We start from the raw sequence: 57142 nt of genomic DNA on the forward strand, positions 1-57142 counted from the left end.
TTCAGTTCGTGTTCGAAGGGAACCTGTTGAAGCGCTACGCTGTCAGACAAGGTTTCCCTATCCAGAAAAACAATACGAGTCAAAGAAGTCATGCCTGTCCTTGTCCTAAGTTGCCGTCTGGCGCCCTAGCCATATTTTCAACTGCATCATGCCCTTGCTGGGGATCATCATCCGATATAGTAATGGGATTGATGCAGGCTTGTCCCTTGTCTCACTCTCATAACCCTGTTTTATAGGTTATTGCCCATGCTCTTGTCCCTCTTGCTTTCTTTGGGTGCCCACGCCCTGATACCAGATAACGTCGCCACTGCCACTCCCCCACTGTACGACATTCGGGATTTCTTCCAGAATCCCAAGCGCAGCGGTTTCCGCATCTCCGATCAGGGGCGCATGATTGGTTTTATGGAGCCCGTCAAAATCGACGGCCATCCCGCCCGCCAGAACATTTTTGTGCAAGAGTTAAAAGGTAGCGAACCCGTAGGCGAAGCCCGCCGGATCACCGCCGAGCATCAACGTGATATTGCCGAGTACTTCTGGAAAGGCGACCAAACCGTTATTTTTGCCAAGGATGTCAATGGCGACGAGAACTACCACGTTCTGGCCGTCAATGTGTTGGATGGCAAAGTCACTGACCTGACGCCTTTGGATGGCGTACGCGCTGGTGTTCAAGATGACCTGCCCGATGACCCGGAGCACATCCTGGTCTCCCATAATGGTCGCAATCCCGAAGTCTTCGATGTCTACAAGGTCAATGTGTTGACCGGTGAAAGCACGTTGGCGGCCGAAAACCCCGGTGATGTACTGGGCTGGAGCACCGACCATCAAGGCCGTGTGCGCATGGCAATCTCCATCTCGGGTGTAGATTCCGAGCTGCGTTACCGCGATTCCGAGTCCGAGCCTTTCCGCAGTCTCTTGCAGACGGACTTCCGTACCGAAGTTAGCCCCCTCTTCTTTCACGCCGATAATCAGCGTTTTTACGCCTTGAGCAATCGCGGCCGTGACACCTTGGCCTTGGTGCTGATTGATCCTGCCAAGCCCGATGAGGAAGAGAAGATTTACGAATTGCCTGAGCACGATCTGATGGGGGCGGGCTATTCCCGCCTGCGTCAGGTACTGACTTCGGTGGACTACTACACTGACAAGCCCGGCCAGCATTTCTTCGATGAGCGCAGCGAAAAGATCCATGCCGCTATTGCTCGCCAATTGCCGGGTTACGAGATCAGCGTTCAGTCCATCACCCGTGACGAGAAGAAAATGATTGTGGCCAGCTACAGCGACCGCAATCCAGGCTCGCGCTATCTCTACGATGTGGACAGCAACAGCCTGCATAAACTGGCTGTTATCAATAGCGCTTTGCCAGAAAGCGATATGGCGGTGATGCATCCCATCGAATTTACCGCCCGTGACGGCATGAAGATCCACGGCTACCTGAGCCTGCCATTGGGCGTGCCCAGCCGTAATCTGCCCGTAGTGATCAATCCACACGGTGGCCCTTGGGCGCGCGATTACTGGGGCTTCAACCCCGAGGTGCAGTTTTTGGCCAACCGTGGTTACGCTGTTTTGCAGATCAACTTCCGCAGCTCCACCGGTTATGGTCGCAAGTTCTGGGAAGCGGGCTTCAAGCAATGGGGCCTGAGCATGCAGGACGACATCACCGATGGCGTCCAGTGGCTGATCGACCAGAAAATCGCCGATCCCAAGCGCATCGCCATTTACGGCGCTAGCTATGGTGGCTACGCGACTTTGGCCGGTATCGTCAAAACCCCGGAGCTGTACGCCGCCGCTGTGGATTACGTTGGTGTGTCCAACCTGCTGACCTTTATGAACACCATCCCGCCGTACTGGAAGCCGCTGCTGGTGAAAATGCACGCAATGGTGGGAGATCCAGAGGCCGACAAAGAATTGCTGGAGGCGAATTCCCCAGTTCTGCATGCCGACAAGATCCGCACTCCGCTGTTTATTGCCCAAGGTGCACATGATCCTAGGGTGAATAAAGCTGAGAGCGATCAAATGGTGGCGGCATTAAAAGCACGGGGTGTGGATGTGGAGTACATGGTCAAAGATAACGAGGGCCACGGTTTCCACAACGACGAGAACAAGTTCGAGTTTTATGAACGCATGGAGCGCTTCCTGGCGCGTCACTTGCATCCTTAACGGTTTTGGAGTGGCGCGAGCAGATCGCGCCATTTGTTTATCGCACTTTTGGAAAGAGAACTTATGAAACTGTATTACATGACTGGTGCTTGTCCTCTGGTGACCCGCATTGCTTTGGAGTGGATAGGCAAGCCTTTTGAATCCCAGCGCGTCAGCCGTGAGGAGTTGCAGCAGGAAGAATTCCTGAAGCTGAACCCCAGCGGTGCCGTGCCCGTGCTGGTGGATGGTGATCTGGTCTTGACGCAGAGCATCGCCATCCTGGAATACCTGAACGAGAAGAACCCCGATGCGAATTTGATCGGTAGCAGCATCGAGCAACGCTTTGAAGCCCGTCGCTGGCTGGCTTTCTTGAATGCTGAAATCCATCGCAATGTGGGTGTGATATTTGCTACACAGCGCTACGCCGATCAGGAAGCGACTCAAGCCGAAGTCAAAGCCAAGACCGCTGCCCTGCTGACCAAGCAATTGGGTGTCATCGACAAGCACTTGGAAGGCAAAGAAACCTTGTCAGGCTCCTTGTCTGTGGCTGATGCCTACCTGTACGTGGTTCTGCGCTGGGCTGGCCTGATGAAGCTGGACCTGTCGGGCATGAAAAACCTGAATGCCTTCTTTGCTCGTATGGAGCAGAACGAAGGCGTGAAAGCGGCTCTGCGTGGTGAGGGCTTGCTGAAGGATTGATCCTGATGCTTCGCTGATAGGAAAAAGAGCCTCCTTAAGGAGGCTCTTTTTTTATGATGACTGCTTCTGTCGCCAACACTGATAGCTATACCGGGCACCAAGGTATTTTAAGGAAAATGGCTCAGGTATTCCCAACCGCTGCCAGGCATGGTTAAGGCGGTGTTTAGTTCAGAATATTAATGCTGTACACGGGCTTGTACGTGGCTCCATTGCCTTCAAAAACGATGGAGACTTTGAAGTTTAAAGACTTGGCAAGCTGCGCATTGCTTAACATGCTTTGCCCCATTGTGCTGTCGCAATTCCATTGGCCGCCTTGGATTTGGCTCCCACTGATGTCGGATAGCATAATATTGCAAACCTTACCTTGGAGATTGACCTTTACTTCAGTGATATAGCCCATTTGTGAGTAGTCACCAGAAACTGCCGGGTTAATCATTGCGAGACTAGCGAGTAAAAATACAGCTATTGCTTTTTTCATCTTTGATAACCTCTGGTTTGTTGTTTTCTAAAAATAAATGCTGAGTGTGATTTTTTATTTATATAACAGTAAGAATAGCGGCAATTTTGTTTCTTAAGTTTTTTGATGAAGCGCTGCTACAAGATGCATCGGTGATTCTTACAAGATCTGCTTTATTTATTTTTATGATGTTCAGGCTGCTGCTATCTCTGAGCCTATAACTGCCATGGACATATTCCCAATCTTGCGGATCAAGCGCGAATATCGTCGTTCTTCGCGCCATAATCGTGAGATCGTATGTGATGGCATTGTATAAATTAGGGCTTTGATCGCCACCGATAAATCTTTGAATATTGTTATAAGCGCGCTGGGCAACATTGAAGTAGGTGGTACCAACGACGACGGCTGCATTGATCTCAAAACCGTCTTCTGGATCGTCCGAGCGATTGTTTGGACCTACAAACAAGTTACCCGGTAACCAAGCATAAAACTGTGTGAAGGTATCAAAGTTGGGAGCTCTTGACGTTCCGCCACCCCGTGCAAGCCCATAGCCTTGGGCAAGTGCCAGATTTTCTGCACCTAGTAAGTCATTACCCATCGAGGAACAGTCAACATGATTGGCGCCTGCGTAAAGATGCAGGTTTGACGAGTAAACATTGAAAAATCCATTGATGCTGCGAAATCTTTCTCGCCTGGAAACTTCATTGTAAAACTGCCTTAATACATTAAGCGGAATGATATGGTGCCTTGAGACCGTAACAGGGTAACTGGGCCCCGCCCCTTGTGATGTCAGTGAAGTGCTGAAGTTTTGCAGCAATGGGTACGGCGTTGAGGGCCTTGATTTTATTTCTAAGGTAAAAGACCCTATAGGTAGGGTGTCATTGGGCTCTGCTATTACATTTATCGGCAGTAAAAGAATGGCGGCAAAAATTATTTTTAATTTATGGCTCATTGTTATTCCATTTTAAAAACATATAAAGAAATTTTTCTCTGTGTTTTTTGATCTATGTTATTTGGAATTTACTGTGGCCATTATTTAATTAATTTTTATTTTGGCAAATTTCATTCTTGCCTTAAATTCAATGCAAGTCAAGGTTATTAAAAATTTAAAATACTAAGCTTCCTGATTGAAATTTATTAATATAATTAATGACTTTTTATAGATAGATTTGAGCGTAAATAATATGTTTGCTAGCTTTCTGGAAAATAATCTGGAATTTTTCCCTTAATGCACAAGGTATGGGAAATAAAAAAGCCCGGCTGTTGAGCCGGGCTTTTTTATGGAAGTGTGGGTTAAGCCCCCAAATACGCCTTCCGAATATCCGGATTCGCCAAAAGATTGGCGCCGGTATCCTGCATCACCACCTTCCCGGTTTCCAGCACGTAGCCACGGTCGGCGACTTGCAGCGCTTTATTGGCGTTTTGCTCAACCAGAAACACCGTCACGCCCTCTTCCCGAATCATGCGGATGATGTCAAAAATTTGCGCGATGATCAGTGGGGCCAAACCCAAGGTGGGCTCGTCCAGCAAGAGCAAGGATGGCTTACTCATCAGTGCCCGGCCGATAGCCAGCATTTGCTGTTCGCCGCCCGACATGGTCCCGGCGCGCTGCGAAGCACGCTCTTTCAGACGCGGGAACAGCGTGTAGACGTGCTCCTCCCCTTCCTCGATTTCGTTGCGGCTTAGAAAGAAGCCGCCCATTTTCAGGTTTTCCGATACGGTCAGGTCTGGAAAGACGCGACGGCCTTCGGGCGAAATCGCAATGCCTTTACGCATGATGCGATGCGTGTCGGCTTTGGTGATGTCCTCGCCCATGAAGCTGATGCTGCCCGAGCTGGCTCGGGGCGAACCGCATACAGTCATGAGCAAGGTGGTTTTGCCAGCGCCGTTCGCGCCAATCAGGGTGACGATCTCGCCCTGATTGACCTCGACGCTGACCTGGTCCAGCGCCTGAATGGCGCCGTAGTGGGTAGATACGGAGTCCAGCTTGAGCACTTATTCTTCCCCCAGATAGGCTTTGATGACGCGCGGATCATTGCGCACTTCTTCAGGTAGACCGGTAGCGATGGGCTTGCCATATTCCATCACCAAAATCCGGTCCGATACGCCCATAACTAGGCTCATATCGTGCTCAATCAGCAAGACCGCTACGCCAAATTCCCGGCGCAGTTGGTCGATCAGGGCTTGCAGATCGCGTTTTTCTTGGGGGTTCAAACCTGCCGCGGGCTCATCCAGCATCAGCAAGCGAGGCTGGGTAATCATGCAACGCGCAATTTCCAGGCGGCGCTGGTGACCGTAAGCCAGATTACCCGCTTCGCGGTTGGCCAGATCGGTCAGATCCATGAAGTCCAGCCATTTCACGGCGCGTTCTTTGGCTTCCTGCTCGGAACGCTTGTAGCGCTTCAGGTTCAGCAGTCCAGACAAAAAGCCGGCTTTGAGTTGGCTGTGCTGGGCGACCAGCAGGTTTTCCAGTACGGTCAGCTTTTTAAACAAGCGCACGTTCTGGAAGGTACGGACCAGGCCTCGCTGCGCCACTTTGTGGCTGGACAGGCCGTGGATAGGCTGGTCTTCCATAATCACCGAACCGGAGGTGGGCTTGTAGAACCCGCCTACGCAGTTAAATACGGTGGTTTTTCCCGCGCCGTTAGGGCCGATGATGGCAAAGACTTCATCTTTGGCCACATCAAAGCTGACGGAGTCGACCGCCAGCAGCCCACCAAAACGCATGGACAGGTCTGTCACTTTCAATAATGGGTTCATGTGCGCAACTCCACATGAGGACGTTGCACAGGCAGCAAGCCCTGTGGACGCCAAACCATCATGGCCACCATGACCAGACCGAAAATCAACATCCGATACTCCGCAAACTCTCGGGCCAGCTCAGGCACCACTGTGAGCACAATGGCAGCCAGAATCACGCCGATTTGTGAACCCATACCCCCCAGCACCACAATGGCCAGAATCAAGGCAGATTCAATAAAGGTGAAGGACTCTGGATTGACCAAACCTTGGCGAGCGGCAAAGAAGGCGCCACCAAAACCGGCAAACATGGCGCCCATGGTAAAGGCGGACAGTTTGATGGAGGTTGGGTTCAGACCCAGCGAACGGCAGGCGATTTCATCTTCGCGCAAGGCTTCCCAGGCGCGGCCAATAGGCATGCGCACGACACGGCTGGAGACCAGCAAGGTAATCAGGGCCAAAGCCAAGGCCATCAAGTACAGATACACCACCACGTCCTGGTTGCTGAAGGTCCAGCCCATCAGATCGTGGAAGGTAGTCTGCCCTTCTGGCGCACGGCGCATCATGGGGAAACCAAAAACGGTAGGCTTGGGAATGCCGGAAATACCGTCTGGACCGCCGGTCAAGTCATACATATTGATGAGCAAGAGGCGAATGATTTCACCGAAACCCAAGGTGACGATGGCCAGATAATCCCCACGCAAGCGCAGCACGGGAAAGCCCAGCAGGAAGCCGAACAGGGCCGCCATCCCGCCTGCCAGCGGCAGTGCTTCCCAAAAGCCCCAACCTGCGTAGTGATAGAGCAAGGCGTAGGTGTAGGCACCCACGGCGTAAAAGCCCACAAAACCCAGGTCCAGCAGGCCGGCAAAGCCCACCACGATGTTCAGACCTAAACCCAGCATGATGTAGATCAGCACCAGGGTGGCAATGTCCACTTGGGCGCGACCACTGAAAAAAGGCCAGACCACGGCGCACGCGATCACGACATACAGCAGGATCTTTTTGTGCTGCATGCTGAGCTTGGGCAGAGTCCAGCGGCTTTCGCGTACTTTTTTACGATTGACGTTAGGGCGAATCAGTTGAACGACAAACACCAGCGCCATACCGATCAGAATGATCTTCCAATCGCTTTCCAGATGGGTGCTCATCCCGGCGCGGACAATCTGCAGACCGAAGACGGGGGCAACAATAATGCCCGCCAAAATTGCAGCAACAAATGCATTACTAAAGCGGTTCATCATCAGACTTTCTCCACCTCGGGTTTACCCAGCAGGCCCGTGGGGCGGAACAGCAGGATAAAGACCAGCAGCAAGAAGGCAACGATGTCCTTGTACTGCGACGAAATAAAGGCTGCGGCAAAGGTTTCGGCCAGACCTAGCAAGACCCCGCCCAGCATGGCGCCGGGAATACTGCCGATCCCGCCCAGCACGGCAGCCGTAAAGGCCTTGATGCCAGCGATAAACCCGATAAAGGGGTTCAGCTTGCCGATCGCCGTGGCAATCAGTACGCCACCTACGGCGGCCAGCATGGCACCGATCACAAAGGTGAAGGAGATGATTTTGTTGGTATCAATCCCCAGCAGGTTGGCCATGCGCAAGTCTTGAGAGCAAGCGCGCGAAGCACGTCCCATGCGGGAGTATTTGATGTAGAGACTCAGCATGATCATCAGGGCAACCGTTACCACGATAATCATGACGCGAGAGTACGGAGCGGTGATCGTAAAACCGTCTGAACCCAGGCTGAACTGGAAAGAGCCCGACAAGAGTGTAGGCACAGCCATATCGCGTGCGCCTTGACCCAGGGCGACCCAGTTCTGCAAGAAAATGGACATACCGATGGCCGAGATCAACGGAACCAGCCGGGGGCTACCACGTAGCGGCGCATAAGCGACCTTCTCGATAGCGTAGCCATAAACCGCGGTTACCAGGATGGCAACCAGCAACATGATAAGAATGATTAGCCAGATGGGCAGACCCGAACCTACGCCGATGGCAGTCAGGGTAACCAGCCCAACATAGGCGCCGATCATATAGATCTCGCCGTGGGCAAAGTTAATCATTCCGATAATGCCATAGACCATTGTGTAGCCGATGGCGATCAGTGCATAAATAGCGCCCAAGGATAAACCATTGAACAGCTGTTGCACGATCTGAGGGAGTAAATCAGACATGCTTGTTTTTTTCCGTTGAGTCCGTCGTTTCTGTTGTGAGGCTTTGTGGGCATCCAAAAGCAATGCCCCCGTTCTTCGTAAAGAGCGGGGGCACGTAACCCAGTCTTATTTCTCAACTAGATCAAAATTGCCTTCTTTATCCCACTTGAAAACGGCAAATTCGAAGTGCTTCAAATCACCTTTGGCGTCGTATTCTACCTTGCCAATGGCGGTATTGAACGCATTAGCATGCATGTAGTCGGCACCTTTAGCCGAATCTTCGCCTACGGCGTTGATGGTATCGGCAATAATTTGCACGGCTGCGTAGGCAGGGAATGTGAAGGCCCCATTGGGGTTGCGCTTATATTTGGTGAAGTTTTCCATCACATCTTTGTTGGCAGGCATTTTGGTGAAATCGGTTGGCAATGTCACCAGCAAACCTTCTACAGCCGGGCCGGCAATGGCCACCAGATCCCGGTTGGCCACCCCTTCTGGGCCCATGAAGGTATTTTTCATGCCCTGTTCACGTGCCTGGCGCAGCAGCAGACCCAGCTCGGCATGGTAACCACCAAAATAGATCAGATCGGGGTTCACACCCTTGAGCTTGGTGATGACGGCCGAGTAGTCGCTATCGCCCACGTTAATGCCTTCGTACATGACAATATTCATGTTCTTTTTCTTCAAGGCATCGCGCACTTGGGTAGCGACACCCGAACCATAGGTTTGCTTGTCGTGCAGAACGGCGATGGTTTTAGGCTTCAGAACATCAGCAATGTAGTCTGCGGCGAAGGGGCCTTGCTGGTCATCACGGCCAATCGTGCGAAAGAAGTAATGAGGCTTGATGGTGTCGGTAACCAGTGGCGAGGTGGCGCCGGGAGTGATCGCCACAATGCCTTCCTGCTCGTAAATATTGACCGCTGGTACGGTGGTTCCCGAGCAGGCGTGGGCGACAGCAAACTTCGCACCCGAGTTCACCACACGGTTGGCAGCAGGTACGGCTTGCTTGGGTTCGCAAGCATCGTCAATCAACACGGCCTCCAACTGCTTGCCTTTGACACCACCTGCAGCGTTGATGGCATCAATCGCGGTCAGGGCTCCGGCCTGGATCTGGTCACCGTATTGGGTGGATGGGCCGGTCATGGGTTGAGGGATACCAATTTTGATGGTGTCTGCCGCGTAGGCAGCGCTGCCCATGGCCAAAGCAGTGGCCAAGGCGGTAAGAGCGGGGGTAAAGCGTCGAGTAAAGGTCATAGCAGCTGTCTCCCGAGGCCGGGGTCTACCGGCAATTGCTTTTTAGAAAATGTTTATTCTGAAGCCTGTACATGCATTGTTCTGCACCAGGGGAAACCATTTTGGGGGAGGCGCCTGAAACTTGTCACTTCGTATAAGCCCTAGCGCCATGGCAATTAATTTTTAAAATAATGAAGGCGTAGCAATGAGGCGCCTAGCAAAGCCGCCAAAATACTCAAGACCTTATTCCCAAAAGAAAAAAGGGGGCACTTTGCATGTGCCCCCCTTCCCTGCGTATTGATTGCGCTATATCAATTCGGATGTCGCTACAGGACGTAGTCCGGTATTAAGAAAACTCTTTCGCCAGTTCACCGGCGCGCACTTTGGCGGCCTCTACTGCTTGCTGAACCAGTGGGGTGAACCCGCCTTCATTGAGCACATTCAAGGCCGCCGCGGTGGTGCCGCCCGTGGACGTCACGCGTTCACGCAGGACTGAGGGCTCTTCAGGTGAAAGTGTTGCCAGCTGGGTGGCTCCATGCAGCGTCGCCAACGCCAATTGACGTGCTTGTTCAGCCAATAGACCTTGCTCAATACCGGCTTTAATCAAGGCTTCGATGAATAAAAACACGTAGGCTGGACCACTGCCTGATACGGCGGTTACGGCATCAATGGCGGCATCGTTCTGGACCCAGACCACTTCGCCCACGGATTTCAGCAGCTGCTGGGCAATGGCCTTATCGCTTTCATCCACTTGTTCCAGCGCCATCAGGCCAGTAATGCCGCAGCCGATAAAGGCAGGCGTGTTGGGCATGCAGCGGATAACGCGCTGGTAGGGCTGGCCCGGTTCGCCCAGCCATTCGGCCAAGGCCGTGGCAGGAATACCGGCTGCGACGCTGATGACCAGCGTGTCCTCTTGCAAGAAAGGTTTGCAGGCCAGCACGGTTTCTTTCATGACTTGGGGCTTGACAGCAAACACCCAGATTCGTTGTTTGGCTAGCGCCGGGCCGGGTTCGCTGGCAGTCTGTACGCCTTGCTGAGCCCATGATTCTAAAGCGGGCGGATGGATATCAATGGCCAGAACGTCGGACCCGCCGCAGCGTTTGCCAATTAAACCGGCGGCCAAGGCACTGGCCATATTGCCTGCGCCAATAAATGCCAGCTTAAAAGAGGTATCGTGTGGATTCATCATCGCTCCAATTAAAAATCTGTCCTCTGACACGTTGCGATAGCGTTTGAGGGTAATTAGTCATTGCTTATATGCCGCTGGAGTGGATACATTCACAAGAGCGTCATAAACAAGTCATAAGCTTGAGTTTTAAAACCTGCTAGACCCTAGCGGCACCTTTTATACAGGAGAAGTTCCGATGCGAACAAAACTATTTGCTCTGTCCCTTGCCGGGCTGATTGCGTCTATAGGCACTGCACACGCAGCGACGGAGATTCAGTTCTGGCACTCAATGGAAGGGGCCTTGGGCGAACGGGTTAATGCATTAGTCAATGACTTTAACGCATCTCAGTCGGACTACCAGGTGAAAGCTTCGTATAAAGGCAACTATGGCGAGTCCATGAATGCCGGTGTGGCCGCTTTCCGAGCAGGCAATGCGCCAGATATTTTGCAAGTATTCGAAGTCGGTACGGCCACCATGATGGCAGCCAAAGGGGCCATTCAGCCCGTTCAGGAAATGTCGGAAAAAGCGGGCAAGCCCCTGAATCCTGATGATTTTCTGGGTGCTGTAGCCGGCTACTACTCGTCCAACGAGGGCAAGTTGATCTCCATGCCGTTCAACAGCTCGACCCCAGTGCTTTATTACAATAAAGACGCCTTCAAAAAGGCAGGGTTGGACGCTGACAAGCCACCGAAAACCTGGCAGGAACTGCACGAAACCGCTAAAAAATTGCGTGAGTCCGGCCAAGAGTGCGGCTACACCTCCTCCTGGCCATCGTGGATCTTGCTGGAAAACTTTGCTGCTTGGCACAACGTCCCCTTTGCCAGCGAAAACAACGGTTTTGGTGGCCCCAGCGCCCGTCTGCAACTGGATAACCCGCTGTTCGTGAAGCACATCAGCTTCCTGGCCGATATGTCCAAGGATGGCTCTTTCTCCTACGGCGGTCGGGGTGATACGCCCAATGCGCTCTTTACCAGCGGCAAGTGCGGCATGTTCACCGGTTCCAGTGGTAACCGCGCCAACATCATCAAGACCGGTGAATTCGAGTTTGGCACCAGCAGCCTGCCCTACTACAGCGATGTGCAAGGCGCACCGCAGAACTCGATTATTGGCGGCGCTTCCCTATGGGTTTTTGCCAAGAAGTCGGATGATGTTTACAAGGGTGTGACCGAGTTCTTCCACTTCATCTCCAGCCCTGAGCAAGCCGCAGCCTGGCACCAGGACACCGGTTACGTGCCAGTGACCAAAGCAGGCTTTGAAAAGACCAAGGAATCGGACTTTTACGCCAAGAACGTGGGTGCAGATGTTGCCGTGAAACAGTTGGACGCCAGCACGACCGAGAACTCGCGTGGTATTCGCCTGGGTTCCTTGCCGCAGATTCGCGACATTGAAGACGGTGTGATGGAACAGATCTTTGCCGGTAAAGTAACGCCCGAAGAGGGTTTGAAGGCCATGCAAAATCGTGGCAATGAACTGCTGGAGCGCTTTGAAAAGAGCGTGAAGTAAGCCTGACCCGCCTTGCTTGGCGGGTGGTTTACAATCGAGCGTATGAGTGGCGTGTTGATTGCACTCATACGCTCTTCTTGGTTTCACTTCAGTCTGTCCACCCTGATGGTGGCGCCCTTTCCCATCGCGCGAACCTATGGAAAAACGTGTCGTCTTCCGTCATAAGACACTGCCTTATCTCTTATTAGCCCCGCAGCTAGCCATTACCCTGATCTTCTTTTTTCTGCCCGCGGGTCAAGCCCTGTGGCAGGCATTTCATCTGGAAGATCCTTTTGGCTTGTCCTCGCAATTTGTCGGCCTGGATAATTTTGCAGAGCTGTTTAGCAGTTCGGAATATATCGCGTCGTTCAAGACGACAGCGGTGTTCTCTTTAGCCGTATCCGCCTTGGGGCTGATCGTCGCCCTGGTCCTGGCTGTGATGGCCAATCGGGTCGTGCGTGGCGCCCTGCTCTATCGCAGTTTGCTGATCTGGCCCTATGCTGTGGCCACAGCGGTTGCCGGTGTGCTTTGGCTGTTCTTGTTCTCACCTTCGGTAGGGATTGTGGCCGTCTTCTTGCTGGAGCAAGGGTTTCAATGGAACCCCCGCTTAAATGGTAATGACGCCATGTTGCTGGTGGTGATTGCCTCCGTCTGGAAGCAAATCTCCTACAACTTCCTGTTCTTTCTGGCGGGTCTGCAAGCCATTCCACGCTCTTTGATCGAGGCGGCGGCAATGGACGGTGCCGGGCCCATGAGGCGCTTTTGGGCCATTGTGTTTCCCCTGCTGGCACCCACGACGTTTTTCCTGTTGGTCGTCAATATTATTTATGCCTTTTTCGACACCTTCGCCATTATTGATGTGGTCAGCCAAGGCGGGCCAGGTGAAGCTACCTCGATTCTGGTCTACCGCGTCTACAACACAGGCTTTCGTGGGCTGGACATTGGCTCCTCTGCGGCCCAGTCGGTGGTGTTGATGGTGGTGGTTGTGGCACTGACCGTCATTCAGTTCCGCTACATTGATCGAAAAGTGACGTACAGCTGATGCGAAGCAAGGAACACAGTCATGGTTGAACGCCGCCCTATTCTCGATTTTTTCACGCATCTGACCCTGATTCTCGGGGTCATCGTGATTGCTCTTCCCCTGTACATCACCTTTGTTGCGTCCACGCAGACCAGCGCAGAAGTGGCCCGGGCTCCCATGTCGCTGCTGCCCGGTTCACACATGGTGGACAACTACCTGAGCGCCCTTCAAGGCACCTCGACCAATGCGCCGCCGGTTGGCCGCATGCTGGTTGTCAGTATGGTGATGGCGCTGGGTATTGCGATTGGCAAGATCGTTATTTCGATGCTGTCGGCTTTTGCCGTCGTGTACTTCCGCTTCCCTTTCCGCATGCTGTTTTTCTGGATGATTTTCATCACCTTGATGCTGCCCGTGGAAGTGCGCATCATGCCCACCTATAAGGTCGTGGCGGACCTGCAATTGCTGGATAGTTATGGCGGCTTGATCTTGCCTTTGATCGCCTCTGCCACAGCTACCTTTTTATTCCGCCAGTTCTTTCTGACCGTACCCGATGAGCTGATTGAGGCTGCTCGCATCGACGGGGCGGGCCCCATGCGGTTTTTCAAGGATGTCTTGCTGCCCTTGTCCAAAACCAGCATGGCCGCGCTGTTTGTGATCCAGTTTATCTACGGTTGGAACCAGTATTTGTGGCCGCTGATCATCACCACTCATGAAGATATGTACCCGATTGTCGTGGGTATTCGACGCATGATTTCCGGCGGTGACAGTGTGACCGAGTGGAACGTTGTGATGGCTACGGCCCTTTTGGCCATGATCCCGCCTGCCCTGGTGGTGATGCTGATGCAAAAGTGGTTCGTCAAAGGGCTGATCGACTCCGAAAAGTAATTCTCTACAGGCTTTATTGAATGGCTAGCTTACGATTTGAAGGCGTCAAGAAAACCTATCCGAATGGCACCGTCGTCATTCACGGCATTGATGTGGATGTCAAAGACGGCGAATTCGTGGTGATTGTCGGCCCCTCCGGCTGCGGGAAATCAACCCTGATGCGTATGGTGGCGGGCTTGGAGTCCGTGACTGCCGGTCAGGTGTTGATTGACGGCAAAGTAGTGAACGACCTGGAACCCGCAGAGCGTGATATTGCGATGGTTTTCCAGAACTACGCGCTCTACCCGCATATGTCGGTCTTCGACAATATGGCGTATGGCTTGAAGATCCGTAAATTCTCCAAAGACGAAATCAAGCAACGCGTGAATGCGGCTGCGGCAATTTTGGAGCTGGGGGCTTTGCTGGAGCGTCGCCCCGGCCAGCTATCGGGCGGGCAACGTCAACGGGTAGCCATGGGCCGCGCCATTGTGCGTGAGCCTAAGGTTTTCTTGTTTGACGAACCCTTATCGAATCTGGATGCCAAGCTGCGCGTACAAATGCGTCTGGAAATTCAGAAGCTGCATCGGCGTCTGAAAACCACCAGCCTGTACGTGACTCATGATCAAATCGAAGCCATGACCTTGGCCGAGCGCATGATTGTGATGAACCAGGGTGTGCCTGAACAGATAGGGACCCCTGGCGAGGTTTTCGACAAACCGGCCTCTGTGTTTGTGGCGACCTTTATCGGCTCTCCTCCCATGAATCTGTTGCCGGTAGAGGTAGATGCCCAAGGCCAGATCAAACAGGATAATGGTCAGCCGGTGCAGTTCACTTCAGACCTGGTGCCAGCCTCTGTGCGCGGCCGCAAAGTGTTTTTGGGTATACGCCCGGAGCACATCAATTTGCACGTGCCTGGCGTGACCACGCAGGTGGAGATGGTGGAGATTCTGGGTTCCGAGCAACTGCTGCATTTAGGCTGCGGGGATTACCGCATAATCGTGCGTTGCCCCATCGAACAAACCCGCCAGTATCCGATTCAAATTGGCGAGGCGATACAGATTGGCTACATGCCGCCCCACCCTTTGCATTGGTTTGATCGTGATACGGGGCTCCGTATCGAAGATTAAAGGCTTAGTGGCCGTCAATAAAAAACCGGCCCGAAGGCCGGTTTTTTAACGAGCAAGTATCAGAGATTACTTGCCGTAGATGGACTTGGTGCCATCTGCATGCCAGCTAAAGACGTCAAATTTGAAGTCGTTCAGGTCGCCCTGCTTGTTCCAGCTGATTTGGCCGATTGGCGTTTTCACACTGTTGGCGTGCAGGTAGTCGGCAACTTTGACGGGATCGTCAACGCCAGCACCCTTGATGCCTTCAGCAATAGCCAATGTGGCTGCGTAAGCAGACAGTTGGAAGGCGCCGCTAGGATCGCGCTTCTTGTCCTGGAATGCTTTGACGATGGCCTGGTTGTCCGGATCTTGGGAGAAGTCCGCAGGCAAGGTCAGCAGCATGCCTTCAACGGCTTTACCGGCGATGGCGTTAATGTCGGGGTTACCCACGCCTTCTGGGCCCATGAAGTGGATTTTCACGCCCTGTTCGGCTGCTTGACGCAGCAACAGGCCCATTTCTGGGTGGTAACCACCAAAGTACACAAAGTCCACACCCGAGGACTTCAGTTTGGTGATGACGGCGGAGTAATCGCTGTCGCCTGCGTTAATGCCTTCAAACAAAGCTACTTCGGTGCCGGCTTTTTGCAGTTCGGAGCGAACCGAGGCAGCAATACCCTGACCGTAGGATTGTTTGTCGTGCAAGACGGCAACTTTAGTGGGCTTGATTTGCTCAAGAATGAACTTGGCAGCCGCTGGGCCTTGTTGATCGTCGCGACCGATGGTGCGCAGGATCATTTCGTAGTTTTTGCCATCGGTAACGGCAGGAGCCGTTGCAGATGGGGTAACCATCAACACGCCTTCGTTATTGTAGATATCGGTGGCGGCAATGGTGGCACCCGAACAAACGTGACCGACAACATAATGGATTTTGTCATTCACGATACGGTTGGCAGCGACAGGGCCTTGCTTGGGTTCGCAGGCATCGTCAACAGTGACCAGTTCGAGCTGTTTGCCCAAAACGCCACCGGCAGCATTGATCTGTTCGATAGCTGTATCGACGCCTTGCTTGACCATATCACCGTACTGCGTCACCGAACCCGTAAACGGACCGGCCAGAGCGATACGGATGTTGTCAGCGTGAGCAGCACCGGACAAGAGCAGACCCGTTGCCAGGCTCATGGCCGCTGCAACAGGAGTGAAACGAATTTTCATAGAAAACACCTCCGTGAATATGCAGGAAAGCATACACCGATAACAGGGCTTTATGCCTGTCTGAGGGGCCAATTCAGGGTTTTCTATAAGACGTATGACAAGGGCCGCCTGTTGGCGGCCCTGTTTCATCGCTAGACGATAGCGACTACGGCTGGATTACTGCAGCAAGCTGCGCAGCATCCACGCGTTTTTCTCGTGCACGTCCAGACGCTGTGTCAGCAAGTCGGCCGTTGGCTGGTCATCAGCGTCATCAGCACGATCAAAAGCAGCGCGGGCGGTACGAGCCAAAGCTTCGTTACCTTTAACCAGCAATTCGATCATGGTGGTGGCGTTGGGAACCGTGGAAGGCTGCGAAATGGACGACAGCTTCTGGAACTCAGCGTAGGTGCCGGGGGCATAGTGGCCCAGGGCGCGGATACGCTCGGCAATATCATCCAGGGCTTGCCACAGTTCGGTGTACTGCGTCATGAAGAGCTCGTGCAGTGTCTTGAACATGGGGCCGGTGACGTTCCAGTGGAAGTTGTGCGTCATCAGGTACACGGTGTAGGAATCGGCCAGTACCTTGGACAGTTCCTTGACCACGGCAGCGCGATCATTGGAGGAGATACCAATGTCGATTTTCAAGGCGCTGCTGGGAGCAGCCGGGGCAGCTGGTTTAGCAGCAGCGGCTGGCTTGGCGGCAGGTTTGGCTGCGGCTTTTGCGGGCGCTTTGGCAGTCGTGGCAGGCTTTTTGGCCGCGGCCTTTTTAGCGGGCACTTTTTTGGCGGGGGCCTTGGCGGGTGCCGGTTTGACTTCGGTCTTAGCTTCGGCGGTTACTGCCGCTTTGGTATCAGTGCTTGGGGCATCTGCGGCCTTGCTGACCTTGGCGGTTTTACTCACTGCTTTCACGGCTTTTGCCATAGTGGACTCCTGTTAAACAGAGGGCTAAATAGGTACTGAAGCAGAATAACACGCAGCAGGTGTGCGATTTACGCTAGTTCAGGATACGGGAAATTGCTGTTGTATTCGACTTTTAAGTAGTTGACCCCGGCCAACCCGCTTTCCATGATCCCACGAGTCAAGGCATCAATGGCAGAGGTACGAGGAAAACTTTTGCGCCAGACCAAAGCAATGCGACGATCCGGAATGGGTTTTTTGAAAGGCACATAGGCCAGCAGATCATTGGCCTGCCCGGGGGCCGTCAAGGAGCTGGCAGGCAGTACCGTCAGACCGATGCCCGTGGCCACCATATGGCGGATAGTTTCCAGTGAAGAACCTTCAAAGGTGCGCTGTATACCTTCGCTGGAGGCCGAAAAGCGCGACAGCTCCGGACACACATCCAGCACCTGATCCCGGAAACAATGGCCAGCACCCAAGAGCAACATGGTCTGGTCTTTGAGCTGTTCAGGATCGATTTCCTTGCGCTTGGCCCAGGCATGTTCATGGGGCATGGCAACCACAAAAGGTTCGTCATACAGCTCGCGCACGATCAAGCCTGTTTCAGGTAAAGGCAGGGCCACAACAGCGCAATCAATCTCGCCCTGGCGCAGCAATTCCAGCAGGCGCACGGTAAAGTTTTCTTGCAATAAAAGTGGCATTTGTGGCGTCAGCTCAATCTGCTTGGGGACCAGCTTGGGCAGCAGATACGGAGCAACTGTGTAAATAATGCCAACACGCAAGGGACCGGCCAAGGGGTCGTGGCCCTGGCGGGCAATCTCGCGCAAGTTAGCCCCTTCTTCCAGCACTTTTTGTGCCTGGGTAACGATGCGCAAGCCAATCGGGGTGATAGCCACTTCGGGCCCGCCACGCTCGAAGATGACCACGCCTAGTTCGTCTTCCAGCTTTTTGATCGCCACCGACAGGGTCGGTTGGCTGACAAAGCAGGCCTCGGCGGCACGTCCAAAATGACGTTCGCGTGCGACGGCAACGATGTACTTCAGCTCGGTCAATGTCATGACAATTCCTTGTGCAAAACAGCATTAAGACCTTGGGGGAAGAGCTCCGGCCTGACAGCTGGAGGATCTCCGCCACAATACGGAGGCGCCTTTGGCGCCCTATCCAACACGCCTTGTTCAAGCACGCCATAAACGGCAAGGCTTGCACTAAGGCTCGTGGTCAACTACGCAGTAATTCTTCCCGTCCCTTCATCCAGCGCTGTAAATGATGGTGAGCGTGGTCTGGATAATCACGGCGAAAGGTGCTGGCCAATGTCTGGGCCTGCTCGATCAAATCTTCATCGGATTCCAGGCTTGCGAATCGCAAGCCCGCCTGCCCGGACTGGCGCATGCCCATGAACTCGCCCGGACCACGTTGTTCCAAATCGCGGCGGGCAATTTCAAAGCCATCCGTGGTTTCATACATGGCGCGCAATCTCAGGCGTGCAATAGCGGAAAGCGGCGCCTGATACAGCAGTACACAGACGGATTGAATTTGGCCTCGCCCTACACGGCCGCGCAGCTGATGCAACTGGGCGAGACCGAAGCGTTCGGCATGTTCAATAATCATCAAGGAAGCGTTGGGAACGTCCACGCCAACCTCGATCACAGTTGTGGCCACCAGCACATCCAAATCTCCAGTGCGGAAAGCATCCATGACCTCGGCTTTCTCGGCAGAAGCCAGGCGGCCATGAATCAAGCCTACGCGCAAAGGAGCCAGGGCGAGCGCCAAGGCAGCATGGGTATCAACCGCGGTTTGCAGTTGTAGGGCCTCGCTTTCTTCAACCAAGGGGCAGACCCAATAAGCCTGCCTACCTTGTGCTACTTCAGCACGGACCCGCGCCATGATTTCGTCACGGCGGTTATCTGCGGCCAGCTTGGTAATGATGGGGCTGCGGCCAGGGGGCAATTCATCAATGGCGGATACGTCCAGATCCGCAAAAAATGCCATGGCCAGCGTACGCGGGATGGGCGTGGCACTCATATTCAGCTGATGCGGCAGATAGGCCTGGCCTTTTTTGTCTTGTGCATCGCCTTTGCGGTTCAGTTCCAGGCGTTGGCCCACACCAAAACGGTGCTGCTCGTCCAGGATCACCAGCCCCAGTTGCTGGAACTGGACGTTATCCTGGATAAGCGCCTGAGTGCCGATTGCCAGGCGGGCTTGTCCTGAACTGATCGCTTCATAGGCCAGCCGCTTGGCTTTGACACCCAGGCTGCCGCTTAACCAGGCCAGCTCTATGCCCAGTGGCTCTAACCACGCACGCATTTTCAGATAGTGTTGTTCTGCCAGAATTTCAGTCGGTGCCATCATGGCAACCTGAAACCCACTGGCTATGGCTTGCACGGCGGCCAACGCCGCCACAATGGTCTTGCCGCTGCCTACATCCCCTTGCAACAAACGATGCATGGGATAGGAGCGAGTCATATCCGCACTGATTTCTGTGACGCAGCGTTGTTGGGCGGCGGTCAGGCTAAAGGGTAAGGACGCCAGCAGTGCTTTTGTCAGATCGTTGTTAACGGCTGGCATGGGCGGGGCGCGCTGCGCTTGCCGAGCTGCACGGGCCTGCGCCAGTGAAAGCTGCTGGGCCAGCAGCTCATCAAACTTGATGCGGCTCCAGGCGGGATGCCCCTGCTCGAACAAATCGTCGTAGCTCAGTTCTGGTGGCGGGTAATGCAATAGCCGGATGGCTTCTGAAAATGGCATCAAGCCATATTCATCACGCACCGCTTCCGGCAGTGTGTCACGTAGATCAGCACGGTTCAGTGCATCGGCAATGGCTTTGCGCAACTGCACTTGGCTCAAGCCATCCGTCGTGGGATAGACCGGGGTCAGCGCACGCGCCAAAGGTTGACCGGCTTTGGTGATTTTCGGGTGCACCATTTCCAGGCCATGAAAGCCTTGGCGCACTTCACCACGCACTCGCAAAGGCAGGTCGCCTTGAAGCTGCTTGAGTTGACTGGGGTAAAAGTGCAGCCAGCGTAAGGCCAGCTCGCCGGTGTCATCAGCAATGCGCGCATGTAACTGCGCGCGGGGACGTGCTTGAACGTCCGTGCTGATGATCCGCCCTTCGATTTGCGCCATCTTGCCAGGGTAGAGACGGTCGATGGTTTCGACTTGAGTCTCGTCCTCGTAGCGCAACGGCAGATGGACCACGAAATCGGCCGGCTCTTGTAAGCCGAGCTTTTCAAATTTCTGATCCAGACTGACCGCCTTCTTGCGCGGGGCGGCCCGTTTGGCCTGAGGTGCAGGCCGATCTGCGATCATGGCAATACGTCTTTAGAGATTGAGGATAGCCTCAACCTCGAACTGAGCGCCTTTGGGCAAGCTGGCCACACCAATGGTGGAGCGTGCCGGGAAAGGCTGGGGAATCAGTTCGGCCATGATGGCATTGGCGCTGGCAAAGCGGGACAGGTCCGTCAAAAACAACGTCAGTTTGACGATATCAGCCAAAGTCCCGCCAGCCTCTTTGACCACGGCTTCCAGGTTAGCGAACGCCTGGCGCACTTGGCCTTCAAAGTTTTCTGATACCAGCTCGCCAGTGGCAGGCTCCAGACCAATCTGGCCGGACAGGAAAACAGTCTTGCCACCCGAGGCGATGATGGCTTGAGAGTAAGGGCCTACGGCTGCTGGAGCGGCATCGGTAAAGACGACTTGCTTGGTCATAAGAAAACCTCTGATGAGTGTTGTACTATCAGAGTTTAAGCGCCTATAGCTAAAATTAACAGATCTTGGCGTGATTATTTTTCGACAAACGCGCGCTCAATCACGTAGTCACCAGGCTGGCCGACACCGGGCGAGACTTCGAAACCGCGCTTGTCCAGCATGGCGCTGATATCGGCCAACATGGCGGGACTACCGCACAGCATGGCACGATCCTGAGCCGGGTCCAGGGCGGGAATGCCCAAATCCTCGCACAACTTGCCCGAGTTAATCAGCTCGGTAATGCGGCCGGTATTACGGAATTCCTCACGGGTAACCGTGGGGTAATACAGCAGCTTTTCGCGTACCAGCTCGCCAAAGTATTCGTTCTGGGGCAGTTCGTTCTGGATGAAATCCGAGTAAGCCAGTTCGCTGACGAAACGCACGCCATGCACCAGCACGACTTTCTCGAAACGCTCGTAGGTGTCCGGGTCTTTGATGATGCTCATGAAAGGAGCCAAGCCGGTGCCGGTACCAAACAAGAACAGATTGCGGCCCGCGCGCAGGTCATCAATGACCAGGGTGCCCACCGGCTTGCGGCTGACCAGAATGCTGTCGCCTTCTTTCAGGTGCTGCAGGCGCGAGGTTAATGGACCGTCCTGAACCTTGATGCTCAAGAATTCCAGGTTTTCTTCGTAGTTGGCGCTGGCGATGCTGTAAGCGCGCATCAGCGGCTTGCCATCAACTTCCAGACCGATCATTACAAAGTGCCCATTGTGAAAGCGCAGGGCGGCGTCGCGGGTAGTGGTAAATGAGAACAGGGTGTCGTTCCAATGATGGACGCTGAGCACTTGTTCGGTATTGAAAGCTGCCATGGTAGTTGTCGGTATAGAGGGGCAATAACGCCCGGATCAGTAAGCAAATATTTGCCCATTGTACCCAGTTCCCCAGGTAAATCTATGCCCATTCACCAATACGATTTGATCGCAATCAGGACTTACCATTAAGTTTTTCTGAACTTGGTTTTTTCTGTGAAAGTGGCGCAATTGCTCGCAGGGCTCCTCCACTTCTACGGGATTTTCCGCATGGCGGGGAAATAGCTATTGCCTAGTTTCTGCATACGTTTGATAATCATTCACATTTTCCGGCTTCTTCGCGATTTTCGCCCGTACTTGGAGTGTTGATGATGCGTTTTAATCTTCGTAATCGTGCCCTGACCCAGGCTTTGTTGCTGTCCGCTTTAGGTACGGTGTCGATGGCCGCTTTCGCCTCGGGCGAAGTCAACCTGTACACCACACGAGAGCCCGGGCTAATCACCCCGCTGCTGGAAACCTTTAGTAAGGACACCGGCGTCAAGGTCAACACGGTGTTCGTTAAAGATGGTTTGATCGAGCGCGTAAAAACCGAAGGCGATAAATCTCCGGCCGATATCCTGATGACGGTGGATATTGGAAACCTGCTGGACCTGGTGGAGGCTGGCATTACCCAGCCTGTGGAATCGACTGAACTGGAAACTGCCATCCCGGCCAATCTGCGCGGTGCGGACAAGCAGTGGTATTCCCTGTCCTTGCGTGACCGCGTGGCTTATGTGGCCAAGGATGTGGATGTGAAAAGCATGCACTACGAAGACTTTGCTGATCCTAAATGGAAAGGCAAAGTGTGTATCCGCTCCGGCCAGCACCCCTACAACACCGCCATGGTTGCTGCCATGATTGCCCACAACGGCGCTGAAGCGACCGAGCAGTGGCTGCGTGGCGTGAAAGACAATTTGGGCCGCAAGGCGGCGGGTGGGGATCGTGATGTTGCCCGCGATATTCTGGGTGGTATTTGTGATGTCGGTATCGCCAATGCCTACTACGTCGGTCGCATGAAAAACGCTGAACCGGGTACGGACTCCTACAAATGGGGTGAAGCCATCAATGTGGTGCGTCCTACCTTTGCTGATGCCAAAGGCGGCGGCACCCACGTCAATATCTCTGGTGCGGCCGTGGCCAAGCATGCTCCTAACAAGGACAATGCCGTCAAACTGCTGGAATACCTGGTTTCTGAGAAAGCCCAGGGCTTGTACGCCAAGGCCAACTATGAATATCCCGTCCGTGCTGGCGTAGAGCTGGACCCGGTTGTTGCCAGTTTTGGCCCCATGACGATTGATCCATTGCCACTGACTGAAATCGCCAAACATCGCAAGCAAGCCAGCGAGTTGGTAGATAAAGTTGGCTTCGACAACTAAAATCGCCCTACTCTCTTTTTACGACCGCCTGCTTTGAATCGTCAAAGCGGCGGTCGTCGCGCATTGACGCGCCGGTAATACCTAGTCTTTCATAATGTCCTTTTTTCGACGTCTGCCTCTTTGGTCCCTGGCTGCTGCCTTGATCGCCCTGATTGTGGCGGCGCCGGTGATTACGCTTCTGACTCACGCTTTAGGCGGTTCTACCGAGCACTGGTCGCACCTGTTCCAGTTTGTGTTGCCCCGGGCCATGAGCAATACTCTGCTGCTGCTTTTGGGCGTGGGGGTGGTCGTCAGTTGTCTGGGGGTGGGATCGGCCTGGCTGATTACCGCCTATGAGTTTCCAGGCAGACGGGTTTTGCAATGGGCCTTGCTCCTGCCGCTGGCGGTGCCTACTTATATTGTGGCTTTCGCTTATCTGGATCTCTTGCACCCCATTGGTCCAATTCAGTCGGCGATCCGGTATGTATTGGGCTATAGCAGCCCGCGAGAATTCCGGCTGCCTGATTTGCGCTCGCTGGGCGGCGCCATCTTTCTACTGGGTTCCGTTCTATACCCCTACGTTTACTTGAGTACCCGCGCCATGTTTGCCACGCAGTCTGCCAGTTTGCTGGAGGCGGCACGCATTATGGGCGAATCGGGGCGCAGCGTGTTTTTCCGGGTGGTCCTGCCGATGGCGCGCCCTGCTATTGCAGTGGGTGTCAGTTTGGCTTTGCTGGAAACCTTGAACGATATCGGAGCCTCTGAGTTTTTGGGGGTCCAGACCCTGACGGTCTCTATCTACACCACTTGGGTGACGCGCTCTGACTTGGCAGGAGCGGCGCAGATTGCAGTCTCCATGCTCTGTTTGGTGGCGGCGCTAATCAGTATCGAGCGCTATGGCCGTCGCCGTCAGTCTTACTCCAGCAACCAGCGCTCTGAACCAATACGTCCTAGCAAATTGCGGGGTTCGGCCGCCTGTATTGCCATTGCTTTAGGTGTGGCACCGGTTTTGGTCGGTTTCGTGGCGCCCTCTTTGTACTTGTTAAATGAAACCATCAAGCATTTAACGCAGACGGGCGGCTTGTCAGCACAGCTGATTAGCAGCGCCTGGAACACCTTGTACATCGCTGCTCTGGCAACCATGGCGACCTTGTGCTGCGGCCTGATCGTGGCCTGGGCTGCTCGTGCGGTTCGTTCGGGACGCAAGCCACGCGTGGCGCGCTTCATGGCCGGGGTCAGTAGCCTGGGCTATGCCATTCCAGGAACGGTGCTGGCCATTGGCTTGCTGACGCCTCTGGTGATGTTCGACTCTTTTTACAATCAAGTCTTGTCCTGGTTTGGCATTACATCCACGGGCTTGTTTTTGATGGGCTCCACTCTGGCCTTGGTGTTGGCATACACCTTACGGTTTTTGGCGATTTCCATTGGTGGCATAGAAGCGGGTCTGGCCCGTATCCCGGCTTCTCTGGAACAAGCTTCCCGCTTATTGGGTGAAACGCCTGCTGGAACCCTGAAGCGGGTGCATCTGCCTTTGCTTCGACCAGCGATGGGCGCAGCAGCCTTATTGATTTTTGTCGATGCTATGAAGGAGTTGCCGGCCACCTTGTTGCTGCGTCCGATGAACTTCGAGACTTTGGCAACCTGGCTGTATGCGGAAGCGGCTCGCGGAACCTATGAGGAAGGCGCGGTGGCTGCCTTGGCTATTGTCCTGGCCGGCCTGATCCCCGTTATTTTATTGGCACGTACTCAATTGATGGCCTCCGGCCCACGCGCATCATGAACGATTTTCTGGATTTGCAGGCTATCACCCTGTCCTACGAAACCTCTCATGGCTTTCGGCCAGTGGTCGATCAGCTCCAGCTGCAATTGCCGCAGGGGGAAATCGGCTGTTTGCTAGGTGCTTCGGGCTGTGGGAAAACGACGGTTCTGCGTGCAATCGCGGGCTTTGAGCCGCTGCGCGAGGGGCAGATCTTGCTAAATGGCCGCGTGCTGTCGACGGTGGCTCAACAAGTGCCACCTGAGCACCGGCAAGTGGGGATGATGTTTCAGGACTACGCCCTGTTCCCACATTTAACCGTTGAAAAGAATGTGGCCTTTGGGCTGCGGAAGTGGGACAAAAGCGAGCGGCAGGCTCGTGTGCTGGAAATGCTGGAATTGGTTGATCTGGCTCGTCTGGCGCAACGGTATCCGCATGAATTGTCCGGTGGCCAACAGCAACGGGTTGCCCTGGCGCGCGCCTTGGCCCCCAAGCCCTCTTTGATCTTGCTGGATGAGCCCTTTTCTAATCTGGACGTTGATACCCGCGAACGTTTGGCCTTTGAAGTGCGAGACATTCTAAAAAGCGCTGGTACGACTGCAATTTTGGTGACGCATAACCAAGCCGAAGCCTTTGCGATTGCGGATCGGATCGGGGTGATGCAGGCGGGCAAGATTATTCAGTGGGATACGCCGTATAGCTTGCACCATCATCCTGTGAATGATTTTGTGGCGGATTTCATTCGCCGTGAAGCCATCATGGCCCAGCGTGCGCAAGCTTTCTTGCGCGGTGAGCCGGCTGCATCCTAACGTTGGTGGCAACCCTGTAATGGGCTGCCACCTTGAGTAATCGACCTTGGCTTCAGTGGAATCAGGCGTGCAGAACCGAGCTTTTCACAATCATCCAGATGGCCATTGCAACCATCATCACATTTTCTGTCAGTGACACAAAGCCCAAGGGCACGGTGCTATCCCCACCTACGCAAGCGCATTTCAATTCACGCTTGTCGATATAGACGGCCTTGAACACTGAGACGGCACCGATACCGCCAATGATCAAGGCTACGGGCACCGACAACCACATCAGGGCGCCGGCCAGCATCAAGACGCCTGCCAAGGCCTCTCCAAAGGGATAGATGTAGGCGTAACGTACCCAGCGCTGCGCCAGCAAATCGTAGTTCAGAAACATGGTGGCAAAGCTATCCACGTCCTTGAGCTTTTGCAAGGCCAGCAAACACATGGAAATGGCAATAAACCATTCCACGGTTTGAATCAGCGCGATTTGACCAAAAGCGGCCCAGGATGTGGCTAAGGCCATTAAAGCGGCCATCGCGAACAAGGCGATCACCGGCGTGTAGCTGACAGCGTCCTTGTCTTTGACCGTACCACCAAAATACTCCACCAGCTCGTCATACCCCCCTATTCGTTCGCCATCAATAAAGGTTTGGGGTGTGGTGCTGACCTGATGCTTGGCTTTGAACGCGTCGATCTCCTCCCGGTTCTTGAGCCAGTGGTCCTGCGGTTCAAAGCCTTTACTCTTGAGCAGAGCAAGCGCCTTGAGCCCATAAGGGCAAGTGTGCTCCTCGGTCACCATGCGATAAAGCTCGGCACGTTTGGCGCTGTGTGTAGCCATATGCAACTCCTTGAACGTAGTGGATATGTCCCTTCCCTGGCGCGGTTCGTGGCGTCTTTGCACCACCTTATGCGATGTGGAGCAAGACGCAAGTAAGCAGGTGTATGTATTTAGTGGGTTTCGTGTTCTGCGCTTACAGGTCGGTGGCCTGAGCCAGAAGGTGGGATCAAAAAGAAACGCATCAACACCGGTAAAGCCAGAGCCAGTCCGGCGGTGAGCAGCAGGAAAGCACTCAAGCCTTCAGTAGAAATCTCTTGGCTGCCAAGCAGCAGTGAGGGAATGGCAAGAGCGATGAAACTGCCAATATGGTTGCCTGTGGTTTGCAAAGCCATGAAGCGCCCTCTTTGGACATTGTTTGGGTAGCTGGCGCTATACGCGCTGGCACAAACTAGCCTGGCATAGGTGCCCGCCATAAACAGAATCATGAAGCCTTGGGCGTAACCCCAGCCCAAAGCCAGCAATATCAAGGAGAGCACGAGCACGGCCGTCCCCACATCAGCGATGACCGCTTCCCCCCACTTTTTGATGCCCACGGCAGATAAGCGTGAAGCCAACAAAGCAGCGAAGCCGCCCAGAACAAACAGGCCGGGCATTTGAGCGAGTTGGGTGCCGTAGCGCAGTGTCAGCAGCGGAATCAATACAGGGATCAGTAACAAAGAGCCTGCTTGCGCAATGGCCGGCAGGCTAAGCCAGCGCCAGGCTCCTTTGCCCAAGCTGCTGTGCTCGGCTTTAACTGAGTGGGCCTGCTGCTTGGGCAGGCAGAAGAAGGCGATCAAGTAAGCCAGCAAACAAAGCCCGGCCAAGCACAGCATGGCGCTGCGCCATCCCGAGTGAACGGCAATAAACAAGGTGGCGGGCATACCCGCAATGCTGACCAAGGCAAAGGCACTAACCACGACGGCAATAGCCTCTGTGCGCTTTTTGGCATCCATGCCCGTCAGCAACAAAGTCATGGCGGCGCTCATCAAAAAGCCGCCCAACAGGCCGGCTCCCACGCGCAAGACCAAAAACAAGCCAAATTGAATACTGATGGCGGCCAAGGCAGTGAAAAGTGCTAATAACAGCAAGCTAATCAGCAACAGCGATTTGAGTGGTGCTTTATGCATCCAGCGGGCAGCCAAAACTCCGGACAGTGCAGCGGCCCCCATATACACAGAAGCGGCATAGCCTGCATAGGCTACAGGGACATCAAAGTCCACCGCCATCCAGACAAACAAAGGGGTCAAAGCCATGAATTCCAGCGCATGGACAAATTGGATGAAAGACACAGCCCGAGCGTGCACGCGGGGGCGATAAGTGGCTAAAGCAGACATAGACAGAGTCCAGTAAATTTCAAGCCTCTAGCGTAGTGTTTCGCGGTTTTGATATGTAGTCTTTATAATTTGAATTCTAGATTATCAAAACCGGGACAATGAGATGATTCCCCAACTGAATCTGAATGCCTTGCGAGTGTTTGTTCAAGTGGCTGAAAGCGGGAGCTTTACAGCAGCCGCACAGGCCCTGGGTTTGCCCACGTCCAACGTCAGCCGTTACGTAGCTCAATTGGAACGACATGTGGGCCAACGCTTGCTGGAGCGCAGTTCCCGCCAGCTGCGTCTGACCAGTGTGGGCCAAGGCTTATTTGATACGGTGCAGCCCTGGTGGGGAGCCTTGCTGCAGGCAGAACAGGATTTGCTGGACCAGCGCACGCGTCTTTCGGGGCGTTTGCGAATTTGCATCCCCTCAGAAATTGGTCCTTTTTTGCTGGCGGACACACTGGCGGATTTTGCGGCCCAGCATCCTGATCTGGAACTGCATTGCCAGACCAATCTGGAAGGCCCCAAGGTTTTAGCGCAGGACTTTGATCTGGCCTTGTTGATGTGCCGGGGGGACTTGCCAGATAGCAATCTGGTGGTTCAAGAGTTGCACTCTTTCGAATGTCAGGTGGTGGCGGCGCCCAAGTTGATCGAGCAATACGGGATGCCCAACAGTTTGGAAGCACTGGAGCAACTGCCCTGTATTACGACTGACACAGCGCTGGACGGCATGGCTTGGCAATTTGTGCTGCCGGATGGCCGTTTTCAGGTGCTGAATGTGCCCAGTCGCTTTCGCGTCAATAGTGGGCGTCTTGCTTGGTCAGGTGCGGTCAAAGGTTTGGGTTTTGCAATTTTGGCCAAGCAAGGTTGCCAGAAAGAGATCGACAAGGGGGACTTGCTTCCTGTTCCCCTGCCCTTGCCTCCCGCGCCCTTGCGGCTAGTCTTGGCCTATACCCACCGCCGGCATTTGGCTAATTCTGCCCGAGCGCTGATTGATTACTTGAAGGAGCAGCGCAGTCTGTGGCTGCCTCAGTAGTAACCACAGCGGGTTTCACCATGTCGATATGAGCGATTCCGTCTTCGTCATACACCTCGCTGGCAGGCTCAAAGCCCAAGGAGCCATAGAACTTCTGCAAATGGGCTTGAGCACCAATGCGGATGCCTTGTCCGGGAAAGGTTTTCTCTGTGAAGGCGATGGCTTCGCTCATCAAAGCATGGCCGATTTTCTTGCCCCTGAAGTCGGCAAGGGTAATGACCCGGCCAATCGAGGGTTCAGCAAACTTTAAACCCGGTTCCACTAGCCGGGCGTAGGCCGCCAGCTCTCCGTTCACGGATACGCTCAAATGCCAAGAGTTCACGTCCAAACCATCGGCATCCTGATAAGGACAGTTCTGTTCCACCACAAATATCGCTTCCCGCGCTGCAAGGATGCGGTAGAGCTCCAGTGTGCTGAGCTCTTCGAAGCGTTTCCAAGTAAAAATCAGATCCATCGTGTCTTCCATTACCAAGGCCTTGGGCCCTGTACCTTGAGCGGCAACTATTCGATCGTGATAAGTGCGCTGGGGCACAGCGATCTTTGCTGAGTCAGTACGGGCTTGTTTGAATAGAGCATCATTTTACCGATGCGCATAAAAAAAGAGCGGCCCGAAAGTCGCTCTTTTTGACCGTACTGGCAAAAGCCAGTGCCCTCTGTCTTACAGGCTGTAGTACATGTCGAACTCAACCGGATGCGGCACCATGCGCAGACGGGTGATTTCGGCTTGTTTCAGCTCGATGAAGGCATCCAGCATTTCATTGCTGAACACGCCGCCACGGGTCAGGAATTCGCGATCTTTGTCCAGGGACTCGATGGCTTGTTCCAACGACACACAAACGGTTGGGATTTTTGCATCCTCTTCAGGCGGCAGATCGTACAAGTTCTTGTCGGCTGCATCGCCGGGGTGGATCTTGTTCTGCACACCGTCCAGACCTGCCATCATCAAGGCCGAGAAAGCCAGGTATGGGTTGGCCATTGGATCGGGGAAGCGAGCTTCCACTCGGCGAGCTTTGGGGTTGCTGACGTACGGAATGCGGATCGAGGCCGAACGGTTACGGGCGGAGTACGCCAGTTTGACCGGGGCTTCAAAGTGCGGAACCAAACGCTTGTAGGAGTTGGTGGTGGGGTTCGTGATGGCGTTCAAGGCACGAGCGTGCTTGATGATGCCGCCAATGTAGAACAAGGCGAACTCGGACAGACCGGCGTATTCGTTACCGGCAAACAAGTTCTGGCCGTCTTTCCAGATGGACTGGTGCACGTGCATGCCAGAACCGTTATCACCGACGACCGGCTTAGGCATGAACGTAGCCGTTTTGCCATAAACGTGAGCCACGTTATGGATGGTGTACTTCATGATCTGGTTCCAGTCTGCGCGCTCGACCAGGGTCGAGAAACGAGTACCGATTTCCAGCTGGCCAGGAGCCGCAACTTCGTGGTGGTGGATTTCAACAGGAACACCCTGTTGTTCCAGCAACAAACACATTTCAGAGCGCAGGTCTGCAAACGAGTCAGTAGGTGAAACAGGAACGTAGCCGCCTTTAACGCCTGGGCGGTGACCCAGGTTATTGCCATTGAGTTCCAGACCACGCGACCAGGGGGCTTCGTCAGAGCGGATCTTCACGAAGCTGCCCGACATATCGTCGTTCCAGGTAATACCGTCGAACACGAAGAATTCAGGCTCTGGACCAAAGTACGCGGTATCGCCCAAACCACTGGAGCGCAGGTAGGCTTCAGCACGCTTGGCCAGCGAACGTGGGTCGCGGTCGTAACCTTTCAGATCGGAAGGCTCGACCACATCGCAGGTCAGAATCAGGGTGGGCTCTTCGCGGAACGGGTCCATACGGGCGGTTTTGGCGTCCGGGATGAGCAACATGTCCGAGGCTTCAATTCCTTTCCAGCCTGGCAAGGAAGAGCCGTCAAAGGCGACACCAGACTCAAAGCGATCCTCGTCCACCGCGTGTGCGGGGGTGGTCAAGTGGTGCTCACGGCCCAGGGTATCGGTAAAGCGGAAATCGACAAACGTGATTTCGCGTTCGGCGATGATCTTCAGAACATCTTCGGGGGAGGACATGGTTACTCCAGCGTCAATGACGTTAACAAAAAGTGATGAGGAGTGGCGCGGATCATTGTGTAACCCACTGCGGCAGGTCTTAATTACGCTTATCGATGCCAAACCTGAATTGATATAAACAGGTTCGAATCGGTAAATGTAGTTATGGCATAGGACTTACCAGAAATTAATTGTAGAGCAATTGTGCAGATGCACAATAAAAAATGTCTTAAATAAACAATTAAATGTCAGGAACCTTCATCCGGAAGGAATGCTTCCTGTAAATCATTTAGAAAGCGCCAGCCTAAATCCGTGGTCCGAATACGAACCGGATCGGACGCCAGCAAACCTTTCTCGATATTGAGTTTGATCTTGGCCAGGATCTGGGTCAGTGGCACGCCCGTGCGTTCCTGGAAATATTGGGAGGGCACGCCCTCTTTCAGACGCAAGACGTTCAGCATGAACTCAAAGGGCAAGTCTTTGGGTGTGACACGGGCATTGTGTGCATAGTGACTGCCGTCACGCTTGATGGCGGACTGCATCCACTGTGCTGGATTGCGGGTGGTGGCGGTACGGATAATGCGGTCGTGAAAGGACAGCTTGCCGTGAGCGCCTGGGCCTATGCCGATATAGTCGCCAAATTCCCAATAGTTCAGGTTGTGGCGGCTATGGCCTCCCCGCTTGGCGTAAGCGGAGATCTCGTATTGATTCCAGCCCCGGCTGGCGGTCAGCTCGATCAAACGATCCTGCATGGCGGCGCTGTCGTCGTCGTCCGGCAAAACAGGGGGATACTTGGCAAAGACCGTATTGGGTTCCAGCGTCAAATGATAGAGCGACAAGTGCTCGGGTTCATAAGACATGGCTTGCAGGATATCGTGCTCGGATTGGGCCGGTGTTTGGCCTGGCAAGGCATACATGACATCCAGGTTCACGCGGTCCACGGCTTTCATGGCCGCTTCAATGGCTAGACGCGCCTGCTGCCCGTCGTGGATACGGCCCAGTGCTTTCAAGGCCTCGTCGTTAAAACTTTGAATGCCCAGTGAAATGCGGGTAACGCCGCTTTGTGCGAAGTCCATGAAGCGCGAGGCTTCCGAAGCACCGGGATTCGCTTCCAGGGTAATTTCTGCATCAGGCAGCAAATTCAAATGGGAGCGCAGCAAGGCCAGCATGCGATCCAGGGCCTGAGCCGACAAGAGGCTAGGCGTTCCCCCACCGATAAAGACCGAAATCACCTGCCTGCCCCAAACCAGCGGCAAGGTTTGTTCCAGATCCGCTTGCAGCGCCTCCAGATACTCGTTTTCAGGCAATTCAGCGGGGGCTTCGTGTGAGTTGAAGTCACAGTAGGGGCATTTGCGCACACACCAGGGCACGTGCACGTAGATCGACAAAGGCGGCAGGCTGGGCAACAGGGTAGCGGGCCCGGAGCCAGGTCGGATACGGACTTCTGGAGAGAAAACAGTCATGTTTTTACTCGGCAGCCAGACGTGCCAACAGCGCTTGCATGGCCTGCGCCCGGTGGCTGTATGTGTTCTTCACCTCGGGTGACAGCTGGGCGGCGGTTTGCTTGAGTTCAGGCAGGTAAAAGTGAGGGTCGTAGCCAAAGCCGTGATCGCCTCGGGCCTGATCCTGTATCTGCCCTTCCCACACGCCTTCGATCACAATGGGCCGTGGGTCCTGGGCATGGCGTACATAGACCAGAACAGCCACATAACAGGCGCGTCGATCACTTTGACCTTGCAGCCGCTCTACCAATAAGGCGTTATTGGCTGCATCGGACTTTTCACCCCCCAGCTCGCGCGCGGCATAACGGGCCGAGTAGACGCCGGGAGCTTCATCCAAGGCACGGACACACAGACCCGAATCATCAGCCAGCGCGGGCAAGCCGCTTAACTGACTGGCATGACGGGCTTTGGCCAGCGCATTTTCGATGAACGTAGCAAAGGGTTCCTCGGCTTCAGGAATATTCAATTGGCCTTGGGGAACCATGGTGATACCGGCCTGGGCCAAGATGGCGGAAAACTCTTTGAGCTTGCCGGCATTGTTGGAGGCCAGGACCACACGCTTGGATTCAGTGTTCATAGTAGCTGCGGGCATTGAAGCGCCCGATCCGGTAAAAATGGCAGGACGCCGTGTCGGGCAGTTGGCACTGCGCGGGACGGCACGACGCCCCAATAGTGGTCTGTTCGGGGCGCCTGCGTGATGTGCCAGGGGTCTGAACAGACGAGCTCACAACAATCAGGCTTGCAAGGCTTGTTTTTGAGCCTGCATCAGCTCGCCAATGCCTTGCTCTGCCAGATCCAGCAAGCGATTCAAGGTGGGACGCGCAAAGGTCTGCCCTTCGGCAGTGCCCTGCACTTCTACCAGATTACCGCTGCCGGTCATGACGATATTCATGTCCACGCCGCAAGCGGAATCTTCCAGGTAGTCCAGATCCAGCACGGGGTGCGATTCGTACACGCCCACGGAGACGGCGGCCAGTTGATCCAGAATGGGAGAGGCTTGCAGCTTGCCCTGCTCCTGCAGGCTGCGTACGGCCAGGCTGGCTGCGACCCAAGCGCCGGTAATGCTGGCGCAGCGGGTACCGCCATCGGCCTGTAAAACGTCGCAGTCAATGTGGATGGTGCGCTCGCCCAGGGCTCTCAGGTCGAACACGGCGCGCAGGCTACGGCCAATCAAACGCTGGATTTCCTGAGTGCGGCCATTTTGCTTGCCACGGGCGGCTTCGCGGTCCGAACGGGTGTGGGTGGAACGGGGCAGCATGCCGTATTCAGCAGTGACCCAGCCTTGCTCTTTCCCTTTCAGAAAGGGAGGCACCTTCTCAAGTACGCTGGCGTTGCAAAGAACATGCGTTTCACCCAAGCGGATCAGTACCGAGCCTTCGGCGTGGCGGGTAAAGCCCGTCACCAGTTCGATAGGACGGCATTGTGCTGCAGATCGACCCGAGGGGCGTGCAATCGTAGCGGTTTCAGACAAGGCAAAACTCCACACAAAAATCAAAACATCTATTGTACGCCTTGCGGTACGGGCCGTAGCGCAACACCCATGTCCATCCATTTATCGGCTTGGCAGGTGAAAAGCAGGATTTGATGACGCTGGGCTGCGTCATGAATAATGCGCTTCATGGCAATGAGCCTGTCATTGTCGCTATGGACCAGAACGTCGTCCAGAATCAGCAAGGTAGGCCGACCAGCCTGCTTCAGTAAATCCGCGTATGCCAGGCGAGCGATCAAGCCAATTTGCTCGCGGGCACCAAAGCTCAAGCCGTCTATATCGTCCGCCAGACCCTGGCCACTGTCGCGCTGCAGCCAGCGTGGTGCCAGGAATTCATCCAGTTCCACCCGTGCCTTGCCCAGCAATAAGCGCAAATAGTGGTTGATGTGCTTTTGCAAAGGTTCGTGCAATTGCTGAGTCAAGGTATTGCGCTGTTCGCGCAGCACGGACAGCAGCAATCGCAAGGCTTGCACCCGGCGTTCGTAGCTGGCACAGCGTCGCTGGCAGTCTTGAAGGCGTATTGAGGTCTGGTCAATTTGTTCTTCCAGCCCTTGCGCACCGTGGGTTTCCAGACGGGTTTGCACAAGCTGGGCGGCCAGCCGGGCCTCGTTATAGCTTTGTTCTTGCTGCTGGGCACTGCGCTCCAGTCGTTGCAAGTCTTGCTCCAGAACTGAAACGGGCAAGGAGGCGAGCTCTGTTTCCAGCGCGGCTTGATCGGCCAAGCGCTGCTCACGTTGCTGGCGCAGTTGTCCCCACTGCTGTTCGCGCTCTTGCTGAGCCTGTTGACGCTGAGGGTCAGCCCATTGTTGTTCCAGGCTCTGAGCCTCGGTTTGCGCCTGTTCCAGGCGCGCCTGAGTACGGGCGACGGCTTCGCGGGCGTCGTGCCAATCACTTTCCAAGGCTCGATACTGTTGTTCAGCTAGCACAGCGGCCTGAGCGATCCGCTCCACTTCGTGGGCCGCAATGGCCTCACCCATGGGACGCTGTGGTGCAATACGCTGCTGATTGGCTTGCAGCAAACCTTGCAGATGGGCTTTGCCTTGCGGTGCGAGTGCTTTCATGGAAGCACGAAGCAAGCGATCTTGCTGCTCTTGCTCTCGGTACTGCTCGCGGCGGCGTTCCAGCTCGTCCAGGTTTTGAGCGCCTAGACGAGCGAGCGCTTGTGCATAATCTTGCTGGGTTTGCAGCAGTTGTTGCTGTACTTTGCCCAGATCACGACCACCCGGGATGATGCGTAGGAGCCCCACGCCGGGCAGCTCAATTCGGGTGCTATCGCTCAGGTGCAGGCGGCGTTGCCCCTGCACAGTCTCACCCTCGACAAGCAGGCTGGCCCCGTCTTGCAGATCAATCTGCAATTCGGTGGATATGGTCTCTAACTGATGCTGCAGGCGCTGAATCAGCTGGTTTTGTTGGCGCAGTTGTTCCAGGCTTTCGTCGCTGATTTTCAGTTGCACCAAAGCCGCCCCACATTGCGCCAGCTGGGTTTCCAGCTTGCCCAGCTCTTGCAGTTGGGCCTGTACCTGCTGCAATTGCTGCTGAGTACTGTCAAACGCAGCCTGTTCTTGAAACCAATGCTGCCAGGCGCGAGCGCGTTCCTGCTCCTGCTGGCGGGTCTCCTTCGCGCTGCGGGCTTGATCCAGGCGTTGGTTCAGGCTGCTCAGCCTGCTTTGCTCCTGCTCCAGCGTGGCACTGAGAGTTTTAACTTGCTCAGCCCGTAGACTGCGCTGGTTGGCCCATTCTTGGTCTCGTTCACCGGCCTGCTGATACAGCTTTTCACGCTCTTTGAGCATGTCCAGCGCTTGCTGCAGCTCTTTAGCGCGCTCTTGAAGTTGACGGGCCTGAACAAGCTGAACTTGAACCTGTTTGGCTTGCTGGCGCAATTGCTCCCAAGGACGGGTGGACTCAGCGTGGGCAATTTGCTGGCGAGCCTGTGCCAGTTCATCCACCCATTGCTGATACTGCTGCAAGGCTGTCTGTTGGCTTTGCAGCTGCTCTTCCAGCTCTTTCGCTTCTTTTTGCGCTGATAGCCAGACGCCACGCGGCTGACCTTGCGCTTGAGTCACGTATTGATCCAGCTGCTGCTGGGCCTGTTCAATCAGATAATCGCCGTCCGCACTGGTTAGATCGGCGATCTCGCTGCCCAAGGCCTGCTGCAAAGTTCCGCTGGCGTGCTCCACTGAGCTGCGCAGGTCCTGGCCCTGCCCTTGCTCAATCCACAGCAAGCCCGGTACGCCCCAGTTACGGGCCTGACTGCTACCTTTGGCGGCGTATTCAAAGCCCATCTGCTGCGCTAAGTACTGCTCGGCCTCGTCATTGTCCAGATGCTGGTTCCCGATAGTCAGGTCACAGCGCTTGCGCTTCAAAAAGCGCTTATTCAAGCGCATGGCCTGACCATTCAAGTTGAAATCCAGCTCGATTTCGGGTGCGGCGGATGAGTCGCCCCAAGGCAGGATTTTCGCCAGACTGCTGGTGCTGTAGCGCTCAAAAAATACGGTGCGCAGAGCTTGAGCCAAAGTACTTTTACCGGCCTCATTGGGCGCGCTGATGATATTAAGGCCCGATTCCAGGCCATCCAGCAGTACAGGCTGGCGAAAACGCTTGAATTGCTCCACGCGCAAAGACTTAATGTGCATGACCACCTTCCTTATCGCGCAGCATGCCGGCCAGAATCAGCAAGGCATCTTGCGCGGCTTGCTGCTGACTGCCCTGCCGCAAGTCCTGCAATTGTTTCAAGGCCGCCTGCAAGTAGCCATCGGCCTGTAAGGCGTCCAGATCCTGCTCGGTAGGTGCCAGGCGCAAGTCATCACGCTGGCAATCCCAGGCGCGGCAACGGGCTTGGGCCTGTCCCAAAATGTGCTCTAAACGCTCAAAACCGCTCAGGCTTAGTTGGCCTGACAGTTTCAGCTCAAGAACGCTTTGCTCAGCCAAGGCCTGTAACTGGCGCTCTAGCAGGTCCAGATCGGTATCGTCATTTAACTGTTGTTCAATACTGCGCCAGGGGTGCTGGGCAACCGGCAATGCTTGGACCACCGGCGTAGCGCCAGGTTCGCTGATTTCTACCAGCAAAGCCTGCCCCGATTCGTTGTCCCGAAAGCGATCTGGCTCCGGCGTCCCGCTGTAGTAACAGCGCTCGTTGATTTTGACGGTGCCGTGCCAGTCGCCCAAGGCCAGATAGTCCAGGCGGGCACGCTGTACGCGGTTCTGCTCAATCAGGTTATGGCTGTCCAAATGTTCCAGCACGCCGCTAACACTGCCGTGGGCCAGCCCAATACGCCAGTAGCCCTGGGGGCTGTCGGCCTGATCGAACCAGTCACTCAGGTCTCGATAGGTCTGCCGCTGAGTCAGGGGTGCAGGCAAGACAGCCAGCTTTAAGGCATCCAGTAGAAAAACCTCGGGCGTATCCAGCACATGCGCATAGTCCGGGATGCAGTTCAAACGCCGGGCGCGTGTCCACACGCTTTCGCTCAAAGCCGCGTCGTGGTTACCGGGCAGCAGGAGCCAAGGGCCGGTAAAGCCGGCCATGGCATTGAAGCTGCGACGCAAACTGCGATCGCTCAAGGTTTGCGAGTCAAAAACGTCCCCTGCCACCACGATCAGATCAGCTTGGTGTTCTGTTGCCAGAGCGGCCAGTTTCTCAATGGACTTGAAGCGTGCTTCGGCCAGTGCAGCCGCATCCTCCAGCTCGAAGCGCGAGTACTGGCGCCCTATTTGCCAATCGGCGGTATGCAAGATTCTTAGCATGGCCTGCCTGCCCTTAAAAAAAACGGCCTATACAGGCCTTGAATGCCTAAAGTATAGAGCTTTGCACTGGCTTGGGGAGCGGCCAAAGCCAGGACAGCAGAGTACAATTGGCGGCTTTATTCCATTCTTAAAGCGACCCACCCATGATCCGTAGCATGACCGCGTTTGGCAGCGCCAAAGCCGAGTCCGAAGCAGGCTCCATCAATATCGAGATGCGCAGCGTCAATAACCGCTTTTTGGACCTGAATCTGCGCCTGCCCGAGGAACTGCGTTTTGCCGAAAATCTGCTGCGTGAGTTGGCAGCCCAAGGTGTGCAGCGCGGCAAGCTGGAACTGCGGGTTAACTTTGCTCGTAGCGGCACAGAGCAGCAACGCAGCCTGGATATGGAGGCTGTGGAGCGCACGGCCCAGATGTTGCAAGCGGCCCGTGTGGCCATTCCTGACTTGCCTGCCCCGGAACTGCACACCTTGCTGAGCAATCAGAGCGGCAATAGCTCGGATATGGACTCCGAAGCCTGGCTTCCATTGATTACCCAGGCGTTTGAGGCAGCGCTGCAAGACTTGCAGGCCACGCGCGAGCGCGAAGGCCAGCGTCTGGCACAAGCCATGCTGGATATCCGTCAGGATATGAGCGCCATCGTGGACGAGGTAGAGCAACACCTGCCTTCCATCCTGAGCGAGCAAAAGAACAAAATTGCCACACGCTTGCACGACGCCTTGCTGCAAGCCAGCCCCGATGGTTTCGCCCTGATTTCGGGCGAAGAGCTGTCGGCCCGTGTGGCCCAGGAAGCTGCCGTGTTCTCCTTGCGGATTGATGTGGCTGAAGAAATTGCCCGTCTGCGTTCTCACTTGGTGGAGCTGGAGCTTATTCTAAAAGGTGATACCAGCACCACGTCCAACAAGAAAAGTACCCGCCAAGGCAGCACGGGCAAGCGTTTGGACTTTTTGTTCCAAGAGATGAATCGTGAGGCCAATACGCTGGGGTCCAAGGCTGGGAGCATGGACATGACCCGAGCGTCCATTGACCTGAAACTGTGCATCGAGCAGTTGCGCGAGCAGACCCAAAACATCGAGTAAAGCCGCTTCGGCCTTATCCCAGCAGCGTCCTCGCAGGTTTTCTGCTGGGCCCCTGCTGAATAATTTGGCTGGGCTTTAGCGTTTTTACGATGTTTTTAAAAGAAGACCGTCCTGCTGATGCTGGACGGTTTTTTTGTGTCTTTCTTCTGGCTGCTGACACAGACTTGTCCACCTGTTTTTTCGAAAGTGGTCTGATGAAGCAGAGAAATAATTACATACACTTTATAAGCTGCCTTAATATATAAAAATAAAATAGCAATTTTTAAATAAAAAAATAAAACAGAAAATAAAATTGAATTTTCTTGAATAAAGAATTTGGCTTTAAAGCGATAAAAATGATTCTATTCGCTTAAATAAAGATGAACTTTATTATCTGTCTGCTAACTGCTTGTCCTGGGACTTTAGTGCCTGTTTTTTTCTTCTAGGTAATGACAAACGTCATTTTTTGGACAAGTACGTTTTCTGGTTTTAAAACGTCTGTTTCGATGCCGGTCCTGAGCGCTTTCCTGAGCCTCACCCTTATTTTTCTGCTTTTTTTTGCGCTGACGATTCCCGTACAATACGCGGTGCTGAACTGCGCTTAGGCGGCTTATTAAAGGACAGAAAACACATGAATTTCATTTTTCGTGGAAATGAAATATTGGTCAGTAGCCAGGATGGGGACGCGTTAATTCCCGCCAAACCCGCTCTGGATTTAGCGCAGACGCAATGGCATGCTCTTTTTCCAGGGCAAGATTGCCAGGATTTTGCCTGCCACGTGGCCGCAGACGCTCCGGCCCCCGAAGGCTGTACCTTCCGCCCCTTGCGTGCTGTGTTAAGCCAACTGGGCGAACAGGCAGGTCTTGTAAACCGAGCCTTTCAAGTATCGGAATGGGGACGCAGTCATCGTTTTTGCGGGGTGTGTGCCGCGCCGATGGAACGACTCAGCCATGAAATGTGCTTTCGATGCTCTTCTTGCGGCTTTTCTGCCTACCCGCGTATCTCGCCTGCCATGATGGTGCTGATCCGCGACAAGGACCGCATTTTGCTGGCCAGCCACTCCACCTATGCCACTGCACGCTACACCGCACTGGCCGGTTTTGTGGAAGCTGGCGAAAACCTGGAAGAAGCCATTCACCGCGAGGTTCACGAGGAAGTGGGCCTGCGGGTAAACAATATCCGGTATTTCGGCAGCCAGTCCTGGCCTTTCCCGCATTCTTTGATGGTGGCCTATACCGCAGAATATGCCGGCGGGGAGCTCTGTATTCAGGCTGATGAAATCAACGATGCCCGCTGGTTTGGCCCTGGCGATACCTTGCCGGATTTACCACACACCGATTCCATCGCAGGACGCTTGATACGGGCCCATTTGCCGGGCCAGCCTCGCGATTAACGGCGCGGCTCAGGCCGCCAAGTGCGTTGCGACATTGCGCAGCATACGGCCCAGGTCTTCGCGCTCTTTAGGATTGAGCACGGACAGGGCCCCATCAATCATTTCTTTGGCGGCAGGCCAGACTTGGGCATAGCGCTCACGGCCTGTTTCGCTTAAATACACGCGCATATAGCGGCTGTCGTTTTCATCAGCACGGCGCAGCACCAATTCCCGTTCCTGCATTTGATCAATCACCCGGCTTAGTACCGGCTGATGTACCACAATGGCTTTGGCTATTTCGCCGATGCTGCGCCCGTCTTCATCCCACAGATACTGCAAGACCCGGAAATGCACATAAGTCATATTGTGCTCGCGCAGCGTCGTTGATCTCAGGGTCTGGTCCAGCTTGTAGATGATATTGGCCATCTGGAAGGCCAGATTGGTTTCTACGCTGCTGTCGGGGATGGAAACGGGTGTTGTGCTCATAATGCCTTGGGTGAGTCAGTCCTGGCAGTCGCCACCGTTTGAAACCGGGTGGCGACCGGACCGTCAGTATACAAGCAGAGGTTCTGCTTAGACGGTTCCCGTAGGCTGGTGGCTGGCAGCACGGAAGATCTGCTCATAGCTCCACGGATTTGCCATGGCGGAACGCACGACTTGGGTGCGCACCTCATCTGGCAATGCGCTGATTTCGCCATACAAACAGGACCATTTCTGGCAATGCTCCACAATCTCGCGTTCGCTGTTTTCCCAGGCCTCCAGCGCATCTGGAATGGCCTGCGGATCGCGCACGTTTTCCAGAAAGCTGGCCAGGGCCAGACCATTTTGCATGGCCATCCCCCCACCCTGCCCCAGATTTGGGGGTTGGGCATGGGCGGCATCGCCCAAAATCGCAGTTCGCCCGCTGGACCAGGTTTTGCAGCGCGTCACGCTGTAACGTCCCCAACTGACTGGGCCGTCAATGCGTTCAATTAAATGTGACCAGTGAGGGAACAAGGCCGACCAATATTCCTTGTCGATCTGGGTATTGCTGGCACGCGCATCGTCATGCGGGCAGGTCAAGGCCAGGTAAGTCTGTGTCTCACTAACGGGTGTAATCAGCAAACGGTGCAGGCCGTTCCAGTTCTCAATGTATTTCTGAGCGTCCTGCTCAAGCGTGTCGCCCGGTTTGCGCTCGATCATGGTCCGCAAGGCCCCTTCGCGGGTTTGCTCATGAAGCAGCTCCAAACCCAGAGATTGACGGATGCGGGACCAGATACCATCAGCGCCCACAACCAGATCGGCCCTGAGACGTTCACCCGAGGCTAATTGCACCTCACCGCGGGCACTGGCACCGATTACCTCAACATGGGTACGCACTTTCACACCGGCGCGTTTGCCCGCTTGCTCCAGCGATTTCAGCAGTTGCGAGCGCATCACGGTAATGAGGCGACGATGAGGCGGCGTAGGGCCGCAATCGATCACTTCATTGTTCAAGTCACGTTGCTCGAAGTGGCTGCCGTAAAAGGCCCCTTCAATGGCTTGCTCATACGCACCGACCGCTTTCAGCACTCGCAGGCCGTTTTCCCATATATAGATACCGGAACCATTGGCACGCAATTCGGGCTGTCGCTCCAAAACGGTGACATCCCAACCCCGCTGGGCCAGGGCGGCTGCGGTAGCCAGCCCACCCAAACCACCCCCGGCGATCAAAGCACTTAGTTTTTTATCCGACATGGTGGTTTCCTTAGACTTGAGCCCACACAGGCAATGGCAGATTGCTATCCAATACACGTTCACCCGCCAAGGTGACGTACCACTCGCTGAGCAAACCGTCGGGGTCGCGCAAGAAGAAGGAACGCTTCCAGGGCAAGTTGACGTCGTAGACGGGAGTAATGTCCTTGGCCTTCAGACGTTGCAGGGTTTGTTCCAGATCCTCCACACTGGCCAGTTCAAAACTGCCGTGGGAAAAGGAGGCTTGCTCGTCCTGAACCAGAATCAGGCTGTAATCGTAGTTAGCCAGCCCAGCGCGCAAATACACGACTTGCTCATCCTGGTAGACCACTTCCAAGCCGCCCACTTCGGTATAAAAAACGCGCATGGCTGTTAACTGAGCGGTACGCAAGACAGCATGGGTGACGCGGCGTGGCTGTACGGGCGCATTGGCCACGGTTTCCAGAACCGGGTTGGAATCGTAGCGACCTTCGGTAAAGGGCTCCTGGCCTTCAGGGTCCCAGCGGCTGGTCAACAACTCCATCGGTCCGCTCAGGACACTGCGCCAGTCTTTGATCGTGTCGCAATAGAACTCGTTGTAGTTGCCGTCTGGATCAAACATATAGACGCTGTGGGCAACCTGATGGTCTACCGTCATGTCGATATCGCGCCCCTGTTCTTTGGCGCGTTTCCAGCCCTCAACCAGTTCGGCTTCATTTTCCAGCTCCCAGGCCAGATGATTCAAGCCAGGCACCAGACCAATCGTTCCAGGCAGTTGCAGCAGACCATCGCGGCCGTAGCGGTTCACCCCTTTGGTCGTTTCCATCATGCCCAAATCGTGGGGCGTGTGCCCGGTACCTAAAAAGGTAGCCACCAGATCGGGTTCGGTGAACTCCACTTTCAAACCACATACCTGGCTGTAAAAGTCCTCGCCGCGTTGAAGTTCGTCCACCCACAGGTTGACGTGGCCAAGACGACGCGGCTCAAAGCACGCGGCCTGGGTGGAGTGGGAAGTTGCTTGTGTCATAGTCTCTCCTCCTTGGTATGACGATTCATGGTTTGCAGCACGGCCAGCGTCAATGCGCTATCGGCCTGCTCCAGTTCCATCAAGACGTTGAAATGATTGCGGCCGGGAATGGCCAGGCTGCACACAGCGCAACCGGACAGCTCGCACTGCCGGGCGTAATGGCGGCTTTGCGCTTGCATGACCTCCGGCTCCAGCGCGCCCCAGGCAATCAGCACCGGGGTTTGAGCAGCTGGTGGATACAGGGCCGGGCTATAGCGTTGAGCTTGTTCGTCGTTCAGATCCAACCAGCCGTTAACAGCCGTGTGCAAAATGGGGTGCAAGTCCATGACCCCGCTGAAAATGCTGGCGCTGTGGATCAAACGCGGGCTGCGCTGGGCATCGGCGGCCAGCAGCATGCCGGCAAGATGCCCACCTGCAGAGCTGCCGCTGACATGGATACGCTGCGGATTGCCATTGAACTGGGTCGCGTGTTCGGCCACCCAATTTAAGGCACGCTCACATTGCGCAATGATTTGCGGTAGGCGGTAGGCAGGAGCCAAGCCATAGTCCATGCAAATTACGGTGGCACCCGCGGCATGCAGGCTTTGCGCCATCATGGCCGAGTCCTCTTTGGACAACATGCGCCAGTAGCCACCATGAATAAACAGGTAGACCGGTGCTCCAGGCTGGCGAGCTGCAAACACATCCAGCTTTTCGACAGGGTCGTCGCCATACTGATGGCTACTGAAACAGTCCCCCAGCGCGGCTTTGGCCTCTTCACTGGCGCGTCGGTAGTCTGCCATTTCGGCATCAAAATCTGGGACGGACGCCTGAAGCTGGTATTGCCCCAGATCGGCTGAATTGAAAACAAGCTTGTTCATAGCCTTACTCTTCCTGGGCCGAAGGCAGGCGGTTTAAGACTAAAAAGCCGATGAACACCAAGACTTCCATCGCCAGGAAGCTGCCAAATGCCCAGACATACGAGCCAGTCAGGCTCAGCAAGAAGCCCAGCAAGGAGGGGGCGACGAAGGTGGCAAATACCCCGCCCATTTCTGCATAGCCTGCCGCGCTGGGGCCTAGGTTGACGCCGTAGCGTTCGCCCACATAGCTGAAAATGGCCCCGCCGTGGAATACGCCCACACCACACAGCAACGCCACAATCAGCAAGCCGTTATAGGGAAGTACCTGCCAGGCGGCCAGCACACAGGCACTGGCTGCCAAAATGGTGAGCCACATCCCTACTCGCATGACACCCAAGCGGGTAAAACGATCGCTGACATAGCCGCCCAGAATCAGGAAGAACACCTGGGACAGGCCCATCACTGTGCCAAACAAAGGAGCTTGTTCGGGAGCCAGACCTTGCACATCGATCAAGGCAGGAATCAACCAGGTTGCGGTGGCAGCGACCGAGAACAAGGCACCGAAGATTGCCAGAATGCCTACCCAAATCCAGGGGCGTGCGGCAATGGAGCGCAAAACACCGGCATCGGTGCGGATCTTGTCGTGCGGGTCTTGATAAGGGCCGGATCGCACAATCAACTGTGTGATCAAACAGGCACTCAGTGTCAGCCCGCCCAATACCAGAAAGAAGGCACGCCAGCCATGCGCCATGGCGTAAGGCAGACCCAGCGCAAAGTCCAGCGTAATGGCCAGAGAATAGGCAGCCAAAATGATGCCCAGCACCAGACCTTGGCGGCGCGGCGCAAACCATTGCATGACAATTTTCATGGACCCTACCCAAACGGCGGAGTCAAAGAAACCCACGACCAGTCGCAGCAAGAACAACTGCGTAAAGTCTTGTGCCTGCGTTTGCAGCAGCATTAACAAGCCGCTACCGCCCAGACCAATCAAGTACAAGCGTACCGAACTCATGGAGCGGCCACGCGGCGCCCAAAACAACATACCTAATGCAAAGGACACTCCGAAAGCACCCTGCACCAAACCGGCCTGGGCGGGGCTGAGTGCCAAGTCCGCCGACACAATTTTGATAACGGCGGCAAAGCCGTAAAAATCCGCCGCCAGGCACATCTCGCCCATGACGGCCATCAACAGCATGAGCAAGGCCACCGCGCGATGCGGTTTGGCCTTGTCCAGCGGATTGCCCATTACCCCCTGTTCCACCATGTCATCCTCTCCTTTGGAAAAATGTTCAAGCTGGGTGTTTGTCAGACACACCCTTTAATTGCTTTAAACATGAAGGATTATGATGAGGCGGGCTAATTCATGTCAATACATATGTATTAGTATATTCCCTAGCCTGACTTGGCCGATGGGGCTAGGGCTAGACGGTTTTTTTGCTAAGAGGCAAGGCCAGAACGATGGCGGCCAGCACGGCGCACAGCACCGTTACGTCGGCCAGATCGCCCCACCAGGCCGATAAGGCCAGACCGGCCCCCAGCAGCAGGCTGTACATCAAGCCAAATACAGCACCCGCCATACCTGCCACAGAACGATAGTTTTGCAAGGCACCAGACAGCAGGTTGGGAATGGCAATGGCGTAGGCCAGCGCCACCAGCACCGCGGGCAGCAAGAAGATCAAATGCTGGCCGGTCACTTCCAGACCCACAGCAGCGACAGCCAGAATCACAATCCCCCGCCAGATCAGCCGCCTGGAACTTTGCCCTCTCGCCAGCCAACGGCGATTCAAAAATGCACCCATAAAGGTTCCAGCAGCCAATAAAAGGCCGGCAATCATCATGGGACGGTTATCCGAACCCAGGCTTTGCAGCAGGAATGGGGCCCACTGGTAGAAGGCGAAGATGGTGATGTTGAACAAGGCAACTAAAATGGCCGATTGCCAAATTGCCGCGTCTTGTAGCAAGCGCGATAGCACTTGAACCAAACGGATCTGGGCGCGTTGGGCGGGACGTGTTTCAGGGAGCTGGAACACGCTGGCCAGCAGTAAAAGCACAGCCAGAAGCAATAAGCCTATGAAAACCGGAGTGGCGCTGCCAGTGGCCGACAAGACGACGCCCATTGCCAGGCCGAGCAACGGGCTTAGCGCTAAGGCTGCTCCTATGGTGCCAAAGACTTTGGCCAAATCTTCTGCCTGATAGCGGTCTCGCAACATGGTTTGCACACCAATCGAGCCGATCGCTGCGCCGAAGGCGCTAATCATGCGTGCCACCAGCAAAACACTGAAGCTGGGGCTGAACAAGGCCAGCAGACAACCCAAGCCGTACACCGTCAAACCTGCTAGAACGGCGGGCCGCCGCCCGGCTTTGTCACACACATAACCCCAAAAAAGGACACCTGCCGCAAAGGCAATAAAGTAAACCGATAAAGTTTGCCCCGCACGGCTGGCCGAGACACTATAGCTGTCAGCGATCAGGGGCAGAGCTGGGCTATAGGCGGTTTCCACGACTTGTGGAAACATGATCAAAGCGATCATCAAGAGTAGGAAACGAGACATGCTAATTACACTGAAAGTAGAGAAAGAATCAGCGTAAACGTGGTGTGATTTTTCTATTACAAGTATTCTGATTGGAAATCCATTAAATCGGACAACCATGCCTTGGCTCGACTCTAGTGATCCTTTTCCCGACTTGAATGGCCGACATGCGCTGGGGATTGCTGCACGATTAGCGCAGCACGACTCGGGCTTGCATCAGCACCCCTGGGGGCAAATTCTGTATACACACAGCGGTTGCATCCGTGTGACTTTGGACCAGCAGCTGTGTTTATTGCCACCGGGCCGCTTGATCTGGATTCCTGCCCTGCTGCCCCACCAAGCCAGAATGAGTGAACAGGTGGACTATCGCTCGGTGTATCTGGACCCCGCTCACTACCCCGACTTACCTGAGCAGGTGCAGATCCTGGCCGCCAATGATTTGTTGACTGCAGTGCTTGATCGCGTTGCGCAAGCTGATCTGGACAAGGATTGGGATCAGCCGCCGGGTTTGTATGTGATGCAGGTTTTGCTGGATGAACTCAAGAGCGCGCCCGATCAAGCACTTTTCCTGCCCTTGCCGCAAGACCCGCGTCTAAAACGCATCCCTATCGATACCCTGCCACCTGCCTTGAATGTATTGGCCGAGTATCTGGGTGCAGGAGAAAAGACTATTACCCGTCTCTTCAAGCGCGACACCGGCTTGGGCTACCAACAGTGGCGTCAGCAATGGCGTTTACTTAAATCGCTGGAACAGCTGGCCACGGGAAACGCCGTTACTCAGGTGGCCTCGGAGCTGGGATTTGCCAGTGATAGCGCGTTTATCGCCTTCTTTAAAGAACAGATGGGGCAGACTCCGGGCCACTACGCGAGACAGCCGCTTACGTAAGCGAGGATAAACACCACTTTGGCTGCTGATTGTTTAAGCACTATGATCGGCCCTCTACGACTACAAAAAAGAGAGAGGAGCACAATGACGTTTTCATTTCGCCTGAGTCTGATTGCAGCCAGTTGTTTGATGGCTGGCAGTGCCTTGGCTCAAGCCAGCCAGGGAATGGTGGATCAAGCACTGAGCAAAGCAGATGCCCTGGAACAGCAAGTGATTGAGTGGCGCCGCCACATTCACCAGAACCCCGAACTGTCTTATCAAGAGCACAACACGGCTGCTTACATCAAGGCGGCTCTGGAAACCATGCCGGGCTACGAAATCCAGACCGGTATTGCGCAAACCGGCATTAAAGCGGTACTGAAGGGTGGCAAGCCTGGGCCGGTAGTGGCGCTGCGGGCCGATATGGATGCCCTGCCCGTGCTGGAACGCAATGACCTGCCCTTTAAATCCACCGCTGTGGGCCAATGGCAAGGCAAAGAAGTGCCGGTTTCTCATGCTTGCGGCCATGACACCCACGTCGCCATGCTCTTGGGCGCCGCCAAGGTCTTTTCCGATATGCGAGCCGAGCTGCCCGGCACCATCGTCTTGTTGTTCCAGCCTGCTGAAGAGCAAGGCCCAGGCACGCCGCTCAGTGGTGCCAACGCCATGATGAAAGAAGGTGTGCTGGACAAGCCCAAGGTAGATGTGATCATGGGGCAGCATATTGGCCCCGCTTATCCGGTGGGCAGCATTGGTTATCGCCAAGGCAGCCTGATGGCCAGTGGCGACGTATTCTCCATCACCCTGGATGGAAAAGGCGGCCATGGCTCTTCCCCTTGGGGGGCCAGTTCACCCGTCGTGGCCGCAGCGGAAACCGTAATGGCCTTGAACAACATCATTGCTCAGCGCACGAACCCGCTTGATGGCACGACGGTGGTGACGGTAGGTTCTCTGCAAAGTGGCAACCGTCCTAACGTCCTGCCCGAAACTGCTTACATCTCCGGCACGGTACGTTCCCTGTCGAAAATGAATCAGGCTACGGCACATGAGCTGATCAAGCGCTACGCGCAAAACATTGCTGACAGCCATGGCCTGAAAGCCACGGTGAAAATCGATACGGGGTATGAAGTCCTGATCAGTGATCCGCAGGTGACTCAGCTCATCAGCCCGGCCTTGAATCAAGCCACTGACGGCATCGGCGCCAAAGAAGTGCAAGCCGGCATGGGCTCGGAAGACTTCGGGGCCTTCTCCAAGAACATCCCCTTGGTGTTCTGGCGCTTGAATGCTTCCCCTCACGCAGACAAAGTGGGCGCACCTAACCATTCGCCCGAGTTCATGATTGATGAAAAGGCACTGCGCATCGGTACACGGGCCTTAGTGGCCAGTTCTCTGACTTATATGCTCGAGAACAAGAAACCTTGAGTTTTTGGGTTTTCTGTCCCTTGTAAGAAGCGCATATTGATCATTCGCTCTGATTGAATATGGTTCGTTTCTAAAAATGGCCGGTTCACGTTTAAGTGACCGGCCTAATTTATAAAGGGATAGAGATGACACGATTTTCTGTTGCCAGCAAACCAAGTAAAGAGTCGACTCAAGATAGTTCCATCGCCCTGCTCAGCTTAATCATGGCTAGCTCTGTGCCGGCCGCGCTTCGCGCAGCCGTTCAACTGGATGTGGCCGATCATTTAAAAGACGGCCCTCTTGCGATCGAGGACTTAGCTTCTGCAACACATACACAGGCACTTCATTTGCAGCGCATTATGCGGGTCTTGTGCGCGTACGGCGTGTTCCGCGAACAGCCTGTCAATACGTACCAGCTTGATCAGTTGGGTCAGCATTTACGCACAGATGCCAGTGCGCGTTTGAAAGATGCAACCTTAATGCTGACTGACCCTGCTCTTTTGTATGGGGTACAAGACCTGGCACGAGCCGCTGCAGGCTCACCGATTTTTCGTGAGCATTTTGGGCATGGTTTTTTTGAGCATTGGGAGGATCCCTCCATCCACTCTATTTTTCACCAAGGTATTTCTGAAAAATCGATGGCTTCCAACCGCCTCTTAATAGAGAAAATCGACATCCCTCAAGGAGCGCGAGTGGTTGATGTGGGCGGCGGTATCGGCCGTCTATTGTCCTTGGTCTTGCAACAGCATCCCAGCGCCTATGGCGTCTTATATGATCACGCGCAAGTGCTGGAAAACTCGGTTTTGGCTGATTTGAACCAGGCAGATCGCTGGGAGCATGTAGCAGGCGATTTTTTTGAGAGCTGTCCTGAGGGGGATGTCTACTTGCTGCAGAATGTTCTACATGACTGGAGTGATGAGCAATCCATACGCATTTTGCGCAACTGCAAGCAGGGTATGTCCAAACAGGGCCGGGTCTTGGTTTTAGAGGCTGTCATCCAGCCGGATAACCGCCCTAACGGCGGCAAGCTGCTGGACCTGGTTGTGATGGGTGTACTGGAAAATAGCCGTGAACGGACACAGGCAGAATTTGAATCTTTGTTTGCCCACGCGGGTCTGCGCTTGATACGGCATATAGATTGCGGTGGCGTGTGCTCTATTCTGGAGCTTGAGCACGCTTGAAAGACGGCTGTAAAAGAAAACCGCGCCGATATGGCGCGGTTTCTTTGTGAGCGTTCAGGTTTAACGGATTTCCAGCTTCTTGGCCCCAGCCCCACCCTTTTTCTTGGGCAGAACCAGCTCCAAAACGCCGTTTTCACATTTAGCGCTGGCCTGGGTGTCGTCAATATCCTGAGCCAGGCTGAAACTGCGGGTTTGGACGCCGTAATAGCGTTCGCTGCGCAATACCGTGTCGCCTTCTTTTTCCTCATGCTGACGTCGGCTTTCGACGCGGATGGATACTACGTTGCCATCAACACTGACGTGAACATCTTCTTTGTTGATGCCTGGGACTTCCGCACTGACCCGGTAAGCCCCTTCGTCCTCGTGTACATCCAGTCGAATGCTAGGGGGGGTATTGCCCGCCAAGGAGCCAACAACCGGTACACGCCGGAAAATATCTTCAAAATCGCGCCACGTATCCAAGCCAGCCAGCTCACCAAACGGATTGAAACGTGTCAAATTATTTGCCATGCTTGAACTCCATTTTGTAGAAATTGAGCCCTGCGTAAGTAGGGAGGCGTGGGCTCTGATCGCCTACGCATTAATAGATAGTGGCAGCTTGGGACTTTTCAAGCCCTGATATAAACAACGCCCGTCCAGCCTTCTTTTAGAAGGTGCAGACGGGCATTTAATACGTAGAGCAGCAGGTTTTGGGCGGCTTATGCGTTGCTCAGGCTGGGTTTGGCATGAATACTGACCTCTTCAGGTTCGGAATGCTCATCGCTCAGGATAGGCACTTCCTTCCCTTCTTTATCCACCACTTTCCCATTAACGACACGATCGCCTTCGTTCAGTTTGGCCACATCCGACACGCGCAGGTAGCGTCCACCGCCTGCCGCGAACACAGAGGGTTGATCAGGATTACCCAGTTTGAAGTGGTTGAACAGCAGGTTCAGCACAATGGCTACCAAAGCAGCAGAGCTGATGCCGGAGTGGAAAATCGTTGCGAACCAGACAGGGAAATGCTCGTAGAACTTAGGAGCCACGATAGGGATCATGCCCGCGCCAATGGCAGTGGCCACAATGATCAGGTTCATATTGTTTTCGTAGTTGACCTTGGCCAAAGTACGAATACCGCTGGCGGCCACCGTGCCAAATAAGACCATGCCGGCACCACCCAAGACAGCAGGTGGTACAGCGGCAACCAGACGGCCCATGACGGGCAGCAAGCCCAGGGCAATCAGAATCAAACCACCAAAGGCGACAACATAACGGCTTTTAACACCTGTTACCGCTACCAGACCGACGTTCTGAGCAAAAGCGCTTTGTGTGAAGGAGCCAAAGATCGGAGCCACCAGGCTGGACAGCATATCGGCACGCAGGCCATCGCCCAGGCGCTTGGAGTCCACCTTGGTTTCGATGATGTCACCCACCGCCAGAATGTCGGCCGATGTTTCCACCAAGGTGACGATGATCACAATGAACATGGAAATAATGGCGGCGGTCTGGAAGGTTGGCATGCCAAAGTGGAACAGGCTAGGCAAGGCAAAAACCTCGCCTTCGCCTACTGCGGAGAAATCGGCATGACCAATGGCTGCGGCAATCACAGTCCCAATAATGATGGCCAGCAAGATGGACAAGCGCGAAATGGCGGCACTTCCCAGTTTGCTCAGCAACAGGACAATCGCCAGCGTCATGGCAGCCAGGGAGATATTGCCGACGCTGCCAAAGTCAGGGGCTGAAGGATTGCCGCCCATGGCCCAAAATGCGGCAACAGGCATCAGGGTCAAGCCAATGGTGGTAATCACGCAGCCTGTGACCAAAGGCGGGAAGAAGCGGATGATGCGTGAAAACAAGGGGGTAATCAGCAGCCCTATCAGGGAGGCCACAATAACGGCGCCAAATACAGCGGGCAGGCCGCCTCCTGTATTCAAGATCGCAATCATGGTGGCGACACCAGAGAACGACACACCTTGGACCAGGGGCAGGCGGCATCCGAAAAAGGGAACGCCCAAGGTTTGCAGCAAAGTGGCCAAACCGCCCATGAACAGGCAGGCCGTAATCAACAAGCCAGTTTCACTAGGAGGCAAGCCAGCGGCTTCGCCAATAATCAGGGGCACGGCAATAATGCCGCCGTACATGGTCAGTACGTGTTGAAAGCCGTAGGCCAGATTGGCACCCAGGCCCAGATTCTCGTCTTCTGGACGCTGCGTTTGCGCGGCGTCTCTTGTCGTTGTTTGTGTCATTAGTTGTCTCCGAATAATGGATAGGCAGGGCTCTATGGCCCTGTCGCTAAAAAAATCAAGCTGTGGCTACGCTGACCTCCACCTTGTCACGCAGACGGCGAGCGGCATGTTGATGGCGGTGCATCAGTTCCTGAAGGTCGATACCGCAGGGCTGGCCGTCGATGACTCGCCATTGGCCGGCGACCATGACGCGGTCGGCCCGATCTGCGCCGCACAGCAGCAAGGCAGCCAAGGGGTTTTCTGCACCGGAAAAACGCAGCTCGTCCAAGGTGAACAAGGCCAAGTCCGCTTGCTGGCCCACATTCAGGCCACCAATGTCCTCACGGCCCAAGCAGCGGGCTGAGCCTTGTGTGGCCCAGCGAATGACAGCCTGATGGGTGACCTGACCGGGTGCGTAGCGCAGGCGGCCCAGTAGCAGCGCCTGACGCATTTCCTGAGCCAGATTGGAGTGGTCGTTAGAAGCAGAACCATCCACTGCCAAACCAACGGGTGCACCAGCAGCTTCCAGTTCGATGGTGCGGCACAGGCCGCTGCCCAAAACCATATTGGACGAGGGGCAGTGCGCGATGCCTGTCCCGGCTTTGCCCAGGCGCTGAATCTCATCGTCATTAAAGTGAATGCCGTGAGCCAGCCAGGTGCGATTGCTTAACCATCCCTGCTGGTCCAGATAATCCAACGGACGCATGCCAAACAGGCGCTCGCAGTAGGCGGTTTCGTCGTCTGTCTCGGCCAGATGGGTGTGCAGACGGACGTCCTCACGTTCTGCCAGCTTGGCGCTTTCGCTCATCAATTCCCGGCTAACGGAAAAGGGAGAACAGGGAGCCAGTGCCAGCGTAATCATGGCCCCGTCTTCCCGCTGGTGATATTGGCGAATCAAACGCAGGCTGTCGTCCAGAATGGTTTGCTCGTCCTGAACGACGTTTTGAGGGGGCAAACCGCCCTGGTCGCGACCAACGCTCATGGAGCCGCGTGTCAGTGCGGCGCGCACACCTAGTCGCTGTGCGGTTTCAGCCTGACAATCAATAGCGTGTTGCAAGGCGCCGGAAAATACATAGTGGTGATCGGCCACCGTTGTACAGCCCGATTGCAGCAGCTCCACCATGGCCAGTTCACTGGCCACCTGCATTTGCTCATCATCCAGGCCAGCCCAGACGTCATACAAAGTGGTCAGCCAGGGGAACAAAGGCTTGTTCAGCGCCGGTGTATAGGCGCGCGTCAGCGTTTGATAAAAGTGATGGTGCGTATTGACCAGGCCTGGCAGCAATACGTGACGGGAAGCATCCCAAGTCTGATCGTAAGCTTGAAGGGGTTGCTGGCCGGCGGCGACTTTTTCGATGATGCGGCTGTCTTGAACCAGTACACCACCTGCGGCTTGTTCATCCGAACAGGCCATCGGATTACGAATCCACAGAATCGGGGAACGGCTAGTCATGCTTGTGTCTCCTGCGTTTTAGTTGTTTTTCATTGTTGTCAGTTCGACTTGCTGACTTATATACCCCTTGTGATAAGGGTTATTCGGCCCGTCATGATCTGCTCGCCAAGCACCGCCTAAACCGTGGATATTCTTGCTGCATCCAAGAAGTCATATGCCTTGTATATGGATTGCTATATATCGTGGGGGGCAGAGATTTCCCCGTGTTTGGGGCTGAAAAAAAGTGCTCAAAAATCAGGATTTGCCCTCTGGACAAAATCCCCGCTTTGTTGATTGTTTATCCCTTAAAGCCTAAATCATTGACTCGCTTAAGAATTTATTTAACGGCATAAATAAACCTATAAAACCGCGCGTTTTCGTGTTTTGACCACCCTTGTCCAGTCATGTTAATGATGTCGCCAAGCGCAGAAATAGCGCCGTTGTGCGGACCTCGCACACATTCTTCGGAGAACACATGCAGCATATAAAAATCAAACCCGGCGCACCCCTGGCCGAGCAAGCCGAGATCGGTCATAACCGGTGGCACCCCGATATTCCAGACCTGACCAGCGTCAAGCCCGGTGAAGAGATGATTCTGGAATGTATGGACTTTCTGGACGCACAAATCAAAAACACCGACAGCGCCAACGACGTCCGCGACGTTGACCTGACACGCGCCCATCCACTGACAGGCCCCATCCACGTTGAAGGTGCTGAGCCCGGCGATATTTTGGTGGTGGATCTGCTGGATATTCGCTGCATTACCCCCGTGGGTTTCTCGGGTATTTTTGCCAAAGAAAATGGCGGTGGCTTTTTGGCCGACCATTTCCCAGAAGCGGACAAGGCCATCTGGGATCTGCATGGGGTGTATGCCACCTCGCGCCACATACCCGGGGTGCGTATTGCGGCCATGATGCACCCAGGCTTGATCGGCACCCTGCCCTCGCATGAGCTGCTGCGTGAATGGAACCGCCGTGAAGCCCTGCTGGTTCCAAAAGGTCATGCCAATCCACCGGATGCCAAAACTGCTGTTTTGCGTGGTGTTAAAGGGGCCGAGTTTGACCGCATGGCGGCCGAAGCTGCCCGTACCGTGCCTCCGCGTGAGCATGGCGGCAACCTGGATATCAAAAACCTGACCATTGGCTCGCGGATTTACTTCCCGGTCTATGTGAAGGGTGCAGGCTTGTCCATGGGCGATTTGCACTTCTCCCAAGGCGATGGCGAGATCTCCTTCTGTGGCGCCATTGAAATGGACGGCGCGGCCCATCTTGGCTTTGATCTGATCAAAGGCGGCATGGCCAAATACAATCTGACCGCACCGATCTACGTACCCGGCCGTCACGACCCCAAGTACGATCAGTGGATGCACTTCACAGGCATCAGCGTGGAAGAAGGCGTGAACTACTACCTGGACTCCACGGTGGCATATCGCCAGGCCTGTCTGGCCGCAATCGACTACATCACCCGCACGACGGAGCTGTCGCCAGCACAGGCGTACATGCTGCTGACGGCGGCTCCTGTAGAGGGCCGTTACGGTGGCGTGGTGGATCTACCCAATAGCTCTGCTTCGCTGGCATTGCCTACCGGTATTTTCGATACCGATATCTTGCCTAAAGGTGCTTTGAATGACGCGGCCCGTTTTGGCCGCCCTGGCACTCGCTGTAGCTTGACCTGATTGGTCTTTAACCCTGGCCCGTTTTTTGGGCCAGGGTTTGCTTTATTTGGATTTGCCATGCCTTTGTACGATTACCTTTGCAATCATTGCCTGACGCGCAGCAGCAGCTTGCGCAGCATTGCAACGCGCAACGATCCCCAGACCTGTAGCTCCTGCCAGCAAGGCACCTTGTTGCTGCAATTGAGTGCACCCCGTCGCCTGTTCAGCAAAGACGGCCCGACACGCGGCCTGACGCCCCAGCAAGCACTGGCGGGCAATAATGTCACCGGCCCCGGCACCCGTTCCAGTACCCGTAACTCGGTTCTGCATACCTGTATGGGACCGGGCTGCAGCGTGTGCGCCTAAATACAGTGGTGCAGGCGGACTTTGCAAGCTGTCAGTTTTGACAGTTCTGCCTGCTCTCCCCTTGGCCGCTTGCGTTGGGCCAATTTTGTCTTGCTCCATGTGTTGGATTTAGGTGATTGCTGTAACGCCGCTGCAGAGCCCTGTTTATAATCAAGAATCAATCTCATTATTACTGGGTGTTTATCATGTCGGTGTTCTCGTCCCTCGCCGCTTTGCGCCAGCTGCCTAGCGGTGCATCGTTTATGCCTTTAAGTAGTCTGGCAGTGGCTTTATTGTTCGCTTTCCCCTATCAGACGCAGGCTCAAGAGGTGGACGAATTAGAACGTATCGTGGTCAAGGCCGAGGATGAACTCAAGCAAACTCTGGGCTCCTCCATCATCACCGCCGAAGACATCCAGAAATCCCCTCCCGCCAACGATATTTCCGAAGTTCTGCGCACTATGCCGGGCGTTAACCTGACCGGTAACTCCGCTAGCGGTCAGCGCGGTAATAACCGACAAATCGACATCCGCGGCATGGGCCCGGAAAACACCATGATTCTGATTGACGGCAAACCCGTCAGTTCACGTTCGGCCGTGCGTTTCGGCTGGCGTGGCGAACGTGATTCGCGTGGTGATACCAACTGGGTCCCTGCTGAGCAGATCGAACGCGTAGAAGTGTTGCGTGGCCCGGCGGCCGCCCGCTACGGAAATGGTGCTGCAGGTGGTGTGGTCAATATCATCACCAAGCCCACGACGGACACATTTCAAGGCACCTACTCTTTGTATGGCAACTTGCCAGAGCATAGTGACGAAGGCGCAACGCGGCGCATGAGCTTTGGCTTGAGTGGCCCGGTCAGCGAATCCCTGTCTTTCCGCTTGTACGGGAACCTGAACAAGACAGATGCGGATGATCCGGAGATCAACAAAGGACACCAGACCGAACGTGGGGGCAGCAATGCGAACAGCTTGCCTGCCGGTCGTGAGGGTGTGCGTAATAAAGACATCAATGGCTTGCTATCCTGGCGCCCTGACAGCCGCCAGACTGTAGACCTGGAGGCGTCCTATAGCCGTCAGGGGAATATCTACACCGGCGATACGCAAAACACGAATACCAATGATGAGGTCAAACGTCAGTTGGGCGATGAAACCAACAAGATGTACCGCCAGAGCTATTCCCTGACCCACCGTGGCGACTGGAATGACAAGACGAACTCCCTCGCCTACTTCCAATACGAGAAAACGCGTAATTACCGTATTTTGGAAGGTATGGCCGGTGGTACTGAAGGAGCTTTCAATGATCCTGCGCGTGTGAAGGACAGTGGTTTTGGCACCGTAGACTTGACTACTTTGACGGCCCACTCTGAGGTCAGCCATCAATTCAAGACCGGCAGCGTTGAGCAGTACGCCACGATCGGCATGGAATGGGTTGGTCAGGAATTGAATGACAAGTCCTCGGATTTGGCTCTACGTAACCCTACCCGTATTCCTGGCGTCCCCAACAAATACAAACCCAAGTCGCGGGCGAATATTTACTCGGTTTTCGCTGAAAACAATATCTACGCGACCGATAAGACCACCGTTACGCCTGGTCTGCGTTTTGACTATCACGACAAGCATGGCAGCAACTGGAGTCCTTCGCTGAACCTGACGCATGCCGTGACGGATAACTGGTTGCTGAAAGCCGGTATTGCCCGCGCTTACAAAGCTCCCAACCTGTATCAAAGCAATGACGGCTACACCTTGTACAGTCAGGGTAACGGCTGCTGGGGCAATACGACGGGCAGCAGCACGGGTTGCTTCCTGCAAGGTAATTCGGACTTGAAGGCTGAAACCAGCATTAATAAAGAGCTGGGTGTGGAATATGTGGGGGATGATGGTCTGGGTGCCAGCCTGACCTACTTCCACAATGATTACCGTAACAAAGTGGAAGCCGGACGATTTGCCACCAACAGCTTTACTGCATTGAACAATCAACAGTTGGTCCTGCAATGGGAGAACATTCCCAAAGCCGTGGTTT

General features: G+C 54.8%; 52 protein-coding genes (2 of these 52 cut by a window edge). 19 read left to right on the top strand and 33 right to left on the bottom strand.

Annotation, left to right across the window (positions count from 1 at the left end):
- Positions 1-92: the start of a D-2-hydroxyacid dehydrogenase gene (locus tag AC1RSM_RS04750; protein ID WP_492929968.1), read on the bottom strand. It extends 880 nt beyond the left edge of the window; the window shows 92 of its 972 coding nt (coding positions 1-92); its start codon is at positions 90-92; the stop codon falls past the left edge of the window.
- A 154-nt stretch (positions 93-246) separates the two neighbouring features.
- On the opposite strand from AC1RSM_RS04750, the gene AC1RSM_RS04755 reads away from it, so the two are divergent.
- Both AC1RSM_RS04755 and AC1RSM_RS04760 read left to right on the top strand, forming a co-directional pair.
- Positions 247-2154 (top strand): S9 family peptidase, encoded by a 1908-nt coding sequence (locus tag AC1RSM_RS04755; protein WP_492929970.1) that lies wholly within the window; start codon positions 247-249, stop codon positions 2152-2154.
- Between the two features lie 63 nt (positions 2155-2217).
- Entirely contained in the window at positions 2218-2832 is a 615-nt protein-coding gene (locus AC1RSM_RS04760; protein ID WP_492929972.1) for a glutathione S-transferase family protein, read from the top strand.
- A 163-nt stretch (positions 2833-2995) separates the two neighbouring features.
- Here AC1RSM_RS04760 and AC1RSM_RS04765 read toward each other — a convergent pair whose 3' ends face one another.
- From AC1RSM_RS04765 to proC, 8 genes are all read right to left on the bottom strand, one after another.
- Complete coding sequence (locus AC1RSM_RS04765; protein WP_492929974.1) at positions 2996-3310, bottom strand: hypothetical protein; 315 nt, start codon at positions 3308-3310, stop codon at positions 2996-2998.
- Between the two features lie 58 nt (positions 3311-3368).
- A complete protein-coding gene (locus tag AC1RSM_RS04770) occupies positions 3369-4241 on the bottom strand; it encodes a hypothetical protein (protein ID WP_492929976.1) in 873 nt (290 codons plus the stop codon).
- 341 nt (positions 4242-4582) lie between these two features.
- Positions 4583-5284 carry an ABC transporter ATP-binding protein gene (locus AC1RSM_RS04775; protein WP_492929978.1) on the bottom strand — a complete coding sequence of 234 codons (702 nt, stop codon included), beginning with the start codon at positions 5282-5284 and terminating at the stop codon, positions 4583-4585.
- Positions 5285-6049 carry a high-affinity branched-chain amino acid ABC transporter ATP-binding protein LivG gene (gene livG, locus AC1RSM_RS04780; RefSeq protein ID WP_492929980.1) on the bottom strand — a complete coding sequence of 255 codons (765 nt, stop codon included), beginning with the start codon at positions 6047-6049 and terminating at the stop codon, positions 5285-5287. It lies immediately after the preceding gene.
- A complete protein-coding gene (gene livM, locus AC1RSM_RS04785; RefSeq protein ID WP_492929982.1) occupies positions 6046-7269 on the bottom strand; it encodes a high-affinity branched-chain amino acid ABC transporter permease LivM in 1224 nt (407 codons plus the stop codon). The genes livG and livM overlap by 4 nt, the downstream gene beginning before the upstream one ends.
- Positions 7269-8198 (bottom strand): high-affinity branched-chain amino acid ABC transporter permease LivH, encoded by a 930-nt coding sequence (gene livH / locus AC1RSM_RS04790; RefSeq protein ID WP_492929984.1) that lies wholly within the window; start codon positions 8196-8198, stop codon positions 7269-7271. The genes livM and livH overlap by 1 nt, the downstream gene beginning before the upstream one ends.
- A gap of 105 nt (positions 8199-8303) precedes the next feature.
- Entirely contained in the window at positions 8304-9428 is a 1125-nt protein-coding gene (locus AC1RSM_RS04795) for a high-affinity branched-chain amino acid ABC transporter substrate-binding protein (protein WP_492929986.1), read from the bottom strand.
- A 325-nt stretch (positions 9429-9753) separates the two neighbouring features.
- Complete coding sequence (proC, locus tag AC1RSM_RS04800; RefSeq protein WP_492929988.1) at positions 9754-10596, bottom strand: pyrroline-5-carboxylate reductase; 843 nt, start codon at positions 10594-10596, stop codon at positions 9754-9756.
- A 175-nt stretch (positions 10597-10771) separates the two neighbouring features.
- On the opposite strand from proC, the gene ugpB reads away from it, so the two are divergent.
- The 4 genes from ugpB to AC1RSM_RS04820 all read left to right on the top strand — a co-directional run bounded on the left by ugpB (position 10772) and on the right by AC1RSM_RS04820 (position 15070).
- Complete coding sequence (gene ugpB, locus AC1RSM_RS04805; RefSeq protein WP_492929990.1) at positions 10772-12079, top strand: sn-glycerol-3-phosphate ABC transporter substrate-binding protein UgpB; 1308 nt, start codon at positions 10772-10774, stop codon at positions 12077-12079.
- A 136-nt stretch (positions 12080-12215) separates the two neighbouring features.
- Entirely contained in the window at positions 12216-13100 is an 885-nt protein-coding gene (gene ugpA / locus AC1RSM_RS04810; RefSeq protein WP_492929992.1) for a sn-glycerol-3-phosphate ABC transporter permease UgpA, read from the top strand.
- A gap of 21 nt (positions 13101-13121) precedes the next feature.
- Positions 13122-13964 (top strand): sn-glycerol-3-phosphate ABC transporter permease UgpE, encoded by an 843-nt coding sequence (gene ugpE, locus AC1RSM_RS04815; RefSeq protein WP_492929994.1) that lies wholly within the window; start codon positions 13122-13124, stop codon positions 13962-13964.
- A 20-nt stretch (positions 13965-13984) separates the two neighbouring features.
- Complete coding sequence (locus AC1RSM_RS04820; RefSeq protein ID WP_492929996.1) at positions 13985-15070, top strand: sn-glycerol-3-phosphate import ATP-binding protein UgpC; 1086 nt, start codon at positions 13985-13987, stop codon at positions 15068-15070.
- Positions 15071-15136: 66 nt separating this feature from the next.
- On the opposite strand, the gene AC1RSM_RS04825 is transcribed toward AC1RSM_RS04820, so the two are convergent.
- The 6 genes from AC1RSM_RS04825 to AC1RSM_RS04850 form a co-directional block, all read right to left on the bottom strand.
- The gene (locus tag AC1RSM_RS04825; RefSeq protein ID WP_492929998.1) at positions 15137-16261 is read right to left on the bottom strand and encodes a branched-chain amino acid ABC transporter substrate-binding protein; all 1125 of its coding nucleotides are present in this window, start codon (positions 16259-16261) and stop codon (positions 15137-15139) included.
- A gap of 156 nt (positions 16262-16417) precedes the next feature.
- Entirely contained in the window at positions 16418-16885 is a 468-nt protein-coding gene (locus tag AC1RSM_RS04830; RefSeq protein ID WP_492931459.1) for a Dps family protein, read from the bottom strand.
- Positions 16886-17229: 344 nt separating this feature from the next.
- Entirely contained in the window at positions 17230-18195 is a 966-nt protein-coding gene (locus tag AC1RSM_RS04835; protein WP_492930000.1) for a LysR substrate-binding domain-containing protein, read from the bottom strand.
- A 160-nt stretch (positions 18196-18355) separates the two neighbouring features.
- Entirely contained in the window at positions 18356-20440 is a 2085-nt protein-coding gene (gene recG, locus AC1RSM_RS04840; RefSeq protein WP_492930002.1) for an ATP-dependent DNA helicase RecG, read from the bottom strand.
- Positions 20441-20452: 12 nt separating this feature from the next.
- Positions 20453-20839: a Rid family detoxifying hydrolase gene (locus AC1RSM_RS04845; protein WP_492930004.1), complete on the bottom strand. Its 387-nt coding sequence runs from the start codon at positions 20837-20839 to the stop codon at positions 20453-20455.
- A 74-nt stretch (positions 20840-20913) separates the two neighbouring features.
- Positions 20914-21690: a ferredoxin--NADP reductase gene (locus tag AC1RSM_RS04850; RefSeq protein WP_492930006.1), complete on the bottom strand. Its 777-nt coding sequence runs from the start codon at positions 21688-21690 to the stop codon at positions 20914-20916.
- A 311-nt stretch (positions 21691-22001) separates the two neighbouring features.
- Here AC1RSM_RS04850 and AC1RSM_RS04855 point away from each other — a divergent pair, with 311 nt between their 5' ends.
- The 3 genes from AC1RSM_RS04855 to AC1RSM_RS04865 all read left to right on the top strand — a co-directional run bounded on the left by AC1RSM_RS04855 (position 22002) and on the right by AC1RSM_RS04865 (position 25589).
- Positions 22002-23045 (top strand): Fe(3+) ABC transporter substrate-binding protein, encoded by a 1044-nt coding sequence (locus tag AC1RSM_RS04855; RefSeq protein ID WP_492931461.1) that lies wholly within the window; start codon positions 22002-22004, stop codon positions 23043-23045.
- A gap of 94 nt (positions 23046-23139) precedes the next feature.
- The gene (locus AC1RSM_RS04860; protein WP_492930008.1) at positions 23140-24804 is read left to right on the top strand and encodes an ABC transporter permease; all 1665 of its coding nucleotides are present in this window, start codon (positions 23140-23142) and stop codon (positions 24802-24804) included.
- Entirely contained in the window at positions 24801-25589 is a 789-nt protein-coding gene (locus AC1RSM_RS04865) for an ABC transporter ATP-binding protein (RefSeq protein ID WP_492930010.1), read from the top strand. Before AC1RSM_RS04860 ends, AC1RSM_RS04865 begins: the two co-directional genes overlap by 4 nt.
- A 61-nt stretch (positions 25590-25650) precedes the next feature.
- Here AC1RSM_RS04865 and AC1RSM_RS04870 read toward each other — a convergent pair whose 3' ends face one another.
- On the bottom strand, positions 25651-26412 hold the full coding sequence (locus AC1RSM_RS04870) for a MauE/DoxX family redox-associated membrane protein (RefSeq protein ID WP_492930012.1): 762 nt from the start codon (positions 26410-26412) through the stop codon (positions 25651-25653).
- Between the two features lie 110 nt (positions 26413-26522).
- Entirely contained in the window at positions 26523-27725 is a 1203-nt protein-coding gene (locus tag AC1RSM_RS04875) for an MFS transporter (RefSeq protein ID WP_492930014.1), read from the bottom strand.
- Positions 27726-27828: 103 nt separating this feature from the next.
- Here AC1RSM_RS04875 and AC1RSM_RS04880 point away from each other — a divergent pair, with 103 nt between their 5' ends.
- Positions 27829-28743, top strand: coding sequence for a LysR family transcriptional regulator (locus AC1RSM_RS04880; RefSeq protein ID WP_492930015.1), 915 nt, complete (start codon positions 27829-27831; stop codon positions 28741-28743).
- Here AC1RSM_RS04880 and AC1RSM_RS04885 read toward each other — a convergent pair.
- The 4 genes from AC1RSM_RS04885 to rdgB form a co-directional block, all read right to left on the bottom strand.
- A complete protein-coding gene (locus AC1RSM_RS04885) occupies positions 28679-29275 on the bottom strand; it encodes a GNAT family N-acetyltransferase (protein WP_492930017.1) in 597 nt (198 codons plus the stop codon). The genes AC1RSM_RS04880 and AC1RSM_RS04885 overlap by 65 nt on opposite strands.
- A 126-nt stretch (positions 29276-29401) precedes the next feature.
- Positions 29402-30814, bottom strand: a complete 1413-nt coding sequence (glnA, locus tag AC1RSM_RS04890; protein ID WP_153230163.1) for a type I glutamate--ammonia ligase — start codon at positions 30812-30814, stop codon at positions 29402-29404.
- A gap of 227 nt (positions 30815-31041) precedes the next feature.
- Positions 31042-32256 carry a radical SAM family heme chaperone HemW gene (hemW, locus tag AC1RSM_RS04895; protein ID WP_492930020.1) on the bottom strand — a complete coding sequence of 405 codons (1215 nt, stop codon included), beginning with the start codon at positions 32254-32256 and terminating at the stop codon, positions 31042-31044.
- Positions 32257-32260: 4 nt separating this feature from the next.
- Positions 32261-32872, bottom strand: coding sequence for an RdgB/HAM1 family non-canonical purine NTP pyrophosphatase (gene rdgB, locus AC1RSM_RS04900; RefSeq protein WP_492930022.1), 612 nt, complete (start codon positions 32870-32872; stop codon positions 32261-32263).
- Here rdgB and AC1RSM_RS04905 point away from each other — a divergent pair.
- A complete protein-coding gene (locus AC1RSM_RS04905; protein ID WP_492930024.1) occupies positions 32865-32993 on the top strand; it encodes a hypothetical protein in 129 nt (42 codons plus the stop codon). The genes rdgB and AC1RSM_RS04905 overlap by 8 nt on opposite strands.
- Positions 32994-33028: 35 nt before the next feature.
- On the opposite strand, the gene rph is transcribed toward AC1RSM_RS04905, so the two are convergent.
- From rph to AC1RSM_RS04920, 3 genes are read right to left on the bottom strand one after another with little or no spacing between them, the layout of a single operon-like run.
- Positions 33029-33766, bottom strand: coding sequence for a ribonuclease PH (gene rph, locus AC1RSM_RS04910; protein ID WP_492930026.1), 738 nt, complete (start codon positions 33764-33766; stop codon positions 33029-33031).
- A gap of 29 nt (positions 33767-33795) precedes the next feature.
- The gene (locus tag AC1RSM_RS04915) at positions 33796-36417 is read right to left on the bottom strand and encodes an AAA family ATPase (protein ID WP_492930028.1); all 2622 of its coding nucleotides are present in this window, start codon (positions 36415-36417) and stop codon (positions 33796-33798) included.
- Entirely contained in the window at positions 36407-37525 is a 1119-nt protein-coding gene (locus tag AC1RSM_RS04920) for a metallophosphoesterase family protein (protein WP_492930030.1), read from the bottom strand. The genes AC1RSM_RS04915 and AC1RSM_RS04920 overlap by 11 nt, the downstream gene beginning before the upstream one ends.
- A 143-nt stretch (positions 37526-37668) precedes the next feature.
- Between AC1RSM_RS04920 and AC1RSM_RS04925 the strand changes: the two genes are divergently transcribed.
- A complete protein-coding gene (locus tag AC1RSM_RS04925) occupies positions 37669-38601 on the top strand; it encodes a YicC/YloC family endoribonuclease (RefSeq protein ID WP_492930032.1) in 933 nt (310 codons plus the stop codon).
- 610 nt (positions 38602-39211) lie between these two features.
- Positions 39212-39973 carry an NAD(+) diphosphatase gene (gene nudC / locus AC1RSM_RS04930; RefSeq protein WP_492930034.1) on the top strand — a complete coding sequence of 254 codons (762 nt, stop codon included), beginning with the start codon at positions 39212-39214 and terminating at the stop codon, positions 39971-39973.
- Positions 39974-39982: 9 nt separating this feature from the next.
- Here nudC and AC1RSM_RS04935 read toward each other — a convergent pair whose 3' ends face one another.
- The 6 genes from AC1RSM_RS04935 to AC1RSM_RS04960 form a co-directional block, all read right to left on the bottom strand.
- Positions 39983-40438, bottom strand: a complete 456-nt coding sequence (locus AC1RSM_RS04935; RefSeq protein WP_492930036.1) for a MarR family winged helix-turn-helix transcriptional regulator — start codon at positions 40436-40438, stop codon at positions 39983-39985.
- Positions 40439-40525: 87 nt separating this feature from the next.
- Positions 40526-41668 carry an FAD-dependent oxidoreductase gene (locus tag AC1RSM_RS04940; protein ID WP_492930038.1) on the bottom strand — a complete coding sequence of 381 codons (1143 nt, stop codon included), beginning with the start codon at positions 41666-41668 and terminating at the stop codon, positions 40526-40528.
- Between the two features lie 10 nt (positions 41669-41678).
- Positions 41679-42671 carry a VOC family protein gene (locus AC1RSM_RS04945; protein WP_492930040.1) on the bottom strand — a complete coding sequence of 331 codons (993 nt, stop codon included), beginning with the start codon at positions 42669-42671 and terminating at the stop codon, positions 41679-41681.
- Entirely contained in the window at positions 42668-43531 is an 864-nt protein-coding gene (locus AC1RSM_RS04950; RefSeq protein WP_492930042.1) for an alpha/beta hydrolase, read from the bottom strand. Before AC1RSM_RS04950 ends, AC1RSM_RS04945 begins: the two co-directional genes overlap by 4 nt.
- A 4-nt stretch (positions 43532-43535) precedes the next feature.
- Positions 43536-44774, bottom strand: a complete 1239-nt coding sequence (locus tag AC1RSM_RS04955) for an MFS transporter (RefSeq protein WP_492930044.1) — start codon at positions 44772-44774, stop codon at positions 43536-43538.
- A 157-nt stretch (positions 44775-44931) separates the two neighbouring features.
- The gene (locus AC1RSM_RS04960) at positions 44932-46062 is read right to left on the bottom strand and encodes an MFS transporter (protein ID WP_492930046.1); all 1131 of its coding nucleotides are present in this window, start codon (positions 46060-46062) and stop codon (positions 44932-44934) included.
- Between the two features lie 97 nt (positions 46063-46159).
- Here AC1RSM_RS04960 and AC1RSM_RS04965 point away from each other — a divergent pair, with 97 nt between their 5' ends.
- The 3 genes from AC1RSM_RS04965 (at position 46160) to AC1RSM_RS04975 (ending at position 49488) form a co-directional block, all read left to right on the top strand.
- Complete coding sequence (locus AC1RSM_RS04965) at positions 46160-46927, top strand: AraC family transcriptional regulator (RefSeq protein WP_492930048.1); 768 nt, start codon at positions 46160-46162, stop codon at positions 46925-46927.
- An 84-nt stretch (positions 46928-47011) separates the two neighbouring features.
- Entirely contained in the window at positions 47012-48328 is a 1317-nt protein-coding gene (locus tag AC1RSM_RS04970; RefSeq protein WP_492930050.1) for a M20 metallopeptidase family protein, read from the top strand.
- Between the two features lie 125 nt (positions 48329-48453).
- Entirely contained in the window at positions 48454-49488 is a 1035-nt protein-coding gene (locus AC1RSM_RS04975) for a methyltransferase (protein WP_492930052.1), read from the top strand.
- Positions 49489-49548: 60 nt separating this feature from the next.
- Here AC1RSM_RS04975 and AC1RSM_RS04980 read toward each other — a convergent pair whose 3' ends face one another.
- From AC1RSM_RS04980 to AC1RSM_RS04990, 3 genes are all read right to left on the bottom strand, one after another.
- Positions 49549-49998, bottom strand: a complete 450-nt coding sequence (locus AC1RSM_RS04980) for an Hsp20/alpha crystallin family protein (RefSeq protein ID WP_492930054.1) — start codon at positions 49996-49998, stop codon at positions 49549-49551.
- Positions 49999-50186: 188 nt separating this feature from the next.
- Positions 50187-51713: a nucleobase:cation symporter-2 family protein gene (locus tag AC1RSM_RS04985; RefSeq protein WP_492930056.1), complete on the bottom strand. Its 1527-nt coding sequence runs from the start codon at positions 51711-51713 to the stop codon at positions 50187-50189.
- Positions 51714-51768: 55 nt separating this feature from the next.
- Complete coding sequence (locus AC1RSM_RS04990) at positions 51769-53145, bottom strand: 8-oxoguanine deaminase (RefSeq protein ID WP_492930058.1); 1377 nt, start codon at positions 53143-53145, stop codon at positions 51769-51771.
- A 454-nt stretch (positions 53146-53599) separates the two neighbouring features.
- Between AC1RSM_RS04990 and fmdA the strand changes: the two genes are divergently transcribed.
- The 3 genes from fmdA to AC1RSM_RS05005 all read left to right on the top strand — a co-directional run.
- Positions 53600-54799, top strand: a complete 1200-nt coding sequence (gene fmdA / locus AC1RSM_RS04995) for a formamidase (RefSeq protein WP_492930060.1) — start codon at positions 53600-53602, stop codon at positions 54797-54799.
- A gap of 57 nt (positions 54800-54856) precedes the next feature.
- On the top strand, positions 54857-55144 hold the full coding sequence (locus tag AC1RSM_RS05000) for an FmdB family zinc ribbon protein (RefSeq protein WP_492930062.1): 288 nt from the start codon (positions 54857-54859) through the stop codon (positions 55142-55144).
- A gap of 185 nt (positions 55145-55329) precedes the next feature.
- A protein-coding gene (locus AC1RSM_RS05005; RefSeq protein WP_492930064.1) for a TonB-dependent siderophore receptor crosses the window boundary here: on the top strand, positions 55330-57142 show its 5' portion. The gene runs 482 nt beyond the window's last position; the window shows 1813 of its 2295 coding nt (coding positions 1-1813); the start codon lies at positions 55330-55332; its stop codon lies off the right edge, out of view.

This window comes from Alcaligenes sp. GW821-FHT11D07 (assembly GCF_058808495.1).

Bases quoted from the DNA above. Each gene is read 5' to 3' on its own strand.
- AC1RSM_RS04975 (WP_492930052.1), top strand. From the start codon at position 48,454: ATGACACGATTTTCTGTTGCCAGCAAACCAAGTAAAGAGTCGACTCAA.
- AC1RSM_RS04845 (WP_492930004.1), bottom strand. From the start codon at position 20,839: ATGACCAAGCAAGTCGTCTTTACCGATGCCGCTCCAGCAGCCGTAGGC.
- AC1RSM_RS04870 (WP_492930012.1), bottom strand. From the start codon at position 26,412: ATGGCTACACACAGCGCCAAACGTGCCGAGCTTTATCGCATGGTGACC.
- AC1RSM_RS04920 (WP_492930030.1), bottom strand. From the start codon at position 37,525: ATGCTAAGAATCTTGCATACCGCCGATTGGCAAATAGGGCGCCAGTAC.
- AC1RSM_RS04960 (WP_492930046.1), bottom strand. From the start codon at position 46,062: ATGTCTCGTTTCCTACTCTTGATGATCGCTTTGATCATGTTTCCACAA.
- ugpB (WP_492929990.1), top strand. From the start codon at position 10,772: ATGCGAACAAAACTATTTGCTCTGTCCCTTGCCGGGCTGATTGCGTCT.
- AC1RSM_RS04990 (WP_492930058.1), bottom strand. From the start codon at position 53,145: ATGACTAGCCGTTCCCCGATTCTGTGGATTCGTAATCCGATGGCCTGT.
- livH (WP_492929984.1), bottom strand. From the start codon at position 8,198: ATGTCTGATTTACTCCCTCAGATCGTGCAACAGCTGTTCAATGGTTTA.
- ugpA (WP_492929992.1), top strand. From the start codon at position 12,216: ATGGAAAAACGTGTCGTCTTCCGTCATAAGACACTGCCTTATCTCTTA.
- hemW (WP_492930020.1), bottom strand. From the start codon at position 32,256: ATGACTGTTTTCTCTCCAGAAGTCCGTATCCGACCTGGCTCCGGGCCC.
- AC1RSM_RS04980 (WP_492930054.1), bottom strand. From the start codon at position 49,998: ATGGCAAATAATTTGACACGTTTCAATCCGTTTGGTGAGCTGGCTGGC.
- AC1RSM_RS04875 (WP_492930014.1), bottom strand. From the start codon at position 27,725: ATGTCTGCTTTAGCCACTTATCGCCCCCGCGTGCACGCTCGGGCTGTG.
- recG (WP_492930002.1), bottom strand. From the start codon at position 20,440: ATGATCGCAGATCGGCCTGCACCTCAGGCCAAACGGGCCGCCCCGCGC.
- ugpE (WP_492929994.1), top strand. From the start codon at position 13,122: ATGGTTGAACGCCGCCCTATTCTCGATTTTTTCACGCATCTGACCCTG.
- AC1RSM_RS04755 (WP_492929970.1), top strand. From the start codon at position 247: ATGCTCTTGTCCCTCTTGCTTTCTTTGGGTGCCCACGCCCTGATACCA.
- AC1RSM_RS04915 (WP_492930028.1), bottom strand. From the start codon at position 36,417: ATGCACATTAAGTCTTTGCGCGTGGAGCAATTCAAGCGTTTTCGCCAG.
- AC1RSM_RS04850 (WP_492930006.1), bottom strand. From the start codon at position 21,690: ATGGCAGCTTTCAATACCGAACAAGTGCTCAGCGTCCATCATTGGAAC.
- AC1RSM_RS04820 (WP_492929996.1), top strand. From the start codon at position 13,985: ATGGCTAGCTTACGATTTGAAGGCGTCAAGAAAACCTATCCGAATGGC.
- AC1RSM_RS04955 (WP_492930044.1), bottom strand. From the start codon at position 44,774: ATGGTGGAACAGGGGGTAATGGGCAATCCGCTGGACAAGGCCAAACCG.
- AC1RSM_RS04965 (WP_492930048.1), top strand. From the start codon at position 46,160: ATGCCTTGGCTCGACTCTAGTGATCCTTTTCCCGACTTGAATGGCCGA.
- AC1RSM_RS04970 (WP_492930050.1), top strand. From the start codon at position 47,012: ATGACGTTTTCATTTCGCCTGAGTCTGATTGCAGCCAGTTGTTTGATG.
- AC1RSM_RS04835 (WP_492930000.1), bottom strand. From the start codon at position 18,195: ATGACATTGACCGAGCTGAAGTACATCGTTGCCGTCGCACGCGAACGT.
- proC (WP_492929988.1), bottom strand. From the start codon at position 10,596: ATGATGAATCCACACGATACCTCTTTTAAGCTGGCATTTATTGGCGCA.
- glnA (WP_153230163.1), bottom strand. From the start codon at position 30,814: ATGTCCTCCCCCGAAGATGTTCTGAAGATCATCGCCGAACGCGAAATC.
- rdgB (WP_492930022.1), bottom strand. From the start codon at position 32,872: ATGAACACTGAATCCAAGCGTGTGGTCCTGGCCTCCAACAATGCCGGC.
- AC1RSM_RS04760 (WP_492929972.1), top strand. From the start codon at position 2,218: ATGAAACTGTATTACATGACTGGTGCTTGTCCTCTGGTGACCCGCATT.
- AC1RSM_RS04940 (WP_492930038.1), bottom strand. From the start codon at position 41,668: ATGTCGGATAAAAAACTAAGTGCTTTGATCGCCGGGGGTGGTTTGGGT.
- AC1RSM_RS04770 (WP_492929976.1), bottom strand. From the start codon at position 4,241: ATGAGCCATAAATTAAAAATAATTTTTGCCGCCATTCTTTTACTGCCG.
- AC1RSM_RS05000 (WP_492930062.1), top strand. From the start codon at position 54,857: ATGCCTTTGTACGATTACCTTTGCAATCATTGCCTGACGCGCAGCAGC.
- livG (WP_492929980.1), bottom strand. From the start codon at position 6,049: ATGAACCCATTATTGAAAGTGACAGACCTGTCCATGCGTTTTGGTGGG.
- AC1RSM_RS04825 (WP_492929998.1), bottom strand. From the start codon at position 16,261: ATGAAAATTCGTTTCACTCCTGTTGCAGCGGCCATGAGCCTGGCAACG.
- AC1RSM_RS04925 (WP_492930032.1), top strand. From the start codon at position 37,669: ATGATCCGTAGCATGACCGCGTTTGGCAGCGCCAAAGCCGAGTCCGAA.
- fmdA (WP_492930060.1), top strand. From the start codon at position 53,600: ATGCAGCATATAAAAATCAAACCCGGCGCACCCCTGGCCGAGCAAGCC.
- AC1RSM_RS04860 (WP_492930008.1), top strand. From the start codon at position 23,140: ATGTCCTTTTTTCGACGTCTGCCTCTTTGGTCCCTGGCTGCTGCCTTG.
- livM (WP_492929982.1), bottom strand. From the start codon at position 7,269: ATGATGAACCGCTTTAGTAATGCATTTGTTGCTGCAATTTTGGCGGGC.
- AC1RSM_RS04795 (WP_492929986.1), bottom strand. From the start codon at position 9,428: ATGACCTTTACTCGACGCTTTACCCCCGCTCTTACCGCCTTGGCCACT.
- AC1RSM_RS04985 (WP_492930056.1), bottom strand. From the start codon at position 51,713: ATGACACAAACAACGACAAGAGACGCCGCGCAAACGCAGCGTCCAGAA.
- AC1RSM_RS04880 (WP_492930015.1), top strand. From the start codon at position 27,829: ATGATTCCCCAACTGAATCTGAATGCCTTGCGAGTGTTTGTTCAAGTG.
- AC1RSM_RS04855 (WP_492931461.1), top strand. From the start codon at position 22,002: ATGCGTTTTAATCTTCGTAATCGTGCCCTGACCCAGGCTTTGTTGCTG.
- AC1RSM_RS04865 (WP_492930010.1), top strand. From the start codon at position 24,801: ATGAACGATTTTCTGGATTTGCAGGCTATCACCCTGTCCTACGAAACC.
- nudC (WP_492930034.1), top strand. From the start codon at position 39,212: ATGAATTTCATTTTTCGTGGAAATGAAATATTGGTCAGTAGCCAGGAT.
- AC1RSM_RS04945 (WP_492930040.1), bottom strand. From the start codon at position 42,671: ATGACACAAGCAACTTCCCACTCCACCCAGGCCGCGTGCTTTGAGCCG.
- AC1RSM_RS04765 (WP_492929974.1), bottom strand. From the start codon at position 3,310: ATGAAAAAAGCAATAGCTGTATTTTTACTCGCTAGTCTCGCAATGATT.
- AC1RSM_RS04935 (WP_492930036.1), bottom strand. From the start codon at position 40,438: ATGAGCACAACACCCGTTTCCATCCCCGACAGCAGCGTAGAAACCAAT.
- AC1RSM_RS04950 (WP_492930042.1), bottom strand. From the start codon at position 43,531: ATGAACAAGCTTGTTTTCAATTCAGCCGATCTGGGGCAATACCAGCTT.